This is a genomic window from Bacillus sp. FMQ74, from assembly GCF_001875785.1.
GTDB lineage: Bacteria > Bacillota > Bacilli > Bacillales > Bacillaceae > Bacillus > Bacillus stercoris.
In genome coordinates, this window is sequence record NZ_MOEO01000010.1 from 1 (window position 1) to 55978 (window position 55978).

A 55978-nucleotide genomic window follows, 5' to 3' on the forward strand; every position below is an offset into this window, starting at 1 on the left:
CCGCCAGCGTTCGTCCTGAGCCAGGATCAAACTCTCCGATAAAGTAGTTTGACTGACTACGCACATCGCTGTGCGATTTATAAAAATGAATTAACAGGTACGTTTTGTCTTGTTTAGTTTTCAAAGAACTTTGCGTACTTCTCTCGAAGCGACTACTTAATAGTAACATTTTTAGTTAACTAGGTCAACACTTTTTTGAAAAAGTTTTTACTAGTAATAATTGCTACGTTTGCGTCTTTTAAAAGACAACAAAAATGATTATACCATAATTTTTAAGACTGTAAAGAGGTATGAAACAAAAAAGCGCAGCTATTTCAGCTGCGCTTTTTCTCACACTTCTTCTTGTTCTTCTTCATTCTCATCTTCTTCGTTTTTCTCTACTAAAGCCACTGTAGCAACATGTTCTTCTTCTGCCATTCTGATGAGACGCACACCTTGAGTGACACGTCCGGTGATTGAGATATCATTGATGTCCATTCTGATGAGTACACCGCTGGCTGTAATAATCATTAGATCCTCTTCACCTTTAGTAGCTTTCACTGCTACTAGTTGGCCGTTGTTCTCGGTGATTTTTGCTGTTTTAAGCCCTTTTCCGCCCCGGCTTTGGGTTCTGTACTCTTCAGCCGGAGTCCGTTTTCCGTACCCTTTTTCAGTTACGATAAGGACGTGTGATTCTTCCTCTAATATCTCCATGCCGACAACAACGTCGTCATCTGTCAGGGTGATGCCTTTTACGCCTGCCGCAGTTCTTCCCATCTCCCGGACATCTGTTTCAGGGAAACGGATCAGTAAACCGTTTTTCGTTCCGATGATGATTTGTTTTGTACCATCAGTCAGACGTACACCCATCAGTTCATCATCCTCACGAAGACTCAAAGCGATTAGACCATTGTTGCGGATATTAGCGAATTGAGACAGCGAAGTTCGTTTTGAAACCCCGTGCTTTGTTGTGAAGAAAAGGTAAAGCTCTGCATTGAATTCCGTGACTGGAATAATCGCGTTGATCCACTCACCCTTTTCTACTTCAAGCAGGTTAATAATCGGGATTCCTTTTGCCGTTCTGCCGTATTCAGGGATTTCATACCCTTTTGCACGATACACTTTCCCCTTGTTTGAGAAGAAGAGAATCGTGTCATGAGTTGACGTAGAGATCAAATGCTCAACGAAATCATCTTCGTTTGTTCCCATTCCCTGTACACCTTTACCGCCTCGTTTTTGACTGCGATAAGTTGATGCAGGAAGACGTTTGATGTACCCGTTGTGTGTCAGAGTGACGACGATATTTTCTCTCTCAATGAGATCCTCATCTTCAATTGTCTCGAGTCCAGAAGTGACGATCTCAGTACGTCTTTCATCGTTAAAACGCTCTTTGATTTCCATGAGTTCTTCACGAATAATCTCAAGCACTTTATATTCATTTGCCAAGATGTCTTTTAGCTCTGCAATTAATTTAACAAGAGATTGGTATTCTTCTTCGATCTTTTCACGTTCCAGTCCTGTTAAACGCTGGAGCCTCATATCAAGGATCGCTTGTGCTTGCTTCTCTGTCAGTGAGAATTGTTCAATTAAACCTGTTCTCGCAATTTCAGCCGTTTGAGAATTACGGATAAGGGAAATAACTGCATCGAGATGATCCAGAGCAACTCTCAAGCCTTCCAGGATGTGAGCTCTCGCTTCCGCTTTACGCAATTCATAAGCAGTACGGCGTCTGATTACGACTTTTTGATGGTCAAGGTAATACTCCAGGCATTGCTTAAGAGTTAAAACTTTCGGCTGACCATCAACAAGTGCAAGCAAGTTGATACCAAAAGATGTTTGTAGAGCAGTTTGTTTGTACAGATTGTTTAAGATGACATTTGCATTAGCATCACGTCTAATTTCAATGACAATTCTCATACCTGTACGATCTGACTCATCACGCAGATCCGTGATGCCCTCTATCTTTTTATCCCTAACGAGATCAGCAATTTTCTCGATTAATTTCGCCTTATTTACTTGGTAAGGTAACTCTGTAACAATAATTCTTTCTTTACCTGAAGATGTTTGTTCGATCTCAGCTTTTGCCCGAATCGTAATAGAGCCTCGGCCAGATTCGTATGCTTTCCGTATACCGCTTCGTCCCAAGATTTGACCCGCAGTCGGGAAATCAGGGCCTGGAATGACTTCCATAAGCTCTGGAATTGTAATGTCCGGATTCTCACTGACAGCAAGTACACCGTCAATGATTTCCCCCAGCTGGTGCGGAGGAATGTTTGTTGCCATACCTACCGCAATGCCGGCAGCACCGTTCACGAGCAGATTTGGGAACCTCGAAGGCATAACGACAGGTTCTCTTTCTGAACCGTCATAGTTGTCCTGATAATCGATTGTGTCTTTTGTGATGTCTCGAAGAATTTCCATCGAGATTTTAGACATTCTTGCTTCTGTATAACGCATGGCAGCCGCTGAGTCCCCGTCAACAGAACCGAAGTTTCCGTGACCGTCAACGAGCATATAACGGTAGTTGAAATCCTGAGCCATTCTGACCATGGATTCATATACCGCTGAATCACCGTGCGGGTGGTATTTCCCGATAACTTCTCCAACGATACGCGCGGATTTTTTATAAGGCTTGTCACTGGTCATGCCTAGATCATTCATTGCATATAAAATCCGTCTATGAACCGGTTTTAAACCGTCACGAACATCCGGAAGAGCACGGGACACGATAACGCTCATTGCATAATCCAAAAAGGACGTACGCATTTCCTGACTGATATTTATTTCACGAACTTGTGGTGTGTTTTGTTCACTCATTAAAAAACCTCCCTGAAGTATCACATGAAATATGTGGGAGTAGATTGTCCATTATGACCTTCAATACGATTTCACTATTCTCCATTATATCAATAAACTTATGATTATACACATTAAATTGCTAGAATATATAGGTATTGCAAGCATTGCTGCATCTGATCTTATTCAGAAAAAAGCCTTATTTCTTATTGGAAATAAGGCTTTTTATGATTAGATGTCAAGATTTTTAACGTATCTCGCATTTGCTTCTATGAAGTTACGGCGCGGTTCTACTTTGTCGCCCATCAGCATTTCGAATGTCTCATCCGCATCCATTGCATCTTCAAGAGTTACCTGAAGCAGTGTTCTAGAGCTAGGATCCATGGTTGTCTCCCATAGCTGGGTGGCATTCATTTCACCAAGACCTTTGTAACGCTGCAATCCAGGCTTAGGTGTTTGAGGAAGCGTTTTTAACAAGTCTTCAAGCTCCTTGTCATTGTACGCATATTCAACACGTTTCCCTTGTTGAACCTTGTAGAGAGGCGGTTGTGCAATATACACATAGCCATTTTCGATAATTTGGCGCATATATCTGTAAAAGAACGTTAACAGCAGTGTTCTGATGTGCGCGCCGTCAACATCGGCATCTGTCATAATGACAACTTTATGGTAACGGGCTTTCTCTAGATTGAAATCTTCCCCGATACCTGTGCCAAGTGCTGTGATCATAGAGCGAACTTCGTTGTTAGAAAGGATCTTGTCCAATCTTGCTTTTTCAACGTTCAAGATTTTACCTCTAAGCGGCAAAATAGCTTGGAAATGTCTGTCGCGTCCTTGTTTAGCAGATCCACCGGCAGAGTCACCCTCTACGATATATAACTCGGAAATGCTCGGATCTTTCGAAGAGCAGTCCGCTAGCTTACCGGGAAGGTTTGAAATTTCCAAAGCGCTCTTGCGGCGTGTAAGTTCACGCGCTTTTTTCGCAGCCATTCTAGCTCTTGCCGCCATTAAACCTTTATCGACAATTTTTTTGGCCGCATCTGGATTTTCCAGCATAAATGTTTCCATTGCCGCAGAAAATAACGTATCAGTGATGGTCCGCGCTTCTGAGTTGCCTAGCTTTGTTTTCGTTTGGCCCTCAAACTGCGGATCAGGGTGTTTGATTGAAATAATCGCAGTCAGCCCTTCTCTTACATCATCTCCGCTTAAGTTAGGGTCATTTTCTTTAATAAGCCCTTTTTTTCTGGCATAGTCGTTGATAACACGAGTCAGGCCCGTTTTGAAGCCAGCTTCATGGGTACCGCCTTCGTACGTGTTAATGTTGTTCGTAAACGAGTAAATGTTGCTTGTGTAGCTGTCATTATATTGTAAAGCCACTTCAACCGTAATGCCGTCCTTTTCGCCTTCAATGTAAATCGGCTCTTCATGGACAACTTCTTTAGAACGGTTTAAATACTCTACATAACTTTTAATTCCGCCTTCGTAATGGTACTCGTTTTTGCGCTCTTGCCCTTCACGTTTATCTTCTATCGTGATGTTTACGCCCTTTGTCAAAAAGGCTAATTCACGCACGCGGTTGGCAAGCAGATCATAATCATACTCAGTTGTTTCTGTGAAAATTTCAGGATCCGGGACAAAATGTGTCGTCGTTCCTGTATGATCCGTTTCGCCAATGATTTCAAGGTCTGAAACCGGAACTCCGCGTTTATAGATTTGGCGATGAATTTTACCGTCACGGTGAACCGTCACATCAAGCTCTGTTGATAGTGCGTTTACGACCGACGCACCTACACCGTGTAATCCTCCGGATACTTTATAGCCGCTTCCGTCAAATTTCCCTCCGGCATGAAGCACCGTCATAATGACTTCTACCGCAGGACGGCCCATTTTTTCATGAATACCGACTGGAATACCGCGGCCATTATCTACAACCGTGATACTGTTGTCTTTTTCGATTTGGATATTGATATCTGTACAATAACCGGCGAGGGCTTCGTCAATACTATTGTCGACAATTTCCCATACCAGGTGGTGAAGGCCTTTGCTGTTTGTCGAGCCGATATACATCCCCGGTCTTTTACGAACAGCTTCCAATCCTTCTAATACCTGTATCTGATTTTCATCATAACTGTTTTGCTGCTGTTCCATAGCCACGTCATTCACCTACACTTTTCTAAACGATATATTCGTGATAAAAATTTCTAAGAATCTATTTCAAACATAAATTGCGCACGTTTTTTTAATGTGCTGGAAGATAAGGGAGAGTAATATATATTCTGAACCGTGACTACGATAGATTTGGGCGTGCCGTTTACGGAAGGCACCACCTTGTGTTTCTGTTTTTTCAGAAATTCTTCAACAATAGGCGACATGTTGGCTTTAAAGTCAAAAATGCCGACAATATCTCTTGTTGAAACCACAAAGTCATCACCTAAATGAATATACAATTGCTCACCTCATTTCTTCACTTCACTAACGCACCATTTTGCACACGGAACATTCCTGCTTGACGTAAGGTTTCGTGATCAATGCCATCAACGCTTGTCGTTGTGACAAACGTTTGTACACGGCCTTGGATCGTATGAAGCAAGTGCGACTGGCGATAATCATCCAGTTCACTCAGTACATCATCCAATAGTAAAATGGGATATTCTCCGATTTCTTCATGGATCAGGTCAATCTCCGCCAGCTTAAGGGACAACGCCGTTGTTCGCTGCTGTCCTTGAGAACCATACGTCTGCACATCGCGTCCGTTCACATAGAAAAGGACATCGTCACGATGAGGCCCTGACAAAGTAACACCGCGCTCAATTTCTTTTTCTCTTAATTTAGAAAACGCTTCTTGATAGCTATCTCCTATTTTCGACAAGTCTACGGGATCTGATACATCAAGAGCTGTATGGTACTTCAAGGTCAGTTCTTCAAGCCCTCTTGAGATGCCTGCATGAACGGGCTGCGCCCATTTTTCAAGCTGTGCTGTAAACTGCAGGCGTTTTACGACGACTTTTGCTGCAACTTCCACAAGCTGATCGGTCAAAACATCGAGCATCGTCCGGTCTGTTTGTTTTCTTGTTTGCAGCTGTTTCAAAAAATGATTCCGCTGGGAAAGGATTTTCTGGTAAAGAGAAAGGTCATGAAGGTAGACGGGAGAAACCTGTCCGATTTCCATGTCAAGAAACCGCCTTCTCACTTGAGGGCTTCCCTTTACAAGATTTAAATCTTCCGGCGCAAACATAATGGTGTTGAGGGCCCCGACATACTGGCTGAGCTTTTGCTGTTCAATATGATTGACCTTGCCCTTTTTACCTTTTTTGGAGATGACGAGCTGCATCGGGATCGCCCCGTTTTGCTTCATCACTCTTCCCTCTATTTTAGCATAGTCTTTGTCCCACCGTATAAGTTCTTTGTCATTTGATGTCCTGTGCGATTTCGCCATGGACAAGACATAGATCGCCTCCATGAGGTTTGTCTTCCCCTGGGCGTTTTCACCGATGATCACATTTACTTTATTTTCAAATTGAAGTTCAGCATGGTCGTAGTTGCGGTAAGATGTCAGTTCTAAGTTCTGGATATACAATCAGTGTCACCCGCTTTAATTGACGACTTGAAATGAACCAAATCCTTCAATCTCTACCACATCTCCAACATACAGCTTTCTGCCTCGGCGGTTGTCCGGCTCGTTGTTCACAAGCACTTCATGCTCGCTTAAAAACCACTTCGCCATACCGCCAGACTGAATCACATCGGCTAATTTTAAGAATTGTCCGAGTGTAATCATCTCTGTATCAATTGAAATCGGATTTGCCATTATATCGACCTCTTTCAAATATCACTAATATCTAATTGTACTAAAAAAAAACGAATTAGGGAAAGGGAAAACTTGTCGGAGCAGTTACCGAATAGAAAAGCTGCCGACGGGTCGGCAGCAGTGTATCGGATTAATAGGTTCTGACAGGAAGGATAAGCTGTACAATCGTTTCATCATTCGGCGTGCGAATTAGGAAAGGTCTCATTGCACCTGTAAAGCTTACGCGTATTTCTGCTCCTTCAAGCACCTTTAGTGCATCCAGCATATATTTTGGACTAAAAGAGATATTTAATTCCTCACCCTCAATTTGATCCGCAACAATTGCTTCCACAACTTTACCGATTTCAGGGGAATTAGAAGAAATTTCAATGGATTCAGCCGGTTTTGCGGACAGCTTTACCACGTTGTTGCGTCCCTCTCTGGCTAAAAGGGATGCACGATCAATGGCCTGAAGGAATTCTTTTGTGTTCACAATGATTTCTGTTTTGCTGTCTTGCGGAATCAGACTGGTTGTGTCTGGATAATTTCCGTCCAGAAGGCGTGAGAAGAATAAGACGTTTTTCGCTTTAAACAGAACTTGGGTTTCTGTGATGACGATATCTACGAGTTCCTGATTGTCATCCAAAATCTTGCTGAGTTCAGTTAAACTTTTTCCCGGAATCACGACGTTATAAGATCTGTCTTCTGGAATATCAAGTTTCGCTTTTCTTAATGCAAGACGGTGACTATCCGTCGCCGTGCATAATAATTCACTTTGCTCCACTTTCCAGTTTACACCTGTCAAGATAGGACGTGTTTCTGAGGTGGACACTGCGAATACCGTTTGTCTGATTAAATTTTTTAACAAATCAGTTGGAATCTGAATCGCATGATGTTCTTCAATCTGCGGCAAGTGAGGATACTCATCAGCATCCAGTCCGTTTAGATTAAATTCAGCTTTACCAGAACGAATAATCGTCAAATACTGATTTTGTACTTCGATTTCTACAGTTGCCATCGGCAGTTTTTTTACAATTTCGCTAAAAAAGCGAGCTTGCAAAACGATGCTTCCGGGTTGTTCGATAGTGACAATTTCTTTATCTCCTTCTTCTTTTGGAATGAAGGATTCAATAGATATATCTGAATCACTTCCTGTAAAGGATACGCCATCATCAGATGCAACAATTTTAATACCAGTCAGAATAGGAATCGTAGTTCTGGATGAAACTGCTTTTAATACATCTTGGACACTTTCAACAAGACGATCTTTTTGAATCGTGAATTTCATTTTTATCCTCCTAACGGATAATGTATTAATATATATATTTTTAAAAAATAGTAGAAGTAATAGTAGGGCCTGTGGATTTGTGGATAAGTTGTGAAAAAGACAGGAAACACAGCCTATCCACATGTGGACAGACTGTGTATGACTTCCGAAAAGTTATTCACACTTTCCCCGATTGATCCCCGGTCCTGCTATTTAAGCTGTTCTTTAATTTCTTTTACATGCTGCTGAAGCTGTTCGTCATCTGCCAGCAGTTTTGAAATTTTTTCATGCGCATGAATAACGGTTGTATGATCACGTCCTCCAAACTCTTCGCCGATTTTAGGAAGAGAGGAATCAGTCATTTCCCTTGATAAGTACATGGCGATTTGACGCGGAAAAGCTACTGACTTTGTCCGTTTTTTTGCTTTGAAATCCTCGAGTTTAATATTAAATTGCTGGCCTACTACCCTCTGAATTTCTTTTATCGTAATGACTTTAGGTTTTGAGGAAGGAATAATATCTTTCAGCGCCTCAGCGGCCAGATCAGCATTAATATCTTTATTAATTAAAGACGAGTAAGCAACAACTCTGATTAATGCGCCTTCGAGTTCCCGAATATTGCTGTCGATTTGATTCGCGATGTAAAGCATAACCTCGTTTGGAATATCGAGGCCCTCTGCTTTGGCCTTTTTTCTTAAAATCGCAATTCTCGTTTCCAGATCAGGCGGCGTGATATCTGTAATCAGGCCCCATTCAAAACGTGAGCGCAATCTGTCTTCAAGTGTCGGAATTTCCTTTGGAGGCCGGTCACTTGAAATGACGATTTGTTTGCTTTCTTCGTGCAATGTGTTAAATGTATGGAAAAATTCTTCCTGGGTTTGTTCTTTCCCCGCTAAAAATTGAATATCATCTATCAAAAGCACATCAACATTTCGATAGCGATTGCGGAAGTCGACGGCTTTATTATCTCGGATAGAGTTGATGAATTCGTTTGTAAATTTCTCAGAAGACAGATAAACCACTTTGGCAGAAGGATTATGATCTATTACATAATGACCGATCGCATGCATTAAGTGTGTTTTCCCTAAGCCGACGCCCCCATAGATAAATAAAGGGTTGTAAGCTTTCGCGGGTGCTTCCGCTACTGCGAGGGAAGCAGCGTGTGCAAATCGGTTTCCAGATCCGATGACAAAAGTATCAAAAGTATATTTAGGATTGAGCATATTTTGAGGAAAATCAGATGTATCTTCTTTGACCGCTTTTTTGACTTGCGGTTTCGGCATAAAGTCCTCAACATCTTGATTTTGAGGAATGACAAACTTAATGCTCAATTCTTCCCCGGTTAATTCATATATGGTATCTGCAATCAGATGCAAGTATCTGGACTCCAGCCAGTCTCTGGCAAATTCATTGGGAGCCGTGATCGTTAATGTATCTCCTTGCAGTGAGTGGGCTTTGGTTGACTTCATCCAAGTCTCAAAACTCGGTTTGCTCAACTTTTTTTCGATTTGAGCAAGGGCTTGGTTCCACAGGTCTAATATATTTTCCATCTTCCGGCACGTCCCTCCTTTTCATAGAAAATGGCGTCTTTCTCTGTTATAGAACACAAAAAAAGAGCAAATGGCGCTTACCATTCGTACACATTAAATGTTGAAAACATATAATATAGTAGATAAATAGCTTTTCGACAAATTTCACAACTTGTGGACAACCTTCTACACAAGCTGTGTGAAATCAATCCACAACTTATCCACACTTTGTGGATAAAGAGGAAAGGCAAGATTAGTAATCAAGAGTTAAAACACAAATATAATACCAAAATAAACGAGAGCTTGCAATGGTTGTCACAATCTTATCCACAAAGCGGACAACCTGTTGAAAAAATATTGTCCACAGGGGTTGGTAATGTGAAAATGTTGTCGATAACCTTTGTGGATATTAAAAAAAGTCGAAAAAGATATCCACACGCGGGATTTTAGGGGCAAATTGTTTGGATTTGTCTTTTTTTCGTTAAATTAAGGAATCTAAAAAATAAGGTTTCGAAAGTTGAAAAGGTATGGTATCCTATTATGGTTGCAAGAAATAAAAGCACTAGTAAAGTTGACAATGAATAGGTAACGCAAATATAATAAGTAAGACTGTCTTTAACAGCTATTCCTCGAGGGAGGTGTCATAAATGAAAAGAACATTCCAACCGAATAACCGTAAACGCAGCAAAGTTCATGGCTTCAGAAGCCGTATGAGTTCAAAAAACGGTCGTCTAGTTTTAGCACGCCGTCGCCGCAAAGGCAGAAAAGTATTATCAGCTTAGGCCACTGAATAATGTCAGTGGTCTTTTTTCACGTTATGGGAAAAGATAGATGTGATGCGTAATGAACCGGGGCATGCTTCCTGGTTCAAATGCATCTCATTTTCATAATAAATTTTAAAAGTTTCTGCCAGCCAGTATCGGAGTGAGTCATTTGAAGAAGCGAAATCGTTTAAAGAAAAATGAAGATTTTCAAAAAGTGTTTAAACACGGGACATCAGTTGCAAACCGCCAGTTTGTCTTATATACGCTTGATCAGCCTGAAAATGATGAGCTGCGTGTCGGGCTTTCCGTCAGCAAAAAAATTGGCAATGCTGTGATGCGAAATCGGATCAAACGTTTGATTCGGCAGGCCTTTCTTGAAGAGAAAGAGAGATTGAAGGAAAAGGACTACATCATTATTGCCAGAAAACCGGCGAACCAGCTGACATATGAGGAAACGAAAAAAAGCCTCCAGCATCTATTCAGAAAGTCTTCATTATATAAGAAATCTTCGTCAAAGTAGGCATCACCACTGCTTTCTTACAACTTTTAAAAGCGCTTCCTTTCTGGTTGATCAGAAAAAGACACCATTTAAAACTGAAAGATGCTAAAATACATACAAGTATGCTTTGCAATAAAAGAGTGTAAAGATTAATTATAGGAGGAAATGTTGTTGAAAAGGAGAATAGGGTTGCTATTAAGTATGGTTGGCGTATTCATGCTTTTGGCTGGATGCTCGAGTGTGAAAGAGCCGATCACTGCAGATAGTCCGCATTTCTGGGACAAGTACGTAGTATATCCATTGTCTGAGCTCATTACGTATGTAGCGAAATTGACGGGAGATAACTACGGACTTTCAATAATTCTTGTTACCATTTTAATTCGTTTATTAATTTTACCGCTGATGATTAAGCAGCTGAGAAGTTCGAAAGCGATGCAGGCTTTACAGCCGGAAATGCAAAAGCTGAAAGAAAAATACAGCTCAAAGGATCAAAAAACACAGCAAAAGCTTCAGCAGGAAACAATGGCTTTATTCCAAAAGCATGGTGTTAATCCATTGGCGGGATGTTTCCCGATTTTGATCCAGATGCCGATTTTAATTGGATTCTATCATGCGATCATGAGAACACAGGCGATTTCAGAGCATAGCTTCTTATGGTTTGACTTAGGAGAAAAGGATCCCTACTATATTCTTCCTATCGTTGCCGGTGTTGCTACATTTGTTCAGCAAAAACTGATGATGGCGGGCAATGCGCAGCAAAATCCGCAAATGGCCATGATGCTCTGGATTATGCCAATTATGATTATCGTATTTGCGATCAACTTCCCGGCGGCTCTTTCTCTTTATTGGGTAGTCGGTAACTTGTTTATGATTGCGCAAACTTTCCTCATTAAAGGGCCTGATATTAAAAAAAATCCTGAGCCGCAAAAAGCCGGAGGAAAGAAAAAGTGAGGAATGTGACTGCTGCAGGGCGAAATGTCGATGAAGCAGTACAATCCGGATTGCAAGAGCTGGGATTAACGAGGAATAAAGTAGAAATTACTGTGATTGAAGAGGGACACAAAGGGTTTCTCGGTATTTTCGGTAAAAAGCCGGCGGTCGTCAAGCTAGTTGAAAAGATTGATCCGATTCAGCAAGCGAAGTCTTATCTTCAAACGATCGCCGAAGCCATTGCCGGGAAGTCTGATGTGACTGTTCAAGAAAGTAAAAAGGCAGTGAGATTCCATATAACAGGTGAAAAAACGGCATTGTTGATTGGGAAAAGAGGGCAAACCTTAAATGCTCTTGAAACATTGACACAGCTTGTCCTTAACCGTTATCCAGGCCAATATAAAAATGTGACGGTGGATGCAGAAAACTATCGTTTGAAAAGAAAAGAAACACTGAGCCAGCTGGCCATCAGGCTTGCTGATCAGGTTTTGAAAACGAAAAAAGCAATCAAGCTTGAGCCTATGCCATCCAGTGAAAGAAAAGTTATTCATGATACTCTTTCTGGATATGCAAACCACCAGATCAAAACATATTCAATGGGTGAAGGCGAAAATCGCCATCTCGTTATTTCCCATAAAAAATAGCATAAAACCGAAGTCCGGTAAAAATCGGATTTCGGTTTTTTTATATGTGAAAAAGCTACTTTTTCTAGTAATATCAGGGTTTTGTCGTTTAAGTTTTTTCTTTTTAGGTGTATCCTGTTGATAAAAAGGAAGTTCAGGAAATAAAATTAATTGTTATTCACATGTGGATAAGTTAAAGTAATAAGGGACGAATTTCTATTTCTGTGGATAACACATCTTCCACTTCGAACCAAACTATGTTATCTTTTAGTTTTGGCATAATAAAAATTTTTTTATATAGATGAAACATAAGTAAAGAGAGGTGAACAGCATGGATACAATTGCGGCAATTTCCACACCGATGGGAGAAGGCGCGATTGCGATTGTACGGTTGAGCGGACCAGAAGCCATTCAAATCGCAGATAAAATTTATAAAGGACCGAAGGGGAAAACACTCAGCTCGGTTGAATCACATACGATTCATTATGGTCATATCGTAGACAGACCTTCAGATCGTGTCGTTGAGGAAGTAATGGTATCAGTGTTAAAAGCGCCGAGAACTTTTACACGAGAAGATGTTATCGAGATTAACTGTCACGGGGGAATTGTGACTGTGAACCAAGTGCTTCAGCTCGCATTGAGAGAGGGAGCGAGACTGGCAGAGCCTGGCGAATTTACGAAACGTGCGTTTTTAAACGGGCGAATCGATCTTTCACAGGCTGAAGCGGTTATGGACTTAATCAGAGCGAAAACGGACCGGGCAATGAACGTTGCTATGAATCAAATGGAAGGGCGTCTTTCTGCTTTGGTGCGCCGTTTGCGCAGTGAGATTTTAGAAACACTGGCTCATGTTGAGGTGAATATCGATTATCCGGAGTATGATGATGTAGAGGAAATGACGCATCAAATTTTAGTTGAAAAGGCAACCGCCGTTAAAAAGGAAATTGAGGCGCTGTTGAGGACTTCTGAGCAAGGAAAAATCTTGCGTGAAGGTCTTTCTACCGTCATTATCGGCCGGCCGAACGTAGGAAAATCATCTCTTCTGAACAGTCTCGTTCATGAGGCAAAAGCCATTGTAACCGATATTCCCGGAACGACACGGGATGTAATTGAGGAATACGTGAATGTAAGAGGCGTCCCGCTTCGTCTGGTTGATACAGCAGGTATTCGCGAAACAGAGGACATTGTTGAGCGAATCGGCGTTGAACGTTCTCGCCAGGTTCTAAAGGAAGCGGACCTGATTTTACTTGTTCTTAATAATAGTGAAGAGCTTTCTGAAGAAGATGTAAAGCTTTTTGAAGCCGTTGAGGGCATGGACGTTATCGTGATTTTGAATAAGACTGACCTTGAGGCAAAGATTGACACTGAGCGTGTCCGTGAACTTGCCAATGGACGTCCAGTTGTTACGACATCTCTTTTAAAAGAGGAAGGCATCAATGATCTGGAAGAAGCGATTCAATCGCTGTTCTACACGGGTGCCATTGAGAGCGGGGATCTGACTTATGTCAGCAACACACGTCATATCTCTATTTTACAGCAAGCAAAACGTGCCATTGAAGATGCGCTTAGCGGCATCGAACAGGATGTCCCGATCGACATGGTGCAAATCGACCTTACAAGATGCTGGGAGCTTTTGGGTGAAATCATCGGAGATTCTGTCCACGAAAGCTTAATTGATCAGCTCTTTTCACAATTCTGTTTAGGAAAATAATAAAAGGAGGAACTAGAATCATGGGGTATGAAGCAGGCCAATACGATGTGATTGTGATTGGCGCCGGGCATGCCGGTGTTGAGGCTGCCCTCGCATCTGCACGCCAAGGCGCCAAAACGCTTGTCTTGACCATCAACCTAGATATGGTTGCATTTATGCCATGTAATCCGTCTGTCGGCGGCCCCGCAAAAGGGATTGTCGTCCGCGAAATTGACGCGCTTGGCGGAGAAATGGGAAGAAACATCGATAAAACGCATATTCAAATGAGAATGCTGAATACAGGAAAAGGTCCTGCGGTTCGTGCATTGCGTGCGCAAGCAGACAAATTCCAATATCAGCACGAAATGAAAAATACACTTGAAAAAGAACCAAACTTAACATTGCTGCAAGGAATTGTGGAGCGGCTGATTGTTGAAGACGGCGAATGCCGAGGCGTTATTACACAAACCGGCGCACACTATCGTGCGAAAGCAGTTGTCATGACGACAGGGACATATTTAAGAGGGCGTATCATTCTTGGAGATCTGTCTTACTCAAGCGGCCCGAATAACCAGCAGCCTTCTATTAAGCTTTCTGAGCATTTGGAGGAACTTGGTTTTGACCTTGTTCGTTTTAAAACAGGTACACCGCCTCGCGTTAAAAGCGACACAATTGATTACAGCAAAACAGAAATTCAGCCTGGTGACGAAGTGCCTCGCGCTTTCTCATATGAAACAGTGGAATATATCACAGATCAGCTCCCTTGCTGGCTGACATATACAAGCCCTGAGACACATGAGATTATTGACAGCAACCTGCACCGTTCACCGATGTATTCCGGTATGATCAAAGGTACTGGCCCAAGATATTGCCCGTCCATTGAGGATAAAGTAGTACGATTTAATGATAAACCGCGTCACCAGATCTTCCTTGAGCCGGAAGGCAGAAATACACAGGAAGTCTATGTCCAAGGTTTATCTACAAGCCTTCCAGAAGACGTACAGCAAAGAATGCTTGCAACGATTCCTGGACTTGAAAATGTGCAAATGATGAGAGCCGGCTATGCGATCGAGTATGATGCAATCGTACCGACACAGCTCTGGCCGACACTTGAAACAAAAAAAATCACCAACCTTTACACTGCAGGCCAAATTAACGGAACATCCGGTTATGAAGAAGCCGCGGGACAAGGAATTATGGCGGGAATCAATGCAGGAAGAAAAGCGCTTGGAAAAGAAGAAGTGATTCTAAGCCGTTCTGACGCCTACATTGGTGTTCTGATTGATGACCTTGTAACAAAAGGAACTAATGAGCCGTACCGTCTTTTGACATCGCGTGCTGAATACAGATTGCTTCTTCGCCATGATAATGCTGATTTACGACTGACAGAAATCGGGCACCGCATTGGATTGATTTCTGATGAGCGGTATGCAGCTTTTGAGAAGAAAAAAGCGGCGATCGAAGCGGAGAAAAAACGTCTGTATTCTGTAATTATCAAGCCGTCTCCAGAAAACCAAGAATATATCCGTTCTCTTGGCGGAAGCGAATTGAAAGATGGAGTTCGCGGCACAGACTTGATGAAACGTCCTGAAATGAACTATGAAACAGTCACAAAACTGGCGCCGCCAGAAGTGCCAGTTCCTCAAGACGTGGCAGAACAAGTAGAAATCCAAGTGAAATATGAAGGATATATTGAAAAATCTCTTCAGCAAGTGGAAAAACTGAAGAAGATGGAAAATAAAAAAATTCCGGATCGAATTGATTATGACGCAATCAAAGGGATCGCGACTGAGGCGCGTCAAAAGCTGAAAAATGTGCGTCCTCTGTCTGTCGCCCAAGCTTCCCGCATTTCCGGTGTAAACCCGGCGGACATTTCAATTCTATTGGTGTATTTAGAGCAGGGACGCATTGCGAAGATAGCCGAGTAGAAAGGATGACGGCATGAATATTGAAGAATTCACTTCCGGTTTGGCGGAAAAAGGGATCTCCCTTTCTCCCCGTCAGCTGGAGCAATTTGAGCTGTATTACGACATGCTGGTTGAATGGAACGAAAAAATCAATCTGACTTCAATTACAGAGAAAAAAGAAGTGTATCTTAAGCATTTTTATGACTCCATTACAGCTGCTTTCTATGTCGATTTCAATCAAGTGAACACGATTTGTGATGTTGGAGCGGGAGCGGGTTTTCCAAGTCTGCCGATAAAAATATGTTTTCCGCACCTCAATGTCACAATCGTGGATTCACTGAACAAACGGATCACGTTTTTAGAAAAGTTATCTGAAGCTTTGCAATTGGAGCATACAACATTCTGCCATGACAGAGCTGAAACGTTCGGACAACGGAAAGACGTGCGGGAAAGCTATGATATTGTGACAGCGCGAGCAGTTGCAAGATTATCTGTTTTGAGTGAGCTTTGCTTGCCTCTGGTGAAGAAAAACGGTTTATTTGTTGCTTTAAAAGCGGCATCAGCTGAAGAAGAACTGAATGCAGGCAAAAAAGCAATCACGACGCTTGGAGGAGAACTTGAGAATATCCATTCCTTTAAGCTGCCTATTGAAGAAAGCGATCGTAATATTATGGTGATACGCAAGATAAAAAATACACCTAAGAAGTATCCAAGAAAACCGGGAACTCCTAATAAATCGCCAATTGAAGGGTAATTTAGACAGCCTGATATGACAATACCATCATATTTTCATCAAAATTGATGGATGTATAGCAGGAAAAACCATGAGAAAATAGAATTATAAAAATGGCAGTTTTTAAAGGTGGTGTAGGTACATGAAGCATTCATTCTCTCGTTTCTTCGGGCTTGGTGAGAAGGAACAGGAGCCGGAGATTGCTGAACATGATACAAACAAAGAAGAGATTCTGGAAATACCGGTAAATGCTATCGTTCCCAACCGTTTTCAGCCACGCACCATTTTCTCAGATGAAAAAATCAAAGAGTTAGCAATGACCATTCATACACACGGCATTATTCAGCCGATTGTTGTTAGGCATACAGAAGAAGAAGGCCAATACGAACTCATTGCAGGTGAAAGACGCTGGAGAGCGGTGCAATCGCTTGAGTGGGAAAAGATTCCGGCGATTATTAAGGATTTTTCCGACACGGAAACCGCTTCTGTGGCGTTAATTGAAAACTTGCAGCGGGAAGAATTGTCTTCTATTGAGGAAGCCCATGCTTATGCTAGGCTGCTTGAGCTGCATGATTTAACACAGGAGGCACTCGCACAGCGTTTAGGAAAAGGGCAGTCTACAATCGCGAATAAGCTCCGGTTATTAAAGCTGCCTCAGCCAGTCCAAGACGCGATTATGGAGAAGAAAATCACCGAGCGTCATGCCAGAGCGCTGATTCCGCTGAAACAGCCTGAGCTCCAAGTCACACTGCTCACAGAGATTATTGAGAAAAGTTTAAATGTAAAGCAGACGGAAGACCGCGTGGTGAAAATGCTGGAGCAAGGCCAGAGAAAGCCAAAGCCGAAACGCAAAGCGTTCAGCAGAGATACAAGAATTGCGATGAACACGATTCGCCAGTCACTATCGATGGTGGAGGACAGTGGTGTAAAATTGAATACGGAAGAAGAAGAATTTGAAGAATATATTCAATTAACGATTCGCATACCAAAATAAAAGCTCTCCTGAAAAGCAGGAGAGCTTTTTATATTTGTTATAAAAGGTAATTAGTTACTTTTAGTGAATATTATTATATTAGAATTCTTTCCTTTGAGCTTGTGGATAAATTCTTCAGTATTTTGCGGTGAAATCACTGCATGTCCCCATCCTCCCTGATAGTAGACCGTGATGGCGTGGCGAGAGCCGATTAGACGAAAACCTGACCACAGCTTCTTTTTTTGGATCACTTTATCGATTTTTTCGTAAGGAATTTGATGTTTGATCAGTCCGGCTTTAATAATCAGATGGTGCTCCTTCAATACATATTTCAGATCAATAAAGCTCCATATGATGAGTCCATTTAAAAGAGTCAGCAGAATAAAAATGACCCAGCCCGATACTCTCGTATTTCCCAGCACAAAAGGAACAATGGCATCTGCTTGTATCAGTAATATGAGAAACACAATCATCAGCGTAACGGGTACATCTCTCTTTGTTTGATAAACCATTTTCTCACCGTCCTGTTTCCACGTTCTGTTACTGTGACTTCTTCTTTTTTTCTTTAAGAAATTCCTTTTTTAAGTCAAAAAAACATAGAAATTGTAGAATTTATAAGAGAAAGCATAAAGCGTGCTTGAATTTTCAATTATTTCCCTTCTGATTCGGAACAAAATGATGAAAAAAATGAAACGCTTTAATCTTTTTTTGATAGAATAGAAGCAAGATAGTACATGTTCATGTGAAAGTAGGTGACATCGTGGGAAAAATCATAGCAATTACGAACCAAAAAGGCGGGGTCGGCAAAACAACGACGTCTGTCAACCTTGGGGCATGTTTGGCTTACATAGGGAAAAGGGTTCTGCTGGTAGATATTGATCCGCAGGGAAATGCGACAAGCGGATTAGGGATTGAAAAAGCCGATGTAGAGCAGTGTGTGTACGATATTTTAGTAGATGATGCAGATGTTATAGATATTATTAAAGCAACGACAGTCGAGAACTTGGACGTGATCCCTGCGACGATTCAGCTTGCCGGGGCTGAGATCGAACTGGTTCCTACAATCTCAAGAGAAGTGAGATTGAAGAGGGCGCTTGAAGCAGTAAAGCAAAATTATGATTACATTATCATTGATTGTCCGCCGTCATTGGGACTGCTGACGATTAATGCTCTTACTGCCTCGGATTCCGTTGTGATTCCTGTACAGTGTGAATATTATGCCTTGGAGGGGCTCAGCCAGTTATTAAATACAGTACGTCTTGTGCAAAAGCATTTGAATACTGATTTAATGATTGAAGGTGTATTGCTGACAATGCTTGATGCTCGGACAAATCTCGGCATTCAAGTGATTGAAGAGGTTAAAAAGTATTTTAGAGATAAAGTATATAAGACAGTTATTCCACGTAATGTCCGTCTGAGTGAGGCACCAAGTCACGGAAAACCCATCATTTTATACGATCCGCGGTCAAGAGGTGCGGAAGTATATTTAGATTTAGCAAAGGAAGTGGCTGCGAATGGCTAAAGGCCTTGGAAAAGGGATTAATGCGTTATTTAATCAGGTCGATTTGTCTGAAGAGACAGTTGAAGAAATTAAAATTGCCGATTTACGCCCTAATCCTTATCAGCCAAGAAAACACTTTGATGACGAGGCATTAGCTGAACTTAAAGATTCAGTGTTGCAGCATGGCATTCTTCAGCCGCTTATCGTCAGAAAATCTTTAAAAGGCTATGATATTGTTGCGGGGGAACGGCGTTTTCGGGCAGCAAAGCTCGCGGGTTTAGAGACAGTTCCCGCGATTGTCCGTGAATTATCAGAGGCGTTAATGAGGGAAATTGCTTTATTAGAAAACCTTCAGCGCGAAGATTTATCTCCGCTTGAAGAAGCTCAGGCATATGACTCTTTGCTGAAACACTTAGATCTCACGCAAGAGCAGCTTGCCAAACGTCTTGGGAAAAGCAGACCGCATATTGCGAATCATTTAAGACTGCTGACACTGCCAGAAAATATTCAGCGGCTTATTGCCGAAGGTACGCTTTCTATGGGACATGGACGCACGCTTCTTGGCTTAAAAAACAAAAATAAGCTTGAACCGCTTGTACAAAAAGTGATTGCGGAGCAGCTTAATGTTCGCCAGCTTGAGCAGCTGATTCAGCAGTTAAATCAGAATGTTCCACGTGAAACAAAGAAAAAAGAACCTGTGAAAGACGCGGTTCTAAAAGAACGGGAATCCTATCTCCAAAATTATTTTGGAACAACAGTTCATATTAAAAGACAGAAGAAAAAAGGCAAAATCGAAATTGAATTTTTCTCTAATGAAGATCTTGATCGGATTTTAGAGCTTTTGTCTGAACGGGAATCATAAATGAAGAAACCATCTTTCATGCGAAGATGGTTTTTGTTTTATATGCGCCCAGTGAGCCTTTGCAGCGGATTAAGGCGTTCTTGCCTCCACTCTGTCCGATCTGTTAAACTCAATCCTTCCGCGAGAACATTGGCCATATTCATGACCAAGTTGAGTCTTGTATTTTGCAATACAAAATATTCCATAAAACCGCTCACATTCACGATTCCGTTAATATGAAGATCTCCCACTTCAGGAAGGTCTTTTTGCACACCGGCTCCAGGCTTTAATGGCCCGTCTCCGATTTGAAATGAACCCACACTCTTAACGCGGCCTAAGCATGCATCGACCGCTATAATAAATGGGTTTTTATGCAATTTTTGAATGTCACTGATTTTTTCCTTCATGTTCACAGCGTGGACGGGGTCAGATAAGGTTCCGTAGACATGAAATCTGGTGAGCTGCATCTGTTTGAGTTTCATTCCTACGAGCGGGCCCAATGAATCACCGGTTGAACGGTCTGTTCCGATACAAACCACGACAATTGGTTTGCCGGCAGCTTTACGTAAGGATGAAGAGAGAATGGTTTGGATTTGCTTTGCTGCAGCTGCATCTGTATGTGAAACATATTGTTTTACTCGTTCCTGAGAGGAAAAAAGCCCGCCTTTTCGATTCATAGGTTTCACTTCCTTGTTATAGTAGGTAACAGAATTGCTATAGTGTGTTTCGTTATGTAAGGTTGTTTACAGTATATCCAGCAGTACGGTTTTTTATGCTTTGTGTATGACACCGGAGATTTTAAAAAAGTAGAGGTTATGATATGAATGGTTAGTGGGTGAATTACAAATATTGTCCCCTATTGCCTCGATCATGATCAAGCTATGGTCTGCTTACAAAACACTTTATAGATAGGAATGGTTAATGAGGTTCATTCCTTCATTCCGCACACAAAATGATATTTTTTAGACTGCCTGCATCAGCAGTCTTTTTTTTTATGAGTATTTCGGATGATAATTTCAGCTTGTGTTCAAATGTCTATGAAAATATGGCATTTTTGCTTCCTTTTATTTATATAGTAACAATAACGGAAACAAGCTGATCTTTGTCTATGAGGTGATGATGTTGTGGAGAGCCGGAATGAAGTGGATGCTGCTCATATTAGGGAGCCTAATCGGGGCCGGATATGCGAGCGGTCAGGAGATATGGCAGTTTTTTGGGGCGGAAAGCGGACTTGCTATTGTGCTGTTTACAATCATGTTCATTTTCTCGTCTTATATTGTGATGAAAATCAGTTTTAAGGTTCAATCCACTCATTTTCTGCCGGTTCTGGAGCATTTAATGGGGCCATGGCTAGCGAAAATTTATGATGTTCTCATCATTTTTTATTTGTTTTCGACGACTATGGTGATGATTGCCGGAGGCGGTGTGACCCTGCAGATGTACAAGCTTCCTTTCTGGTGGGGAATCGCACTGATCTGCACCGTGACAGTGTGTTTGTTTTTGTGGGATGTGAAAGGAATATTGTCTATAAATAGTATTTTGATTCCTGTGTTAGTAGCGGGGCTTTTATATGCGCTGATCTCTTTTCAGAGCACACATCACCATACGTGGACGATTGACTTGTCTAAGCAGTATAACTGGCCTGCGAGCATCACGTTTACCTCTTTAAACATCCTTTCAGTTGTTGCGATTTTATCCTCTGTCGGGAAAGAGATGAAAGGACTCGGAGAGGCGAAAATCGCAAGTGTGGCAAGCGGTCTCATTTTTGGCGTGATCTCATTTGTTTATAATGAAACGTTAGTGGAGCTGGCGGGCTCCCTTTCTCAGTTTGAAATACCGCTGTTTGCCGTTCTGGAGGGTGCGCCTTATGTCCTTTTTTTATGTATGACGGCGGTGCTGTGTCTGGCCATTTACACGACGACGGTAGCGGGATTGCTGGGGCTGTCCAGCCGGCTGATGGGATTTGTTCAAATGCCGAGATGGTTGATTGTGTTGATTTTGTTAGTGTTAATGGTACCTTTTACTTCTTTCGGATTTTCTGATTTGATCGCGTTTTTGTATCCGATATACGGGATGTTAAATTTGTATTTGTTAGTTTGTCTTCTCTTATACCCTATTCTAAGTAAATGGAAATAAGAGGATGTATTTCTTTTCAAGTATCTTGATTGCTCTTATGATCAGTTTTTTTGTACAATAGATACAGCAGTTTATGAAAAGAGGTGAAGGGTCTTGGCGGATAAAGACTTTGGCCTGAATGATATCGTAGAAATGAAAAAACCGCATCCATGCGGAGCGAACAGCTGGAAAATTATACGCATGGGAATGGATATTCGAATTAAGTGTGAGGGATGCTCTCACAGTGTTATGATTCCGAGAAAAGAATTTGAAAGAAAACTAAAAAAAGTACTAGTCAAGCATGAGGAGCCTACTTCATAAATAGGCCGACACTCATGCTTTTTCATATAGAAGGTAAGGAGAAGACGGCGATGAGTAAAGTGCATCAGTCGGCATGTCCGCTGAATTGTTGGGACAGCTGCGGCTTTTTGGTGACTGTTGAAGACGGAAAGGTAACGAAAGTGGACGGGGATCCAAACCATCCGATTACGGAGGGCAAAATCTGCGGCCGCGGCAGAATGCTTGAGACAAAAACAAATTCGCCTGATCGGCTTCGTTATCCGATGAAAAAACAAAATGGCGAGTTTGTGCGGATTTCCTGGGAACAGGCACTTGATGAAATTGCCGATAAACTTCGGGAGATCAAGGAAACGTCGGAGACGACTGCTGTTTTGCACAGCCATGATTATGCGAATAATGGTTTGTTAAAAGCGCTTGATCAGCGTTTTTTTAATGGATATGGCGGTGTGACTGAAATCGTCGGAAGCATATGCTGGGGCTCCGGCATCGAGGCGCAAAGCTGGGATTTTGGCCGTTCGTACGGGCATGGCCCGCTTGATATTTACAACAGCAAGCATGTTGTTGTGTGGGGAAGAAATGTATCCAGAACAAATATGCACTTATACCATCATTTGCAGCAGGTGAAAAAAAAGGGCGCCACGATTACGGTGATTGATCCGATCTTCAATCCGACTGCTAAGCTTGCTGACCGCTATATCTCTGTCAAGCCTGGAATGGATGGCTGGCTTGCGGCTGCTGTTTTGAAGGTTCTGATTGAGACGGGAAGAACGGATGAAACGTTTATTTCTGAGCATTCTGTCGGTTTTGATGATGTAAAAGAGCTTTTGAAGACCGTTTCTCTGGAAGAGTTCATAGTGAAAACAGAAACTTCTATGGAGGAGCTGGAGTATTTGGCCGGTTTGTATGCTGATGGTCCGGTGTCTACTTTTATGGGGCTTGGCATGCAGCGATATAAAAACGGCGGAGGAACGATTCGCTGGATTGATGCACTCGTTGCGGCAAGCGGAAATGTCGGAATTAAGGGCGGCGGCGCGAATTTCGGAAATGTCCAGATTGGCGAGAGCTTTGCAAAAACAAAGCTGACGCAGCCGGAATTAAAAACAGCATCACGTTCATTTTCAATGATGACGCAGGCTGAAGAGGTGTTGACCGCTGCTGATCCTGCGATTGAGATGATTATTGTGACGTGTGGAAATCCGCTGACTCAGGTGCCGAATACAAACAAAGTCAGACAAGCTTTTGAAAAGGTTCCAATGACGGTAGCGATTGATTCCATTATGACGGATACCGCAAAGCTGTGTGATTATGTTTTGCCGACTGCCACTGTTTTTGAAGAAGAGGATATCTACTATTCCAGTATGTATCACCACTATGTTCAGTACGGAAAAAAACTCGTGGAGCCCCAGGGTGAAGCGAAGTCGGACAGCTGGATCTGGTCAGAGCTTGCAAAACGCCTTGGGTTTGGCGAGCTGTTTGAATACAGTACTCAAGAATTTTTAGAGATGGGGCTTTCTTCATTGGAAGCAGAGGGTGTGACACTCGAGCGTTTAAAGGAAAAAGGCCACCTCCCTCTTCCAGTAAAACAGGTGCCATGGGATGATTATAAGTTTTTGACGCCGAGTGGGAAATTTGAATTTACTTCGTCACTAGCTGAAGAAAAAGGGTTTAGCGGCTTGCTTCAATTAAATGTGCCCGAAGAGTCTGTTTTCCATAATGAGGCGTTAGCTGGAAAGTATCCTTATACGCTGTTGTCCATTCATCCGCAGCGTTCCAACCATTCACAGCATGTGCCGTTTATTGAAAAGCTTCAGCACGTTCAGGTCGATATTTCTCCAGATATAGCGGCTGAGCAAGACCTTCAGGATGGAGACGAGGTTGTCATCTTTAATGACCGCGGACGCTTGAAGGGAAAGGTGAAAGTGATGAAGCAGGCTCATGCGAAGACGATTAATATAGATGAAGGCATGTGGGCGGCTTTTGGAGGTTCAGTCAATGCACTGACAAATGATACAAATTCTGATAATGGATTGGGAAGTACGCTTTTTGACTGTTTAGTAGGCTTGAAAAAAGCATAATCAAGGAGATTTACAGGCTGAAAATGCTTTTTTGTCAGCTTGTCTTTTCCAGTGAACCTCCTTATAATTGCTCTAGGTTCAAAATACGTTCATACAATGACGGTTTTATATAGAGGAGATGAAAGAATGGCTTTAACAGCTGGAATTGTTGGTTTGCCGAATGTTGGGAAATCAACACTATTTAACGCAATTACACAGGCCGGTGCCGAATCAGCGAACTACCCGTTCTGTACGATTGATCCGAACGTGGGGATTGTAGAAGTACCTGATGATCGTCTGCAAAAGCTGACTGAGTTGGTCAAACCGAAGAAGACTGTGCCGACTGCTTTTGAATTTACTGATATTGCAGGGATTGTAAAAGGCGCATCTAAAGGAGAAGGACTCGGCAACAAATTCCTATCTCATATTCGCCAGGTTGACGCGATTTGCCACGTTGTCCGTGCTTTTTCCGATGACAACATTACACACGTTTCCGGAAAAGTTGATCCGATTGATGACATTGAAACGATCAACCTTGAGCTGATCCTCGCTGATATGGAAACGGTTGAAAAGCGGATTACACGCGTCAGCAAACTTGCGAAACAAAAAGATAAAGACGCTGTATTTGAGTTTGAGATTTTATCTAAACTGAAAGAAGCGTTTGAGAGTGAAAAGCCTGCTCGATCTGTAGAATTCACTGAAGAGCAGCAAAAGCTTGTGAAGCAGCTCCATTTACTGACTTCGAAGCCTATTTTGTATGTGGCCAACGTAAGTGAAGATGAAGTGGCTGATCCATCTGGCAATGAAAATGTAGCGAAGATTCGCGAGTACGCTGCAGGCGAAAACGCAGAAGTAATCGTTGTGTGTGCGAAAATCGAATCCGAAATTGCTGAGCTTGAAGGCGAAGAAAAGCAAATGTTCTTGGAAGAGCTGGGCATTCAAGAATCAGGCCTTGATCAGCTGATCAAAGCGTCTTACTCTCTTCTTGGCCTTGCAACATACTTCACAGCGGGAGAACAGGAAGTCAGAGCTTGGACATTCAAAAAAGGCATGAAAGCCCCTGAGTGTGCAGGAATTATTCATAGTGACTTTGAGCGAGGCTTCATTCGTGCTGAGACAGTTGCTTATGAGGATCTTCTTGCGGGCGGCGGTATGGCAGGAGCCAAAGAAGCAGGAAAAGTCCGCCTCGAAGGGAAAGAATATGTGGTCCAAGACGGAGATGTTATTCATTTCCGATTTAATGTTTAGGATGCAGTTGTAAAGGGACAAGAGCTTTGGTATAATATAAAATTGTGAGTAATAGAATTATTGCTCCTTGCCCATTATGGGCCGCTTAGTCCAAAAGGAGGTGCAAACAGATGAGAAAGTACGAAGTTATGTACATTATCCGCCCAAACATTGACGAAGAGTCTAAAAAAGCAGTTATCGAGCGTTTCAACAACGTTCTGACTTCTAACGGTGCGGAGATCACTGGAACAAAGGATTGGGGTAAACGTCGTCTTGCTTACGAAATCAACGATTTCCGCGACGGTTTCTACCAAATCGTAAACGTTCAATCTGATGCTGCGGCAGTTCAAGAATTTGACCGTCTAGCTAAGATCAGTGACGATATCATTCGCCACATTGTTGTTAAAGAAGAAGAATAAGCAATTTTGAAATATATAATGGTAAAAGGTGGTCTTTCTTATGCTTAACCGAGTTGTATTAGTCGGAAGACTGACAAAAGACCCAGAGCTTCGTTATACGCCAAACGGTGCGGCTGTTGCTACGTTTACTCTTGCTGTGAATCGTACATTTACGAACCAGTCCGGAGAACGTGAGGCCGATTTCATTAATTGTGTCACTTGGAGAAGACAAGCCGAAAACGTTGCAAACTTCTTGAAAAAAGGAAGCCTTGCAGGCGTAGATGGCCGTTTACAAACAAGAAACTATGAAAACCAGCAAGGACAGCGTGTCTTCGTGACAGAGGTCCAAGCTGAAAGTGTTCAATTTCTTGAACCGAAAAACGGCGGCGGTTCTGGTTCAGGTGGATACAACGAAGGAAACAGCGGCGGAGGCCAGTACTTTGGCGGAGGCCAAAATGATAATCCATTCGGGGGAAATCAAAACAACCAGAGACGCAATCAAGGGAACAGCTTTAATGATGACCCATTTGCCAACGATGGCAAACCGATTGACATCTCGGATGATGATCTTCCATTCTAATGTGATTATCGCCTAAAATGAAAAAGAAAGGAGGGAAATGACAATGGCAGGAGGACGCAGAGGCGGTCGTGCGAAACGCCGTAAAGTGTGTTATTTCACTTCTAACGGTATCACGCACATCGACTACAAAGATGTAGATCTTCTTAAAAAGTTTGTTTCTGAGCGCGGTAAAATTTTACCACGTCGTGTAACTGGAACAAACGCTAAATACCAACGTAAATTGACTGCAGCAATCAAACGCGCACGTCAAATGGCTTTACTTCCATACGTAAGCGGTGAGTAAGCTGATACGTAAAGAGCAAGGACCTTCGGGTTCTTGCTCTTTTTTATAGGGGGATGAAACATGAAGCTGATTTCATGGAATGTAAACGGCCTTCGGGCTGTAATGAGAAAAATGGATTTTCTCTCTTATCTGAAAGAAGAGGATGCAGATATCATATGTCTTCAGGAAACGAAGATACAGGACGGCCAGGTTGATCTCCAGCCTGAAGGCTATCATGTGTATTGGAATTATGCAGTGAAAAAAGGATATTCCGGCACAGCAGTTTTTTCTAAGCAAGAGCCGCTGCATGTCATGTACGGTATCGGAGTAGAAGAGCATGACCAAGAAGGCGCAGAGTGATTACGCTGGAATTTGAAAACGTGTTTGTGATGACTGTTTACACGCCCAATTCCAGAAGGGGATTAGAGCGGATCGATTACCGCATGCAATGGGAAGAGGCTTTATTGTCTTATATTCTTGAATTGGATAAGAAAAAACCAGTGATTTTATGCGGTGATTTGAATGTAGCTCATCAGGAGATAGATTTAAAAAATCCAAAGGCGAACCGGAAGAACGCTGGATTTTCTGATCAAGAAAGAGGGGCATTCACTCGTTTATTAGAGGCTGGCTTTGTTGACTCATTTCGTCATGTTTATCCTGATCTTGAAGGCGCTTATTCCTGGTGGTCGTATCGTGCCGGCGCCCGGGACAGAAATATCGGATGGCGCATTGATTATTTTGTTGTTTCTGAAAGCCTTAAGGAACAGATTGAAGATGCCAGCATATCAAAGGATGTCATGGGTTCCGACCATTGTCCTGTTGAACTTATCATCAATATATGATGAGATAGCAGTAAGGATTTTACACTTACTGCTTTTTTTATATGAAAAAGGAGAAGAGGATGGCAAATATAAAAGAGATTGCAAGACTGGCAAATGTATCTGTTTCAACTGTTTCGCGTGTATTGAATCATCATCCGTATGTGTCTGAAGAAAAGAGAAAGCTTGTCCATCAAGTCATGAAGGAATTGAATTATACACCAAATCGAACCGCAATCGATCTCATTCGCGGGAAAACCCATACGGTCGGTGTGATTCTGCCTTATAGCGATCATCCCTGCTTTGATAAAATCGTTAACGGAATCACCAAGGCTGCTTTTCAGCATGAGTATGCAACGACCCTCCTCCCCACCAATTATAACCCCGCTATTGAAATCAAATATTTAGAGCTGTTAAAAACAAAGAAAATAGACGGTCTTATTATTACTTCCCGCGCCAATCATTGGGACAGTATTTTAGCTTATCAGGAATATGGGCCGATCATCGCCTGTGAGGATACCGGAGACATTGATGTCCCTTGTGCGTATAATGACAGAAAAGCTGCTTATGCAGAGAGCTTTCGCTATTTAAAGAGCCGCGGTCATGAGAATATTGCTTTCACGTGTGTCAGAGAAGCTGATAGAAGCCCGAGCACGGCTGATAAAGCCGCAGCCTATAAAGCTGTCTGCGGAAGATTGGAAAACGGTCATATGCTGTCCGGATGTAACGATATGAGTGATGGTGAGCTGGCAGCCGAACATTTTTATATGAGTGGCCGGGTTCCGACTGCTATTTATGCAAACAGTGATGAAGTGGCAGCTGGAATTCATCTATTCGCCCGGAAGAATAATTGGGATGTTGAAATTATAGGTGAGGGAAATTCTTCTATCAGCCGTGTTCTTGGATTTCCATCGCTTGATTTGAATCTTGAGCAGCTTGGCACCTCCGCATTTTCTCTCTTTTTGCAGGATGAACCCGTTGATATCAAAATTCAGCATAACTTTGAGAAAAAAGCTTGAACTGAAATGCATTTCATACCTTATAACTTCATTGAAGGTAAAGGAGGAGAAGAAATGCGAATTGAACATACAGCGATCTGGGTCAATGATTTAGAGCGAATGAAGTCTTTTTATGAAACGTATTTTAATGGCAAAGCGAATGATTTGTATCATAATGAGAAAAAGGATTTTAAATCTTATTTTATTACGTTCGATTCCGGAGCAAGGCTGGAGATTATGAAAAAAGGGAATGTGACCGATCCGCCTTCACAAACGATGACAGGCTGGGCACACATTGCCTTTTCCGTAGGAAGCCGGGAGAAGGTTGATGAACTGACTGCCCGATTGAAGAAGGACGGTTTCGCAGTAGTAAACGGCCCAAGGACAACAGGAGACGGCTACTATGAAAGTGTGATTGAAGATGAAGAAGGAAATTTGATCGAGATTACAATTTGACATCTGGAGTGACTTGAATGCTGAAGACAGAAAAAGAAAAAATGGCAGCCGGAGAATTATACAATTCGGAAGATCAACAACTAGTACTAGAACGCAAGCATGCGAGACAGCTGATTAGACAATATAACGAAACACCAGAAGATGATGCAGTGCGGACAGAGCTTTTGATGGAGCTGCTCGGTTCGGTTGGGGATCAAGTCACGATTTTGCCGACATTTCGCTGTGATTATGGCTATCATATTCATATCGGAGATCACACATTTGTAAATTTTGACTGTGTCATTTTAGATGTGTGTGAGGTGCGTATCGGCCGTCATTGTTTGATTGCGCCGGGTGTACATATCTACACGGCTGGACATCCTCTTGATCCGATTGAAAGAAAGTCCGGGAAGGAGTTCGGTAAGCCTGTGACAATTGGAGATCAAGTTTGGATCGGAGGCCGGGCAGTGATTAACCCAGGAGTGACAATTGGTGATAATGCGGTGATTGCTTCAGGATCTATTGTGACTAAGGATGTGCCCGCTAACACTGTTGTAGGCGGAAACCCTGCGAGGATATTGAAGGAATTGTAAAGAGATCAGTGCGGCAGATCCGCACTGACTTTTTTAAATTTGTTTCGCATTGGTATTAGGGCCGAAGCAGATTAACAGCAAGGAGCATGCGAGCCAGCAGCCGCCTATAAATAAGAAGACGCTGACATAGCCGAGCTGAACGGCAATAAATCCGACAAGCAATGAGCCGAAAATGTTTGAAAAACGGCCCAGACCATAGGCTAATCCGCTGCCGGACGAGCGGTATTCAGTCGGATAAGGTTCAGATGTATAGGCGTATAAGTTCGAGGTGAAAACCCGTTCTGTGATATTTACGATAAAACCAAACACAATGATCATGATGGGAATAAAAGTCATGCCATATAAGAGCCCGGCGATGGCCGTTAGAAACGCGCTGGCAGCTAAAATCCACTTTCTTTGAAATCTCTCAGAAATCATGGAGCCGAGCAGTGCGCCAAGCGGAGCGCCGACAGAATGCAATACGTTATACCACAATGTATTTTCCATGGTGACACCATTGCTTTTTAGCAGGCTTGGAACCCATGAGGCAAATCCGTAAAACCCAAACGTTTCAAAAATCCATACAGCAGATAAAATAATGGTGATTTTGAGGTTTCTGCCTTTCAATAATCCTGCGTAACCGGCATGCTGTTGAACGGAACTGTTTGCTTTAGATTGAGCCGGTGCCGGAAGCGGGCCTTTCTCCTGTTCAACCTGCGCCTCAATTCGGTTGAGGATCGCATCAGCTTTCGCATATTCACCGCGATTTTCATGCCAGCGAGGTGACTCTTCCAGACGGCGGATGAAGAAAAAATAAATAAGGCCGACGGCACCCCATACAAATACAAGCCTCCATCCCCATGAACCGAGCGGAATGACAAAGGCAGACACAATGTTGGTGATCGGAACCCCGATCAAACCAATCATGGCACAAAAAGAAATATATTTTCCACGTACACTTGAAGGGAAAAATTCCGCCAAATAGCTATTCGTAATGACCATGGCTGCTGCGACGCCAAATCCGGTGAGAAAACGGAATGTCATTAAAGATGGAATGTCCCATGCAGCGGCATTGCACAGCGATGCGATTGAGAAAACAAAGACAAATAGATTTAAGGCTTTTTTGCGGCCGATTCGATCGGACAGCCGTCCACCCAGTGAAGCGCCTAAAAACATGCCTAAAAATGAAGCCGCCGTCACGTTGGCAATAGTTGAAAGCGGAATGCCCCAATGCTCGATCAGTGCCGGCGCTACATTGCTGAGGGTAAATAAATCTGCGAGATCAAAGAAATAAACAATGCCGAGAGCGGTTAACACTTGCAAATGAACGCGTGAAATCGGAAGGCGGTCTAAACGATTCGCTGCGTTTGAGAAAGGATGTGCATTCTTTTGTTTGAAGATCGTATTCATAAAAAACCCCCTTTTAAGTAGTAAGAAAAGACTGATAATTCCCTTCTTGTGAATATTATAAGTATCTTGGTTCATTGGCGACAGAGTTCAAATCACTAGATGGGAGAACTAAATTCGCACTTTTTCTGTTCATTTTGCTTAAAAGATTTCCAAAACAGTAGATTCATAGACCGATTTATGCAAATATATAGTAATATTCACATTGAAAGGAAGAGACATAGAAGGAATGAATTCATTTATCCGTCCTATAGAAGGAAACAATACGCTGTGGAGATACTTTTTCGCTTTTTTGGTGATGGTAGGGTTATATGTATTCGGGAATATAGCTTACCTTTTCGCCATACTGTTCACGGTTATTGTGAATCCGGATATCACGTTTGATTTGGATGAAGCTGTGCTGAGTGATCCTCTTGTAGATCTTTATTTGTCCCATGTGATTTATTTATTCGCCATTCCGGGAGTTTGGCTGGCTGTGCGCTTTATTTTGAAGCGGCCTTTCCGAACGGTGATTACACCGAATTCTAAGATCAATTGGCGGAGAATTTTGTTTGGCTTTATTGCTTATTTCTTGCTGATGATCATCGTACAATTGATTGATTTTGCGATTCATCCAGACAATTATTCAATGCAAGCCTTTGATGCCACACGGTTTATCTGGCTGCTAGCAGCGGCTCTCATTTTGGTTCCGTTTCAGACATCAGCCGAGGAATTGTTTTTCAGGGGATTTTTGCTTCAAGCTTTCGGGAGATTGACGAAAAATCCTCTAATCTTGACACTGATTGTCGGAGGATTGTTTGGCGTATTGCATTTTGCGAATCCAGAAATGAACAATGGAGCTGTCTGGGCAGGAATTGAGTACTTAACATTTGGTTTTGTGTGGACCTATTACACGATTAAAACTGGCAGTATTGAAATATCACTTGGCGCCCATGCCGCGAATAATATGTTTTTGTGTATGTTTATTACAGAAAAAAACAGTGTGTATGGAGGAATTCCTTCTCTCTTTACGGTTACGCGGGGGAACCCAATGTGGGAGGCTTTCTTTACGATAGCGGTCAATCTTGTGTTTGCGGGGATCGCTTTATGGTACCATAAGAAATCAAAAAGTAAGCAGCAAGGGTCTTAATCCCTGCTGCTTATTAACGTGTGGATCGCTTCTTCGATATTCGTTGTCGGCTGCTGGCAGGCGAAGTTTTCACAAATATACACGGTTGTTTTGCCGTCTATAATGCGGTAGTCTGCTGCAAATGGTGCAATGTCTTTGCATTGCTCGGGATGCTCTGCCACCAGAATGGAGTCGTTAGGCTTAAAGGCTTTTTGGAGCTCCGCTATGATTTGTTTTCTGGCTGGATCGTCTGCGTTGCCAAAAATAACGATTTCTTTCTTAGGCATCAGATGCCTTAACACACTTTGCATAAAGAAAGCATGGCCGCTCGGATACGCGTCGATGTCCGGCTTGAATACAGAAAACATCGTTTCTGCTTTTTCAATCAGTGATAAGTCGCCTGTGACTTGTCCGAGACGCAGCAGCTGAACAGCTGCCACGCTGTTTCCGGAAGGCACGGCGCCGTCGTACACTTCTTTTTCCCGGACGATTAAGGCTTCTGCATCGTGTCCGGAAAAATAGAATCCGCCATGCTCCTCATCCCAAAATAAGCCGATCATATCGTCTGTCAGTTTCTTCGCTTTTTGTAAATAAGATAGATCAAACGAAGCTTCATAGAGATCAAGATAGGCCCATAGGAGAAAAGCGTAATCGTCGATAAAGCCTTTGTTTTTCACTTCGCCGTCTCGATACCGGACCATCACACGGCCGTCGATGATTAAATTTTTTTCAATAAATGTAATGGCGTCTTTCGCTAGGCTGAGATATTCCGGTTCCTGGTATACCTTTGCTGCTTTGGCGAGACCCGCGATCATCAGTGCGTTCCATGAGGTCAGCACTTTATCATCGACATGCGGATAGGTTCTTTGTTCGCGAATGTTCAAGAGCTGCTGTCTTGCGTTTTCGAGCTTGATGCTGAGCTCTTCTTCGGTTAACCCGGCATCCGCTTTGATTTGTTTTCGTTTTGTGTGAATGAGGTTTGGAATATTTTTGCCTTCAAAATTTCCTTCTTCAGTGATGTCATACACTTGGCAATACAGCGTTCCGAGATCGTCCCCGAGCGTTTTCAGAATCTCTTCCTTTGACCACACGTAGTACTTTCCTTCTTCTCCTTCTGTGTCCGCGTCTAAAGCGGAGAAAAAGCTTCCGTCTTCATGAGTCATTTCCCGCTGAATAAACGTAATGATCTGCTCACAAATCTCTTTATAGCGGCTGTTTTGCGTGACCTGATAGGCTTCGGTATAAGAGGTCAGCAACAGCGCATTGTCGTAGAGCATTTTTTCAAAGTGGGGAACAAGCCACTCGTCATCGGTTGAATAGCGCGCGAACCCATACCCGATATGATCGTAAATGCCGCCATTCGCCATGCTGTCCAATGTTTTTGTCACGTTGTATAGAGCGTTCTCCTGCCCTGTATTGTGATAATAACGAAGCAAATACATCAACATATGAGGCATTGGAAATTTCGGTGCCTGCCCGAAACCGCCGTAGATCGTGTCAAACCCGCTGGCAAGCTGCTGGAATGTCCGGTGAATTGCTGATTCGCTAAGGCCCTCACCAGTTTTTGCAGCTGTTTTGGTCTGTAAATGTTTAGCGGCGTTCTCCGCAATATCCTCGACATGCTCGCGGTCGTTCGCAAACGTCTCAGACAGATGCTCAAGCACATCAACAAAACCGGGACGATTGAATTTACTCGTCTTTGGAAAATATGTACCCGCGTAAAACGGCTTTTGATCAGGCGTAATAAATACATTCAACGGCCAGCCGCCCTGCCCGGTCATCAGCTGGCAGATTCTCATATAAACAGAATCCACATCCGGCCGCTCTTCCCGGTCGACTTTAATCGCCACAAACCGTTCATTGAGAAGACGCGCGATTTCTTCGTCTTCAAAGCTTTCGTGGGCCATGACATGGCACCAATGGCAAGTCGAATAACCGATGCTGACCAGAACCGGCTTGTTTTCGCGTTTTGCTTTTTCAAAGGCTTCATCTCCCCACGGGAACCAGTCCACAGGGTTGTGAGCGTGTTGGAGTAAATATGGGGACTTCTCAGCGATTAATCTATTGGGTTTATTGTTAGTGGGCATGGGACCACCTTCTTTCACTTTTGCTATTTGTTGCTATTTTTACTTTACCATAATGGAGTTTAGTTTATGCCTTATTAGATTAGATTTTATTACTCGTCTAGTGAAAACCAGCCATTTTTGCGCACAATTTTTTGCAAAATCAAGACTTATAACCATTTGCAGTTTCTTGTAAAGTTGTAACTAATAAAGAAATAGTGAAATAAACCAGGTTTTTAATGCGTTGATTATTTGATACAGGAGGAAAGAGAATAACAATGGCATATTTATATTTAGCACTCGCAGTTTTAGGTGAACTTATTGGTTCTTCTATGCTCAAGGCAGCTGAAGGTTTCTCAAAACTTTACCCTACTATTGGTACAATTATTTCCTTTATTGGTTCATTTTTCTTTTTATCACTTGCAATGAAGACCATACCTTTGAATACTGCCTATGCACTCTGGTCGGGTATAGGTATTATTGCTACTACAATAATTTCAATTTTGATTTGGAAAGAAAAAATTAACGTTGCCAGTGTTACTGGGATTGTTTTAATACTTGTAGGAGTTGTAATATTAAATCTTTTTGGTCCTGGTCATGGTGAAGCACACAGTGTTGAAAACGCAAGTGCTACTACAAATAATGAAACGGATTGAGGTTGTAAAGTTTTATAGGTTTGTTAGTGAGGTGTATAAAACCTCACTTTTTTATTTATATCATTTTTAGCTGGATTGGTTTTATTTGGAATGGAATTGCGTTGGACGTTGTGCAATAATCATTAATCTCTCAAAGTGGTCTTACTTAATACTTCAAATCAGTGGTACAATTAGGAAAAAACAAGGAAGCTTGTATATGGAGATTTTAAGTGTGATTTTGCAGTTAGTATTGGTTTTTGTTGGCTGGTTTATAATTACTTATGTTAAAAAATTACCTGATCAAGTACATGCCAAAAATTTAAAAAAAATTGAGCACGATTTAAATACTCAGTTAGAAGAGTTCAGAAATAAACTGACAACTGACCTAGAGTTAGTGAAAATCAATGAAGCTCAGTTACATATTCATAAGACAGAAGAATTTGTAAGACTTATTAGGCTACTTGTTATGAATTTGACTGATAAAGATTATATAAATGAATTGTCAACAAATGAAGAAGTTAAGAAAGAGCATATTAAAAGTATGACTGAGTTAGGTTCTAAACTTTTTTTCTTTGCATCAGATGATACTGTTAAAAAGTTTGTTGAGTATAGAAAGCAATCTTTAAAAACTAATAAGCTCGAAGAAGCTGAAAAATTAATAAACCTTTTGGGTGAACTAATGGTTTTAATAAGAAAAGATTTAGGGTACAGTCAGACTGAATGTAATAAGAATGATTATTTACATATCTTGTTGAATGATTGGGATAGGTACGAACAAAAATATAATGAAAGAGGATAACTTTTGTTATCCTCTTTTAATTTTTTTATACATTACAATATCATGTTAAGCCTCGAAAGTATTCGGCGATATCCAAGAGAAGAATCGGTTCAAAGAATTGAGACAATTAAACGATTAAAGAAATCTGGTTTGTCCATTTCGGAAATTAGTGATTGGATAGTTAATAATGATTAATAAATGTTTATTATGAGAAGGAGTTGAGACAAGCTCTTGTGCTTTTACACATAAAAGTTGTTTACTAAGTTGTATTGTCTTAGGCCAACAAGTAAACAACTTTTTTGTAAGTATCATACCTCCACTATTCAACGGGAATCATGCTGTAGACAATCTATTCTTTTTGAACCTCTTCATACTCTTACATAAGGAACTTTATATTTTGGGTAATCTAAAAAACTGGCACCAAACTCAAGTTCCGTAGCCGTTTATTTTTACATACGTTTATAAAAAAAAGAGACCAAGCTAATCTCTTAGTCTCTCACTATTTCTATTCCTAGCTTTTTAATGTTAATGAACGCTAAGTTGACGGAGAATATCATGCACATCTACATGAGATCTATGCTCAATAATTTTACCATCAGCAATACGTGGCAACATCATAAGAGAGAATTTAACGTTTTTTTCTGTTGCAGTAACTCCAGCAAATGGAATACCTGTATGTTTTCCTTCAAAAATAAAATAAACTGCAACAAGGTCGCCTTCAGCTACCATTGTTTGAATGGGCATTTTGAAATCGGGGAAAGCATCAAAGTTTTTCTTTTCTGATTCAATTAAACCCTCTACGCCTGGATACGGTGTATCTAATTGTGGATAGAATACGAAGTCTTTATGGCAAAAGTCTTTTAAGCTTGTTCAATCGTTTCAAAGTAACGACGTACTAATTCTTTATTGTTATCAATGGACATAATGAACACTCCCCTCCCTTAAAACTTCATATCATATGTTAGATTAAAATGAATATGATTCACCATTTTCAGGCACTAAAACATGAGAAGCAATTCCTTTTTCATTAATGAAGGATTTTAGTTCTTCTTTTGATAATCCCCAATGGTTTACAGCTTCCATATGGCTTACAATAATTTTTGCTTTTGGAGCAGCCTTATACGTTTCATAGATATCTTCTTTACCCATGATGAGAGAACCGCCTTCGTAGAATTGATTATCTCCGCCATTTACGACAATAATTTCTGGTTGATGTGTATTAATCTCTTCCTGAACGGCATCATACCATACTGTATCTCCGGCTACATATAATGTTTTCTCGCTTTGATGTTTGAACACAACGCCGCATACAAGACCTGCAAGTTTTAAAACTTCTCCTCTTCCGTGTTCGCCTTTTGTTTTAATCAGTTGAATGCCTTCAAAGACTGTATCTTTTGTTAAAACTTCGACATTTTTGAATCCGGCATTTCTTATTTCTGCTGCATCTTCTTCATTTTGAGAGAACAACTTGATATCTTTTGGTAATCTCTTTTTAGCAGCTTCATCCCAATGGTCATAATGTAAATGAGTAACAATTACAGCGTCAATATCTTTTATAATATTGTCAACAGATGTTGGCAATTCAACCAAAGGGTTATTTTGATCTTGTCTTGGCGCATTTGGGAATGGAGGATAAGCACCTTTCTCAGCTAACATAGGATCTATTAAAAACTTTTTGCCTGCATATTCGACAACAAGTGTGGCATTACGAATTTGTTGTATTTCCATGTGTAAACACTCCTTTTTTTGGTATGTGTATAGTTTACATACAGCCACTGAGTAAATACATGGAACAAATCAAGTCTTTCTGTCGATTGACTTGATTTTTGAAAGTATGTATTTTATTTTGTGTAAACTGTTAGTAAATCAGAGAATCGGATTAAAAAATAATTACTTCTTCAGGGGGCTTTTATAAACACGAAGAATCAAGGAAAGGAATAATTTACATGTTAGATCATACTGATATGAAAATTTTAGAAGAGTTATCAAAAAACAGCCGTATTTCAATGAAACAATTAGGAGAAAAAGTTCATTTGACTGGGCAAGCAACTGCTTCTAGAGTTGCCAAGTTAGAAGACAAAGGTGTTATTGAGGGATATACAATTAGAGTAAACCAACAAAAATTGGGATGTAACATACATGCCATGCTGAATATCTATACAAAAAACACATATCATACACCATTTCTTACATTTATAGAAACACAAGAGAAACATGTAATCAATAATTATAAAATTAGCGGAGATGGCTGTTATCTTCTTGAATGTAGATTTCCGAATAATGAAGTGCTAGATCAATTTTTAACGGAATTAAACAAGCATGTTAATTATAAATTGACAATTTTGATTAACAAATAAACGTAACTTTAAGGTGTTTGATATTTTAACGGACATGGCACCAAATACAAGTGATAACTTTGATGTAATTGCGATGAAGAAAATGTTAAAAAATAGAAAATTCCTATCTGGTTACACAAGTTTTAGGGGCTTTAACGATTAATCAAAAAAAATTGATTTATTTGGTTGCATTTATTTAAAAAATCTGAGTATAATAAATACATCAAAAAAAATTGATTAAAGAAGGCGATATAATGAATGAGACGAAATCAGAACTACTTCAGAAATATGAACAAAAATTTAAAGCTCTTGCTGATCAGAAACGATTAGAGATCATGTATGAACTTTGTCAAAGGGGAAAAACATGTGTTTGTGATCTGACTGAGATCTTTGAGGTGACACAATCTAAACTTTCTTATCATCTTAAAATTTTATTAGATGCCAACTTAATAACGAAAGAGACAAAGGGAACATGGAGCTATTATGATTTAAATGATGAGGAAGTAAATAGCTTATTATCAGAAGAGCTTTGTTGTGTATTTAGAAAAAAAGGTGAAGGAGATTGCTGCTAAAAAATTTTTAGTCATTAAATCAAATTTTTTTGATTAATATATAAGGGGGAATTAAAATGAAATATGTTCATGTAGGGGTTAACGTTGTCAGTTTGGAGAAATCGATCAATTTTTATGAAAAAGTTTTTGGAGTCAAGGCTGTGAAAGTAAAAACAGACTATGCAAAGTTTTTATTAGAGACTCCTGGACTGAACTTCACTTTAAATGTCACAGATGAGGTGAAGGGAAATCAAGTGAATCATTTTGGATTCCAAGCAGATAGTTTGGAAGAAGTTTTGAAACACAAGGAAAGGCTTGAAAAAGAGGGGTTTTTTGCACGTGAAGAAATGGATACGACTTGTTGTTATGCAGTCCAAGATAAATTTTGGATTACTGATCCAGATGGGAACGAGTGGGAATTTTTCTATACCAAATCGAACAGCGAGATTCAAAAACAAGATTTCTCCTCTTGTTGTGTAACACCATCAAGCGATAGTACAACGAATTCTTGCTGTTAATAAAAGGGTGAGGATAAAGTAATGAAACGTTTATCATTTTTAGACCGTTATTTAACCATCTGGATTTTTCTTGCGATGGTATTGGGGATAGGATTAGGTTTTATATTTCCGAGTTTTGTTGGTGGATTAAACAAATTACAAGTTGGAACTACATCTATCCCTTTAGCTATTGGATTAGTATTAATGATGTATCCACCACTAGCAAAGGTCCGCTATGAAGAAATTGGTCGGGTATTTAAAGATATTAAAGTGTTAATTTTGTCTTTAGTGCAAAACTGGATCATTGGTCCGACTCTCATGTTTATTTTGGCTATCATCTTTTTGCCAGATAAACCGGAGTATATGATTGGACTTATTATGATTGGATTGGCTCGCTGTATTGCGATGGTTATTGTTTGGAATGACTTATCAAAAGGTGATACAGAATACGCGGCAGGATTAGTTGCTTTTAACTCAATTTTCCAAATGCTTTTTTTCTCAGTTTATGCTTACATTTTTGTAACAGTTATTCCGCAATGGTTAGGAATGGAAGGAGCAGTAGTGAATATTACGATGGGAGAAGTCGCAAAATCAGTATTCATTTACCTTGGAGTTCCTTTTATTGCAGGAATGGTGACACGTTATATTTTTGTAAAAGTGAAGGGCAAAGAATGGTATGAAAAAGTGTTCATTCCTAAAATTAGCCCAATTACGTTAATTGCTTTGCTATTTACAATTATCGTCATGTTTTCCTTAAAAGGTGATGTAATTGTTAGCTTGCCGTTAGATGTTGTTCGAGTAGCGATTCCATTATTGATTTACTTTGTTTTAATGTTCTTTGTTTCCTTCTTTTTAGGAAAGAAAATCGGAGCAAACTACGCTGTAACCACTACTTTAGCTTTTACAGCAGGAAGCAATAACTTTGAATTAGCGATTGCTGTAGCTGTTGGTGTGTTTGGAATTCATTCAGGTGCAGCATTTGCTGCCGTAATTGGTCCGCTTGTAGAAGTGCCTGTCATGATTGCACTCGTTAAGGTTGCTTTATGGTTTCAACGAAAATACTTTCGAAGTCACTCGATGTAGAGGTGGAATATATGAAGAATAAAATTATTTACTTTTTATGTACAGGGAACTCTTGCCGAAGTCAAATGGCTGAGGGATGGGCTAAACAATATTTAGGTGATGAGTGGAAAGTATATAGCGCGGGATAGAGGCACATGGATTAAATCCGAATGCTGTTAAAACGATGAATGAAGTTGGTATAGATATCTTTAATCAATTTGGGTTCTGTTAAAATACGATGTTGATAATTCCATAGTATTAAGGGGAACCTATTATTTATGGATTCCCCTTTAGTTCAATAAGAAAAATAACTGTCGAGTGTTACCTTACAATGTATATTTTGGAGTGAAAAATTTTTTTAGCCATTCCAATGATAAACGATTTGCACAACGCCAGAGGAAAATGTTCTTGTATTCACCATTTTTAAATTTATCCTTTGTTTTACATCAATAAACAACGGTTTTCCTTCTCCCAAAACAACAGGGTGAATAGATAATCTAAATTCATCAACAAGCCCCCAATTTATAAAAGTTGTAATGAGACTCGCTCCACCATATAGCCAGATGTCTTTGCCAGGCTTTTTCTTCAATTTATTTACTTCCTCAAGAATATTATCATTTATAAATATGGCTTGATTATCAATCTCATTTTGTGTTCTGGAAAAAACATATTTCTTTTTACTATGAACCAATTTCCAAATTTCCTTTTCTGTATCAGAGTCTTCATTTTTTGGAATATATTGTCCCCATAAATCGTAGCTTTTTCTACCATATAAAATAGTATCAATTTGATTTAAGAAATCAGTAAACCCCATATCAGGGTCCATAATGCACCAATCAACTTCTCCATTTTTCCCTTCAATAAAACCATCTAAAGTAACTGCTAAATCTAAAATTATTCTTCTCTGTTTTAAGTTATTTGTCATAACTATTCATCCTTTTACATAAGAAGTTGATAGAAATTCTTCTCCCACTCTCGCACCAGATAGACTAAGTTGCGTTTATGGACAGAGTGAAGAACAATATCCTAAAATGAAAGTGCCCACTACTCTTCGCAGCTTGATTAGCAGGAACACTCTTTATCTTCACTTGGTTAAATGAAAGCTCTGCTCGATTAAGTTATAGATTTCGCCTTCTGGATCTGTCCGTTCTAAAACAATTGAAATCCAATGTTCCTTATCCATATGATATCCGGGTAAGATATTTTCCCCGTTTCTTAAGCTATCACTTATTTCAGGGGGACATTTTAGATTCAGAATATCTATTTCGCCATGACCATCCAAGCCTAATTTTTCTGGGAGAATATTCATGATAAGACCGTACCATTTTTTGTTCGATGTATGTCTCAAAGAAGCATAGTTTGGGTATTTCTCCCACGGGTAATCAGGCGATGTACCGTATTTTTCTTTGACGTGTTTAAAGATATCTTCTCTTGTTAACATACTCAATCACTCCTTTATTCACTCTAATTTCTTCTTGGAAAAGTCAAAGAGCGATCCTTGGTTGTCCTTTGGATGCTTCAATAGAGATGTCACCAATGGCAGAAGCTGTGTCAAAGCTTCCTCTCTCCACGGGTACTAGTCAACAGGGTTGTGGGTGAGTTGAAGGAAGTATGATATGTCTCATTGAGTTTATTGTTAGTGGGCATAGGGTCATCTTCTTTTCTCTTGTTTCTATTCCCTTTTACTTTACCACAAGCCTCTGTTGAAATACCTCATTAAGATAGTGAAATATATATAAGGTAATGGATGTCTTACCTAAGGCTGTTCTCCTAAAGAGTGCACTTTTGGAAGCGGTTATTGAATAGTATCGAAACGAGTTTACTAAATATTATCTCGATTGGCGGAGATTGATATGATCAATAAAATGACTCAATTGAATATGAAAGATTTCAATAAACCAAACGAACCTTTCGTTGTTATTGGGAGAATGATACCTGCTTTTGAAAACGGTGTTTGGACATATACTGAGGAACGATTTTCTAAACCTTATTTTAAACAATATGAAAATGATGAAATGGATGTTAGTTATGTTGAAGAAGAGGGGAAGGTTGTTTTTTTATATTATGTTGAAAACAACTGCATCGGCCGGATTAAGATTCGTTCTAACTGGAATGGGTATGCACTAATAGAGGACATTGCCGTTGCAAAAGACTATAGAAAAAAAGGTGTTGGAACAGCATTACTACATAAAGCGATTGAGTGGGCAAAGGAGAATCGCTTTTGTGGTCTTATGCTTGAAACACAAGATATTAATGTCTCAGCTTGTCATTTTTATGCCAAACATCATTTTATAATAGGTGCGGTTGATACGATGCTTTATTCCAACCTTCCAACAGCAAATGAAATTGCGATTTTTTGGTACTATAAATTTTAATTGATTATAAAATCTCAACAGTACCAGAGATAAAAAACTGACGAACGAAACGGGGTTTGTTTTTGGTTTCGTTTTTTGTATCAGAAGAGGTTTCTTAATAACCTCTTCTATTCTTTGATAAGAAATGTCTTTCCACAATAGGCATAAAAACGTGAAGGATCATTCCTCCCAAACAAACCGTTAAAAGGGTTCCGATGCCGATAGGGCCTTTAAAGATAATGGCTAATACCAAAAAAAGAGCGTATACCAATGTTCTTGAAAACAAGATAGTTCTTTTGGAGAGATCTCGGATAATAAGTGTCAAATGATCGATGGGCGTTGATGCAAACTTCGTCTGCAGATAGATGGCTGTTCCAAGACCGATGAGCACCAAACCAATTCCGAAATATATTAGTTTGCTTAACAACGCGTTTAGATAGAAGGTGTTTTTTACAACAAACAACCATAGGTCAATGCCTATTCCAGTAATGAATGCTGTAATTAAGCCCAGCAGAATAGGTTTTTTTCTCGTTAATATAGCGTTACAGATTAAGAGGATCACAGAAATAAGGACTTCCCAGCTTCCTACGGTAAGACCGACTTCTTTTGACAGACCAACCAAAAGGGCATCGAAGGGTGATGTGCCCAGTCCTGACTGTATGGTTAAGGAAATGCCCAAACTTAATATGAGTATGCCTAACCCATAATATGTATATTTCATGTTATATTCCGCGATATGTCTTTTGTCATCAAGACATGAGGGATGCCGTCCTCCATAAATTCCTGTGAAGAAGTCTGGTAGCCCAGTTTTTGATAAAAGCCTGCTGCTTGTGTTTGACCATGCAGCTTATATGCAGTCAGTCCTTTTTCTTTCATGATTTCCTCTAACCCGCTTACGATGATCTTCCCCAATCCGTACTTACGGTAAGGCTTTAGGATGCAGATTCTTTCCAGCTTTGCTGTATGGCCAACGATGCGCGCACGGCCTGTGCCAACAGGCTGATTCTCATGATATACCAAGATATGCTGGCATTGTTCCTGAAGCGTATCAAATTCATCGAACTCATCAGCTTCAGATACATGTTGCTCCTCAATGAAAACGGCTCTTCTAATCTTTAAAGCTTCATGTAAATCCGCTTCAGTTGTTATTCTTTTTATATTCATTAAATCAATCCTTTTCTGATATTAGTCTGGACTGTCCAGCATGCATGTGGTCTTATAATAGTAAGGTTAAAACAGTTTTGTTGTAATTGCAACAAAAATACGTGAGGGGTTTTAGAATGAATGATATTTTGCGTGAAATCGGCATGATAGCAAGAGCGTTGGATTCCATAAGCAATATCGAATTTAAAGATTTGGACTTAACAAGAGGGCAGTATCTCTATCTCGTACGTATACACGAAAATCCGGGAATTATTCAAGAGAAGCTGGCGGAAATGATAAAAGTGGACCGGACAACGGCCGCGCGGGCAATTAAGAAGCTGGAAATGCAGGGATTTATTCAAAAACTGCCAGATGAGCAAAATAAAAAAATAAAAAAACTGTTCCCGACTGAGAAAGGGAAAAAGGTGTATCCCTTGTTAAGAAGAGAAGGAGAACATTCCACGGAAGTCGCTTTGTCCGGTTTTACACACGAGGAAAAGGAAACCATTTCTGCACTCCTTCATAGAGTGAGGAAAAATGTAGAACGTGATTGGGAGTATGTGAAGAAGGGGAACAAAAGGGATTATTAATGTACAAAATGTATCTTTAAAAAAAAGCACTATTGATCTTCAATAGCGACAGAACCAAATATGAGTCCGGGAAGGGCAAATTTCCTGCTTCGAATCATTTCACAATCAAGTTACAAAAATGTGCGTAGTTACATATTGAATTGATTTGTATTACAGTAATGATAGCAAGAAATTTCCAAAGGGAGTGGTTTTGATGAACTTGAGACAACTATCAGAACATGTCTTTCAATGTGAATTTGAGCTTGATGTTCCCCTTCGTGTCCCGGTTCATACTTGGTTTATTAAAAATGGCGATGATGTTTATATTGTTGATACGGGGATAGAACGTTTTGCTGATGTTCAAATTAGGGCAGCGTTAGCGATCGGCAATCCAAAAGCCATTTTGCTTACCCATGGCCACAGTGATCATATCGGAGGTGCATCAAAATGGTTAGAGAGATTTGATATTCCGATTTATGCCCACCAGAAAGAACTTATATATATCAATGGAGAAGCGCCTTACCCGAACAAAAATGAAGTAGAGAATACAGGGGTAGCCCATATTGTTCAGCCGCTGACAGAGCAAACGCTTGCTCACTTGCCTCTGCAATATTATTTAACACCCGGACATTCTCCGGGGCATGTCGTGTATTATCATAAAATCGATCGTACTCTATTAACGGGTGATCTTTTTACCACAAGTAAGGAAGATTTACATCCCCCTATCAGAAGATTCAGTGTGGATATAAATGAGAACATTGATAGCGGTGCGATCATAGATGAAATCAAACCTACGCTCATATGCTCGTCACATGGTGAAGAAATTCTTTATAACGAAGAGTTGTATAAAAGCTATGTGATACGGTATAGGGACTAATGGCAGTAAAAAACATAATCTGAAAAATCTCCAGCATGTTGAATCCCTTGTTCCGATTTACTCACACCTGTTACTCAAAAAGAAAAAATGGCAGCTGCCTGCCGCAGAGGCTTTTGCGGAGGCTTGTTTTACATTCTATTCATGAGCAAAAGGAGTGAGTGTCAGGCTCACTCCTATTCTATTTAAACTGCGGCTGTGAGCTCTTTGGTTTAACAAATTTCATGAAAATCCCTCTGACTAATGGGCCCATAATCAGTAATTGCAATGGATAGGCCAGGATGAAATTTTTCAACACCATCATGAGATAAGTGCTGAAGAGGCTGTCTCCGTTCAGTCCATTTGCCAGAACCGCTGTCACTAAACCGAACATAGACATGCAAAGTACCATGCCAATCACCATACAAGTTGACATGGCAAGGATGACATATATTTTTTTAGTCTTGTCGAACGGCATGCTGAATGCAATCTTCTTGGCGAGGGGGCCCACTAACAGTAAATCTAACAGGAGAGCGACAATAAAACCGATGGCCATTTCAAAAATGGTCACCGGTGAAAAATCGTGGATGGCTCCGTTGATGATGGCATTGTAAATCGACATGACGCAGACCATTCCAAAGCACATCATCACGCCAAATATAAGGCCTTCTTTTTTATTTGCTGGCATACAATCATTCCTTCTCTTCATAATCGGTGATTAGTATACCAATGAACCGTTCATGCTCATAAGTGACAAATTTGTGAACAATCTATAGCGCAGAATCGTCTTGTTTTGTCATCAGCACATGCGGAATGCCATCCAGCATAAATTCTTCTGATACAGTCTGATAGCCGAGCTTTTCATAAAAGCCTGCCGCCTGTGTCTGGCCGTGCAATTTGAAGGCAGAAATGCCTTGTTCTTTCACAATACGTTCTAATGCATCGACGATTACTTTTCCCAGACCGAATTTGCGGTAGGGCTTCAGAATGCAGATTCGTTCCAGTTTTCCCGCGTGGTCAACGATACGGACGCGTGCAGTGCCAACGGGTACATCCTGATGATAAGCCAGAATGTGCCGGCAGTCACCGTGGAGTGTATCGAACTCATCGAATTCATCTGAAATGGGACAGCCTTGTTCCTCTACAAATACTGCCTTTCTGATTTCAAACGCTGTATGTAAATCCTGTTCTGACGTGATTTTTTTGACATTCATGCTTGTATCCTCCCTTACTCCGAAAAATGGCTGATGACATATTGTTTAAAGGTCTCAGCAACCGGTGATAAAAATCTGCCTTTTATCCAGGCAATTCCTATGACACGCTGACATTCGGGCCATCTGACGCGGATTTTGGTGATTTTGCTTTGGTCTAAGCCTTTCAGGTCTGGCAGAATAGAAATGCCCAGTCCGGCTGCCACAAAACCTGCGGCAGTAGCTGCTTCTTCTCCTTCAAACATAATGTTCGGCTGTATATCAGCCTTCTCAAACAGCTCATCGACCGTCATCCGAAGCGCATAGCCTTTTTTCAATAAAATAAAACGTTCCCCGGCAATCTCGGTCAGGGTAATGCTCTCATGATTGGCTAATGGATGATCATTTGGCACAAATAAAAAGAGCTCTTCACTCCACAGCTTGATCCATTGGATCGGATTTTCAGGCTTAATCGAAGCGAGCAGACAGAGGTCGAGATCACCGGATTTTAATCGTTCAAGCAGCCAATAAGAGTGGTTTTGCTTCAGCTGGAAGGCAATGTTGGGGTATTCCTGCTGAAAGGAGCCGATGAGATCGGGCACGAGCGTAGTGCCTAATGTATGCAAAAAACCGAGAGAGACTTCGCCTTGGTCTGGCTTTAATAAAGCTTGGATTTCTTCTTTTCCTTCGGTGTACTCCTTCATCATCGCCTGAACCCGTCGCAAAAAAATGTGTCCGTATTGATTTAAGCTAATGGATCGTCCTTGCCTGTCAAAAAGCGGGACGCCTAAATGATTCTCCAGCCTGGCGATAGAGCGTGAAAGCGCAGGCTGTGTGATGGAGAGGCTTTTTGCGGCTTTCGTCACGTGCTGCATCCGGGCCAGGGTTTGAAAATATTCAAGTTGCTCCCATTCCAATCATCATACCTCCTTTATTACATATAAGCATCAAAAGGATATTTTATATGCATTATACATCATATAACGACGGTGCTAAGATAAAAGTATAAACAGACTCGAGGATGTTTGAAATCGGAAGAATAAAGGATGGTTTTTTATGAATTGCAGTGCTCAACAACATGCGGAGGGGCAGATAAAATCCCGATGACATACATTCAAAAAGGCACACCGGTTTTTCGAAAAATTACGTTTGCTTTCTTCGCCGCGGGCTTCAATACATTTGCGATTCTTTATTGCGTACAGCCGCTCATGGAGGAATTCACGCGGGAATTTCATGTGACGCCTACTGCGGCGAGTCTCTCTTTATCCGTTACCACAATGCTGTTAGCGGTGAGCATGCTTGTCTTTGGCTCATTATCCGAGGTATGGGGGCGCAAGCCGATTATGGGTATTTCCATGCTGGCCGCATCGGTTCTCTGTCTGGCATCGGCCTTCAGTCCGAACTTTCATACGCTGCTCGTATTGCGAACCATTCAAGGCGTTGCGCTCGCAGGCCTTCCGTCAATTGCGATGGCTTATCTAGGAGAAGAAATTGAACCCGGAAGTCTTGGATCAGCGATGGGCCTGTATATTAGCGGAAATGCAATCGGCGCCGTTTTTGGAAGGATCGTTTCCGGGCTCCTGAGCGAGTACTTGAATTGGCATATGGCGATGGGATCAATAGGTGTCATTAGTTTGATTGCTAGTGTTATATTTTTTATAAATTTGCCTCCATCCAGGCATTTTACGCCAAGAAAATTGAAGCTCGGGAAATTGGGGATGTCTCTGATCGGCCACTTGAGGGACCGAAAACTATTCAGCTTGTTTCTCATTGGTTTTTTGCTTCTCGGAAGCAATGTTGCATTGTTTAATTACATTGTGTATGTGCTGTTGGGCCCGCCGTATTCGCTTAATAAAGCATTTGCCAGCTGGATCTTTATTGTGATGATTGTAGGCATTTTCAGCTCGTCTTTCATTGGAAGAATGGTTGATCGATATGGTTATCCAAAAATACTGATGATGAATATTTTCATCGTCATTGCAGGTGCGTTATTTACGATAAACAATATGCTGGCAGTGAAAATTCTAGGAATTGCCCTCTTTACATTCGGTTTTTTCGGCGGGCATTCAGTTGCCAGCAGCTGGGTAGGCAGGAGAGCCCTTCACAACAAAGCACAGGCTTCATCGCTGTATTTATTCTTTTATTACGCCGGTTCAAGTGTTTGCGGAACAGTCGGGGGGCTATTCTGGTCTGCTTTTCACTGGCTGGGCGTCGTCGGTATGATCACCTTCATGCTGCTGGTTGCGTTATGGCTGTCGGGATACTTGGCAAGAAGTGCGAAAGTGCCGGATAAAAGGAACGAAAAAGGATTCAATTGATGACAGCAAAAAAGGACCGCAGGCGGGTCCTTTTTTTATTTCCAATGGGCAGGGATTCTTAAAGACGGCGGCAGCTTTGTGTTCGAATCGCCGTTAGCGGCGTTCACCTGTGCCTGTGTCAGAAAGATGCTCCCGGTCAGGTCGGCGCCGCTGAAATCAGCGTCTCTCACATCTGCACCGATAAAGTCTGTCATTCTCAAATCAGCCTTTCCCAGATCGGCGGCTATGAGCAGTGCCCCTCTTAGGTTTGCTCCTCGCAAATCAAGCCCTTTTAGTTTTGCGCCGATCAGGACACTTCCCCGGCTGACTTTTTTCGGGAGGTTTGGATTGCGGGCTTGGGCACGCACCAGCTCACTCGTTTTTAACAGCCATTCATTGACCTCAGCTCGATGCTCGTCCACCTGAAGTGTCAGCAAGCGTTCTTTGCTGAGTCTGGTGAGACTTTCTATTTTTTCAAAATGGGTTCTCAGTTCAGGGTGAATCGGCTTGGCTATATCTATCGAAAGAGCTTCATGTAAATACCAGAGCATTTCATGCAGCTGCTGCATGATAGGAAAAACGTCAAACATCTCGTTGGCTGTTTCCGGGCTGGTTCGCCAATCCTTTCCCTCATAAGTGATTTGGGATACTTTCTGGCCGGCGCCAAAGCATTCATATGCAGAGCAGCCTCGAAATCCTTTTTCTCTGAGATTTTTATGTATCGAACATTGATAGTTTGATTGTAAGTTGCGGCAAGGCGTGCCCCCGTCTTTGTCAAAAGCAAAATCTGCCGACTTCGCATAAGGCAAGGCGACACAGCACAGGCCAAAACAATGCTGGCAATCCGCGCTTAAATTATGATGTATATTGTCATGTAACGTTACTTCCGCAGACAAAATTGTCCACCCCTTCACTTGGGTACTTTGTTAAATATATCTATTTGATTATATAGGAAATAGGGATCCTTTTCATTTTGTTTTTACGGTTTCAGCGTGTCAAGCATTGTATCATATATCCAATCATGATGATTGGGGGAATTCATTTGGAACAGCAATTGAAAGACATCATCTCTGCGTGTGATTTGGCAATCCAAAATGAAGATTTGCTACTCGGAAGATGCCGTTTTAGTTGTGAAGCCTGGTGTGATCGCGCGAGGCAAAGAAGAAATCAAAAAAGCGTTTATCACGATTGCGAACTATTTTAATCATCATATTATGCCAAAACAAGGGGAAATGATCATGCTGGAAGCAGGTGACACTGTACTCGTCCTTTCTCAGACACTGCTTGATTCGGATAAAAAGGACTCCGAGTAGACGATGGAAAGAAGGGCGACCTATGTATTTAAGAAGAATGCGCAAGGCGAGTGGCTTTGCGTAATCGTCATTCATATGGTACGGATTTAATTGGTCTTTAGCTTACAGACGTGTCCAAGTCAGATACTGCTTGAAAAAGAACCCGAACCAATAATCGATGTAAAACATATTGTAAAGTAATGGACTGAAAAGACATATCAAGGACTGAATAAGATTGAATCATCGACCAGCAGTAAACCAGGTTCAAGTCAACAACATTAGCGTGATTTCAATTGATACCTCCTCAGGAATATTTATCGGAACCAATTATGCGCATAATTGGTCTTCGCATCGGAAAAACAATTACGGACTCGGATCAATGACCAACTCCCAGGTGTCTCACAATTTTAGCTATGTGACGGATAATGATGAGGTAGATACGCCGATTCATCATGAAAACAGGATTTCATTTGAAGGGAACTCGGGAGAAAACCAGAATGATATTGATGTTGGAGAAATTAATATTAATGTTCTGGATACATGTGCCGCCATTTCAGTTGGCGAAAACGAACTTACCGGCTGGAGTTCACATAGTAAACGAACGTCCGGTCAGGGAAGGTTATTAGGCACTATTCAAAACACTCAAAACTCGTCATTCGTGATAGATAACGACGAAAATGACTGTCAAATAAATGATTACTTTTAAGAGGCTGCCTTGGTTTGAAAAGGAGGAGGATTTGTTTGGCTATCGGTTTTACACTCGGTGCAATCAATGTGAATTCCCAGCAGACAAATACAGCCATCGCGATTGGAGAAAATCAGTTACCCGGATGGGCTGCGCATCGTAAAGTAAATAACGGAATCGGCTTCTTCGCAGGAAATGTCTTGAACCAGGGGAATGTTTCAACGGTTATTGACCCTGATGGCATAGACGGTGTCATGAATAACCAAAATATATCGCCAAGTGTACAAAATCAAACGCTTTAATGGTGAATATTTTTCTTTTAGCATACCTCCATAAAAAGCACATAAGCATAGTTATAGATTTTAAAGATGTATGGTTATGTGCAGGGGGTTTTTATTTATGCCAAAATCTCATTTTTATCCCCATGTGAAAGAAATGATGGGAAAGGATTTCGCTGAGCTGCTGCGCGAAATTGCTCCCTTTGTCGAACCGAGAGCCGATCTCATAAAAACAAACCGCAGATTGACGATAACCATTGATGCAGCTGGTGCAAGTGCAGAGGATATGTCAATCAGCCAAAAGAATCGCACACTCATCATTGAAGGAAAGATTAACCCCCAGCCGATGGAAGAGGAACAAGAGTGGATCGTCAGAGAACGGTTTTACGGCCCTTTCAAACGGGAGATCGCCATTCCTGAAGAGTACGATCTGCATCAGATTCATGCGAAATTTGAAAGCGGAATATTAACGGTTACCGTTCCGTACCGGACTAATGAAAAAGGAGAAGAGCGATGACCTCTATCAAATACGGTTCTTTGCGGGTTAACCATCTGAGAAATTCTTCTGGCCTCTTTGTCGGAACAAATGTCCAAAAAGGCAGAAAAAGTGAAACCTTTATCAATGAAGGTTTTGGCGCCGTAAAGGGGAAACATAATAAAATCAAAGGAAATGCGGGAGCTGTGGAGAAAAGTTCTTAAAAGGGATGGCGTATATGAGCATAGATGAGATCCTAAAAAAGCTTGAAGAATTAGCCCAAAAAGTCCATACGCTTGAACAATCCTCCCAGGAGAAACGCAACCCTTCTGTTTTTGTGAAGATGGATGTACAGGAATTGAATGTAGAGAAGCTGCATTTAGACGATTTAGCGTTTCATCTCGATCACCTGGATGTACAGGAGCTAAGCGGGATGCTGAATCTTGGCAACGTATTCTCTCCTCATGTTCACCCGAAATCAAAATCGCAGTCTCGACTAAAGAAAGCAAAAACAGATGATATTGAGGTCAAAATAGACGGAAAACCAGTGCCGTATACCATCAATCAGGGAAAGGATGTTTAACGTGAAACGGTTTTCTCCCTCTTTTTTTATTGGCTCCATTTCCATTGGTACGGTTGAAGGCGCATCATGTGTAAACCTCGGAAACAACCTCCCCAGCGGTTTTGTGAATTATAAAAAACAAAACCAAGGATTCGGCTCCATTTCAGGAGACCATAATGATATACACGATATTTTAGCGACAATAGAGGAAAACGGCACACAGGATGCTTTTCATTATGAAGGGGTTCTTCAAGGAAAAAACGAACAGGCGCTCGAACAGATAGAGCAGGAAATGCTGGCTTCGGGACTTGATATAGAGGAACAGGACGAGGAGAAGATCAATGGGGACGGGCCGGATTCTTTGATGTAATGGGAGAGCTGCGAAGTGGCAGCTCTCTTTTTCATGTTCTATAGTTTAATCCGTTTCACTTCCCCTAGTACAAACACATAAAAAACCAAGCCCAGCAGCAGCACAAAACCGGCTACCAGAAAGCTGAGCGTAAAGGAGCCTGTCACATCAAACAAATACCCTGTCAGTGATGCAGCGATAATGCCTCCAAACAGGTTGTTTGCGAGGTTCACCATAGAGCTCAGCATCGATACGGAACCGATCGGCGCGAGCTCAGCGGAGATGGACCAGCCAACCGGAGCGGTAGCAGAAATTCCAGCGAGCCCGATGGAAATACAAATAATCGCTACGGTAATATTGTTCGTCAGAATGGAGCCTAAAAAGAAAAAGCCAAAGCTCATCCCGACGATGATCACGGTTCGGTACACCTTGGTGTTAGGATAGCCTTTCTTAATAAAATAATCGACGAGCCAGCCGCCGACAGCGATTCCGGAAATGGTTGAGATCAGCCACGGCACGGCTGTAAATAAACCGGACGACATGAGATCCATCCCGTATGTATGTTTAAAGAAAGTCGGAAGCCAGGTGAGCAGCAGATTAAATGTATACCCGTACCCTGTAAATCCGATCATTAAGCCCCATACTTTGCGGTTGGTGAAAAGCTTTTTTAAAAGCGGACCCGTTTTGTAAGGGATTTGCTCTGTTGTAATGGTGTTGTGTTTTTGAATATAGTTGAGTTCACTTTTGGAAATGCGTTTGTGCCGTTCAGGCTGTTCATAATACTGCCAGAAAAAGATTGTAAACAGCACATTGATGCATCCAATCGTCAAAAAGGCGACGCGCCAGTCAAACGTTGTGACAAGAAAGGCGACCAATGGCGCTCCGATGACGTTTGAAAACTTGGCGGCTGAATCGAACAGTGAATTTGCCAATCCCCGCTCACTTGGAGGAAACCATAGAGCGGTTGCCTTAGAGGCAGCAGGGAACGCAGAGGCGCTCGTCAGCCCAATGAGAAACCGGAACAGATACAGCAGCAATTTTCCCTGTAAAAAAGCAAGAAGGATCGTTAAAATGCTCCATATTGTCATTCCAACCCTTGTGACCCATGCCACCCCAAACCGGTCCAGCAAACTTCCGACAGGCAGCTGCATCAGTGTATAGGAATAGGTGTAAATGGAAAATACGATGCCGAGTTCAGTTGCAGTAAGGTGAAACGAATCTTGTATCGCAGGGGCCGCTACCGAAATGGCCACTCGGTCAAAATAATTAAGAATAATAATGCCGCTAAGTAACGAAGATATGTACCATCTGGTATGCCCAGGCCGTTTCACACGCTCTTGACTCATGATGAAAACCTCCTCTTTCATAGCATGATCTCCTGATGGAAAAACCATTCAAATTTTAAATACCACAGCGTGCTTTTATGTAAACGGAAGGAATTTGACTGGAACAGATGGGTGCTTTAGAATGAAAGTAATAAAAATGAACACTCCAAAGGGGAGTAGCTTTCACAGTAAAGTCGTCATTACGGGACAAGATGTCCTCGGCTTTGCTGGCAATCTAATTGTTAGCGAGACCTTTGCCAAATCTGATTTGGTGAAGGTCTTTTTGTTTCAGAACTTCACCAAATCAAATTGGTGGAGTTTTTTTCATTTTTATCAAAAAGGGAGAGGAGCGTCAGGATGTCTACGTTGAAAAAGCGGCTGAAGCGTGAATTGGTGAGGAAAGGGCTGCCGTTAGCGAAAGAGAAATTGATTCCGATCTTAAAAGAAACAGTGAAGAAGAAACGATGAGGAGGCTGACAATGAAGATTATTTTGACAGTACTTGCCGGAGTGGGTCTTTTGAGTGCAGGCGGATGCGGCATGCTTGATCAGGTAAATGACGGATTGAACTATACGAGTGAAGCAGCGGGTTATGTGGAGAAGGTGAAGACATTTGCAGAGGAAGCACCTGAATTGGCTGAGAAAGCTGTAAATGACACCGAAGCGAAAGAAAAACTTGAAGCAAAGCTTGAGTCGATTCAGAAGGCTGCCGCTGATTTTAATGAGTTAACACCGCCTGATGCCGCTGCGGAGATTCATCAAACCATTCAGGAGCATAACGAAACCTTGCAGAAAAGCGCTGAAGAGGTGTTGAAACAAGTCGAGGAAGGCAAGGTATCGCTTGAAGAGTTGGAGCAGTCAGACCTGGTCCAAAACGCAAAGCAAATCACTGATATGATGGGACAGATTGAAAAGCTGGGTGAATAATAAAAAGCATCCCAATATGGGATGCTTTTTATTATTCAGCCATTGCATCTGTTAAGACAGGAACGACTTGTTTTTTACGGGAAACAACGCCTTTTAAGAGAGCCGTGTTGTTTTCTAATGTCACGTTGAACGCTTTTTCCACTTTCGCTGCTTCGTTACCGATTGCAAGAGCAAGTGAATCATTTTCTAAGATATCTGTGATAACGAGAAGGAACAGGTCAAGATTCTTCTCAGCCACAACTTTTGAGATCACAGCTTCTAATTCAGCTTGGCGTTTTTTTACATCTTCAATGTCCACTGTGTTTACTTGTGCGATTTCGACTTTTTTGCTGCCGAGTGTAAATTCTTTCGCATCAAGAGAAATGAGCTCTTCCACTGTTTTCTTGCTTAGATCAGCGCCTGCTTTCAACATGTTCAAGCCGTATTCTTCAGCATCTACGCCAGCGATCTCTGCAAGCTCTTTTGCTGCCGCTACGTCTTGATCCGTGCAAGTTGGAGATTTAAATAACAGGGAATCAGAAATGATCGCAGACAGCATCAGGCCGGCAATTTCTTTCTCGATTTTCACGTTATTCTCTTTGTACATTTTGTTTAAGATGGTAGCCGTACAGCCTACAGGCTCAGCACGATAGTAAAGCGGCTCAGCTGTTTCAAAGTTAGCGATGCGGTGATGGTCGATAACCTCTAAAACCTGAACATCTTCAATGTCTTTGATGCTTTGCTGGCGTTCGTTATGGTCAACCAGGATAACGCCGTTTACTTCGTTTGCAGCTGTTTCAACAAGGCGCGGGCTTTCTTGTTTGAAATAGTCAAGCGCGTATTGTGTTTCGCCGTTGACTTGTCCGAGGCGGACAGGCTCAGCATTGAAGCCGAGTTTGTTTTTTAAATCAGCATAAGCAATCGCAGAACAAATCGTATCTGTGTCTGGGTTTTGGTGTCCGAAAATAAGTATCTTTTCCATGATAGCTCCTATCCTTTTTTAAGTAGTGTAATCTTTATATAGTTTAACACGTCTAGCTGCAGGTGTAATCATGCAAACCCTTAAAAATTGATGTGAATAAGAAGCATTTTCTTTGAGCTGAGGAGAAAAGCTGTGTAAAATACTGGGTAGCTTAGTTGCAAAATGTAATGTAGTATCAAAAAAGGTACTATTGGAGGGTCAAGAATGAGTGAAAAAAAGAATATATACCCGAACAAAGAAGGCTGTCCAGTTGAATTTACTCTTGATGTCATTGGCGGAAAGTGGAAAGGAATTCTTTTTTATCACATGATAGATGGCAAGAAACGGTTTAATGAGTTTCGGCGAATCTGCCCGAGTATTACTCAAAGAATGCTTACTCTCCAGCTGAGGGAGCTGGAAGCGGACGGCATCGTGCATCGTGAGGTTTATCAACAGGTGCCGCCAAAGGTTGAGTATTCTCTGACGGAATTCGGGCGAACGCTTGAACCGATTGTTTTGCAAATGAAAGAATGGGGAGAATCCAACAGAGACGTGCTGGAATCTTATCGTTCGAACGGCTTGCTGAAGGATCAGCAAAAATAGCAGCAAAGGGAACTCCTTTGCTGCTTATTTTATTTCATTGAAAGGGCTCTGTTGGCGTTTCTGACATCATTTTTCAACAGTTCAGAAAGGTTGTAAGACGGATAGTATCCATGCTGATACAT

62 protein-coding genes and 6 pseudogenes (1 of these 68 cut by a window edge) are annotated in these 55978 nt (G+C 41.4%); 44 read left to right on the forward strand and 24 right to left on the reverse strand.

Features of this window, described 5'->3' with window-relative positions; all coding sequences use genetic code 11:
- Positions 1–330: 330 nt before the first annotated feature.
- The 7 genes from gyrA to dnaA form a co-directional block, all read right to left on the reverse strand.
- Positions 331–2796, reverse strand: a complete 2466-nt coding sequence (gene gyrA, locus BLL41_RS17375; RefSeq protein ID WP_071578814.1) for a DNA topoisomerase (ATP-hydrolyzing) subunit A — start codon at positions 2794–2796, stop codon at positions 331–333.
- Positions 2797–3006: 210 nt separating this feature from the next.
- Positions 3007–4923 carry a DNA topoisomerase (ATP-hydrolyzing) subunit B gene (gene gyrB / locus BLL41_RS17380; protein WP_071578815.1) on the reverse strand — a complete coding sequence of 639 codons (1917 nt, stop codon included), beginning with the start codon at positions 4921–4923 and terminating at the stop codon, positions 3007–3009.
- A 53-nt stretch (positions 4924–4976) separates the two neighbouring features.
- On the reverse strand, positions 4977–5222 hold the full coding sequence (gene remB / locus BLL41_RS17385) for an extracellular matrix regulator RemB (RefSeq protein ID WP_003219266.1): 246 nt from the start codon (positions 5220–5222) through the stop codon (positions 4977–4979).
- 17 nt (positions 5223–5239) lie between these two features.
- Positions 5240–6352 carry a DNA replication/repair protein RecF gene (gene recF, locus BLL41_RS17390; protein ID WP_040081112.1) on the reverse strand — a complete coding sequence of 371 codons (1113 nt, stop codon included), beginning with the start codon at positions 6350–6352 and terminating at the stop codon, positions 5240–5242.
- A 15-nt stretch (positions 6353–6367) separates the two neighbouring features.
- Positions 6368–6583: a ribosome maturation protein RlbA gene (rlbA, locus tag BLL41_RS17395; RefSeq protein WP_003219264.1), complete on the reverse strand. Its 216-nt coding sequence runs from the start codon at positions 6581–6583 to the stop codon at positions 6368–6370.
- Between the two features lie 130 nt (positions 6584–6713).
- Complete coding sequence (dnaN, locus tag BLL41_RS17400) at positions 6714–7850, reverse strand: DNA polymerase III subunit beta (RefSeq protein ID WP_003242509.1); 1137 nt, start codon at positions 7848–7850, stop codon at positions 6714–6716.
- A 188-nt stretch (positions 7851–8038) separates the two neighbouring features.
- A complete protein-coding gene (gene dnaA, locus BLL41_RS17405; protein ID WP_003242674.1) occupies positions 8039–9379 on the reverse strand; it encodes a chromosomal replication initiator protein DnaA in 1341 nt (446 codons plus the stop codon).
- A 626-nt stretch (positions 9380–10005) separates the two neighbouring features.
- Here dnaA and rpmH point away from each other — a divergent pair.
- The 8 genes from rpmH to noc all read left to right on the forward strand — a co-directional run bounded on the left by rpmH (position 10006) and on the right by noc (position 17498).
- The gene (rpmH, locus tag BLL41_RS17410) at positions 10006–10140 is read left to right on the forward strand and encodes a 50S ribosomal protein L34 (protein ID WP_003178075.1); all 135 of its coding nucleotides are present in this window, start codon (positions 10006–10008) and stop codon (positions 10138–10140) included.
- Positions 10141–10291: 151 nt separating this feature from the next.
- Positions 10292–10642, forward strand: a complete 351-nt coding sequence (rnpA, locus tag BLL41_RS17415; RefSeq protein WP_071578816.1) for a ribonuclease P protein component — start codon at positions 10292–10294, stop codon at positions 10640–10642.
- Positions 10643–10786: 144 nt separating this feature from the next.
- Positions 10787–11572, forward strand: coding sequence for a YidC family membrane integrase SpoIIIJ (gene spoIIIJ, locus BLL41_RS17420; protein ID WP_010886648.1), 786 nt, complete (start codon positions 10787–10789; stop codon positions 11570–11572).
- Positions 11569–12195, forward strand: a complete 627-nt coding sequence (gene jag, locus BLL41_RS17425; protein ID WP_071578817.1) for an RNA-binding cell elongation regulator Jag/EloR — start codon at positions 11569–11571, stop codon at positions 12193–12195. Before spoIIIJ ends, jag begins: the two co-directional genes overlap by 4 nt.
- A gap of 310 nt (positions 12196–12505) precedes the next feature.
- Entirely contained in the window at positions 12506–13885 is a 1380-nt protein-coding gene (mnmE, locus tag BLL41_RS17430) for a tRNA uridine-5-carboxymethylaminomethyl(34) synthesis GTPase MnmE (RefSeq protein ID WP_071578818.1), read from the forward strand.
- Between the two features lie 20 nt (positions 13886–13905).
- On the forward strand, positions 13906–15792 hold the full coding sequence (mnmG, locus tag BLL41_RS17435) for a tRNA uridine-5-carboxymethylaminomethyl(34) synthesis enzyme MnmG (protein WP_014666149.1): 1887 nt from the start codon (positions 13906–13908) through the stop codon (positions 15790–15792).
- A 13-nt stretch (positions 15793–15805) separates the two neighbouring features.
- Complete coding sequence (gene rsmG, locus BLL41_RS17440; RefSeq protein ID WP_071578819.1) at positions 15806–16525, forward strand: 16S rRNA (guanine(527)-N(7))-methyltransferase RsmG; 720 nt, start codon at positions 15806–15808, stop codon at positions 16523–16525.
- A gap of 121 nt (positions 16526–16646) precedes the next feature.
- Positions 16647–17498 (forward strand): nucleoid occlusion protein, encoded by an 852-nt coding sequence (noc, locus tag BLL41_RS17445; protein WP_071578820.1) that lies wholly within the window; start codon positions 16647–16649, stop codon positions 17496–17498.
- Positions 17499–17548: 50 nt separating this feature from the next.
- Here noc and BLL41_RS17450 read toward each other — a convergent pair whose 3' ends face one another.
- Positions 17549–17989, reverse strand: coding sequence for a PH domain-containing protein (locus BLL41_RS17450; RefSeq protein ID WP_071578821.1), 441 nt, complete (start codon positions 17987–17989; stop codon positions 17549–17551).
- A gap of 248 nt (positions 17990–18237) precedes the next feature.
- Here BLL41_RS17450 and soj point away from each other — a divergent pair, with 248 nt between their 5' ends.
- Together soj and spo0J are read left to right on the forward strand one after the other, a co-directional pair.
- Positions 18238–18999 carry a sporulation initiation inhibitor protein Soj gene (gene soj, locus BLL41_RS17455; RefSeq protein WP_003219244.1) on the forward strand — a complete coding sequence of 254 codons (762 nt, stop codon included), beginning with the start codon at positions 18238–18240 and terminating at the stop codon, positions 18997–18999.
- On the forward strand, positions 18992–19840 hold the full coding sequence (gene spo0J, locus BLL41_RS17460; protein WP_071578822.1) for a stage 0 sporulation protein Spo0J: 849 nt from the start codon (positions 18992–18994) through the stop codon (positions 19838–19840). The genes soj and spo0J overlap by 8 nt, the downstream gene beginning before the upstream one ends.
- 38 nt (positions 19841–19878) lie before the next feature.
- Here the strand turns inward: spo0J and yyaC are convergent, their stop codons facing one another.
- Positions 19879–20496 carry a spore protease YyaC gene (yyaC, locus tag BLL41_RS17465; RefSeq protein ID WP_071578823.1) on the reverse strand — a complete coding sequence of 206 codons (618 nt, stop codon included), beginning with the start codon at positions 20494–20496 and terminating at the stop codon, positions 19879–19881.
- A 442-nt stretch (positions 20497–20938) separates the two neighbouring features.
- On the opposite strand from yyaC, the gene BLL41_RS17470 reads away from it, so the two are divergent.
- The 11 genes and pseudogenes from BLL41_RS17470 to BLL41_RS17520 all read left to right on the forward strand — a co-directional run bounded on the left by BLL41_RS17470 (position 20939) and on the right by BLL41_RS17520 (position 29599).
- The gene (locus BLL41_RS17470; RefSeq protein WP_071578824.1) at positions 20939–21955 is read left to right on the forward strand and encodes a YkvI family membrane protein; all 1017 of its coding nucleotides are present in this window, start codon (positions 20939–20941) and stop codon (positions 21953–21955) included.
- Positions 21956–22048: 93 nt separating this feature from the next.
- Positions 22049–22255, forward strand: coding sequence for a DUF951 domain-containing protein (locus tag BLL41_RS17475; protein ID WP_003219236.1), 207 nt, complete (start codon positions 22049–22051; stop codon positions 22253–22255).
- Positions 22256–22305: 50 nt separating this feature from the next.
- A complete protein-coding gene (locus BLL41_RS17480; RefSeq protein WP_071578825.1) occupies positions 22306–24309 on the forward strand; it encodes a molybdopterin-dependent oxidoreductase in 2004 nt (667 codons plus the stop codon).
- A gap of 126 nt (positions 24310–24435) precedes the next feature.
- Positions 24436–25536 (forward strand): redox-regulated ATPase YchF, encoded by a 1101-nt coding sequence (ychF, locus tag BLL41_RS17485; RefSeq protein WP_071578826.1) that lies wholly within the window; start codon positions 24436–24438, stop codon positions 25534–25536.
- Between the two features lie 110 nt (positions 25537–25646).
- The gene (rpsF, locus tag BLL41_RS17490; protein WP_003244064.1) at positions 25647–25934 is read left to right on the forward strand and encodes a 30S ribosomal protein S6; all 288 of its coding nucleotides are present in this window, start codon (positions 25647–25649) and stop codon (positions 25932–25934) included.
- A gap of 40 nt (positions 25935–25974) precedes the next feature.
- Entirely contained in the window at positions 25975–26493 is a 519-nt protein-coding gene (gene ssbA, locus BLL41_RS17495; RefSeq protein WP_003219228.1) for a single-stranded DNA-binding protein SsbA, read from the forward strand.
- Between the two features lie 43 nt (positions 26494–26536).
- Positions 26537–26776, forward strand: coding sequence for a 30S ribosomal protein S18 (gene rpsR / locus BLL41_RS17500; RefSeq protein WP_003219224.1), 240 nt, complete (start codon positions 26537–26539; stop codon positions 26774–26776).
- A gap of 60 nt (positions 26777–26836) precedes the next feature.
- Positions 26837–27597, forward strand: a pseudogene (xth, locus tag BLL41_RS17505) (exodeoxyribonuclease III).
- Positions 27598–27656: 59 nt separating this feature from the next.
- Entirely contained in the window at positions 27657–28592 is a 936-nt protein-coding gene (ccpB, locus tag BLL41_RS17510) for a transcriptional regulator CcpB (RefSeq protein WP_071578827.1), read from the forward strand.
- A 54-nt stretch (positions 28593–28646) separates the two neighbouring features.
- Positions 28647–29027, forward strand: coding sequence for a VOC family protein (locus BLL41_RS17515; RefSeq protein WP_071578828.1), 381 nt, complete (start codon positions 28647–28649; stop codon positions 29025–29027).
- A 17-nt stretch (positions 29028–29044) separates the two neighbouring features.
- Positions 29045–29599: a sugar O-acetyltransferase gene (locus BLL41_RS17520; protein WP_071578829.1), complete on the forward strand. Its 555-nt coding sequence runs from the start codon at positions 29045–29047 to the stop codon at positions 29597–29599.
- Between the two features lie 33 nt (positions 29600–29632).
- On the opposite strand, the gene BLL41_RS17525 is transcribed toward BLL41_RS17520, so the two are convergent.
- Positions 29633–30988 carry an MFS transporter gene (locus BLL41_RS17525; protein WP_071578830.1) on the reverse strand — a complete coding sequence of 452 codons (1356 nt, stop codon included), beginning with the start codon at positions 30986–30988 and terminating at the stop codon, positions 29633–29635.
- A 226-nt stretch (positions 30989–31214) separates the two neighbouring features.
- On the opposite strand from BLL41_RS17525, the gene BLL41_RS17530 reads away from it, so the two are divergent.
- A complete protein-coding gene (locus tag BLL41_RS17530) occupies positions 31215–32114 on the forward strand; it encodes a CPBP family intramembrane glutamic endopeptidase (RefSeq protein ID WP_071578831.1) in 900 nt (299 codons plus the stop codon).
- Here BLL41_RS17530 and BLL41_RS17535 read toward each other — a convergent pair.
- On the reverse strand, positions 32111–34180 hold the full coding sequence (locus BLL41_RS17535) for a thioredoxin domain-containing protein (protein WP_071578832.1): 2070 nt from the start codon (positions 34178–34180) through the stop codon (positions 32111–32113). The genes BLL41_RS17530 and BLL41_RS17535 overlap by 4 nt on opposite strands.
- A gap of 254 nt (positions 34181–34434) precedes the next feature.
- Between BLL41_RS17535 and emrC the strand changes: the two genes are divergently transcribed.
- The 3 genes from emrC to BLL41_RS17550 all read left to right on the forward strand — a co-directional run bounded on the left by emrC (position 34435) and on the right by BLL41_RS17550 (position 35764).
- Entirely contained in the window at positions 34435–34812 is a 378-nt protein-coding gene (gene emrC / locus BLL41_RS17540) for a multidrug efflux transporter outer membrane subunit EmrC (RefSeq protein WP_071578833.1), read from the forward strand.
- Positions 34813–35008: 196 nt separating this feature from the next.
- The gene (locus BLL41_RS17545) at positions 35009–35590 is read left to right on the forward strand and encodes a hypothetical protein (protein ID WP_071578834.1); all 582 of its coding nucleotides are present in this window, start codon (positions 35009–35011) and stop codon (positions 35588–35590) included.
- Between the two features lie 42 nt (positions 35591–35632).
- Positions 35633–35764, forward strand: a complete 132-nt coding sequence (locus BLL41_RS17550) for a MerR family transcriptional regulator (protein ID WP_256252461.1) — start codon at positions 35633–35635, stop codon at positions 35762–35764.
- 330 nt (positions 35765–36094) lie between these two features.
- On the opposite strand, the pseudogene BLL41_RS17555 reads toward BLL41_RS17550, so the two are convergent.
- Positions 36095–36373: pseudogene (locus tag BLL41_RS17555) on the reverse strand (ester cyclase); the annotation flags it as partial.
- A 162-nt stretch (positions 36374–36535) separates the two neighbouring features.
- Positions 36536–37297, reverse strand: coding sequence for an MBL fold metallo-hydrolase (locus BLL41_RS17560; RefSeq protein ID WP_071578835.1), 762 nt, complete (start codon positions 37295–37297; stop codon positions 36536–36538).
- 218 nt (positions 37298–37515) lie between these two features.
- On the opposite strand from BLL41_RS17560, the gene BLL41_RS17565 reads away from it, so the two are divergent.
- The 5 genes and pseudogenes from BLL41_RS17565 to BLL41_RS17585 form a co-directional block, all read left to right on the forward strand.
- Positions 37516–37926 (forward strand): Lrp/AsnC family transcriptional regulator, encoded by a 411-nt coding sequence (locus BLL41_RS17565; protein ID WP_071578836.1) that lies wholly within the window; start codon positions 37516–37518, stop codon positions 37924–37926.
- Between the two features lie 233 nt (positions 37927–38159).
- Entirely contained in the window at positions 38160–38477 is a 318-nt protein-coding gene (gene arsR, locus BLL41_RS17570) for an arsenical resistance operon transcriptional regulator ArsR (RefSeq protein ID WP_071578837.1), read from the forward strand.
- A 56-nt stretch (positions 38478–38533) separates the two neighbouring features.
- Entirely contained in the window at positions 38534–38974 is a 441-nt protein-coding gene (locus BLL41_RS17575) for an ArsI/CadI family heavy metal resistance metalloenzyme (protein ID WP_071578838.1), read from the forward strand.
- Between the two features lie 21 nt (positions 38975–38995).
- Entirely contained in the window at positions 38996–40036 is a 1041-nt protein-coding gene (gene acr3, locus BLL41_RS17580) for an arsenite efflux transporter Acr3 (RefSeq protein ID WP_071578839.1), read from the forward strand.
- 11 nt (positions 40037–40047) lie between these two features.
- Positions 40048–40232, forward strand: a pseudogene (locus BLL41_RS17585) (arsenate reductase/protein-tyrosine-phosphatase family protein); the annotation flags it as partial.
- Positions 40233–40373: 141 nt separating this feature from the next.
- Here BLL41_RS17585 and BLL41_RS17590 read toward each other — a convergent pair.
- Together BLL41_RS17590 and BLL41_RS17595 are read right to left on the reverse strand one after the other, a co-directional pair.
- On the reverse strand, positions 40374–40940 hold the full coding sequence (locus BLL41_RS17590) for a dihydrofolate reductase family protein (RefSeq protein ID WP_071578840.1): 567 nt from the start codon (positions 40938–40940) through the stop codon (positions 40374–40376).
- Positions 40941–41099: 159 nt separating this feature from the next.
- Complete coding sequence (locus BLL41_RS17595) at positions 41100–41456, reverse strand: MmcQ/YjbR family DNA-binding protein (protein ID WP_046161080.1); 357 nt, start codon at positions 41454–41456, stop codon at positions 41100–41102.
- Between the two features lie 412 nt (positions 41457–41868).
- Here BLL41_RS17595 and satA point away from each other — a divergent pair, with 412 nt between their 5' ends.
- On the forward strand, positions 41869–42390 hold the full coding sequence (gene satA / locus BLL41_RS17600) for a streptothricin N-acetyltransferase SatA (protein WP_071578841.1): 522 nt from the start codon (positions 41869–41871) through the stop codon (positions 42388–42390).
- Between the two features lie 94 nt (positions 42391–42484).
- On the opposite strand, the gene BLL41_RS17605 is transcribed toward satA, so the two are convergent.
- Positions 42485–43090, reverse strand: a complete 606-nt coding sequence (locus tag BLL41_RS17605; RefSeq protein WP_071578842.1) for a YczE/YyaS/YitT family protein — start codon at positions 43088–43090, stop codon at positions 42485–42487.
- Positions 43087–43533, reverse strand: a complete 447-nt coding sequence (locus tag BLL41_RS17610; protein WP_071578843.1) for a GNAT family N-acetyltransferase — start codon at positions 43531–43533, stop codon at positions 43087–43089. The genes BLL41_RS17605 and BLL41_RS17610 overlap by 4 nt, the downstream gene beginning before the upstream one ends.
- A 116-nt stretch (positions 43534–43649) precedes the next feature.
- Between BLL41_RS17610 and BLL41_RS17615 the strand changes: the two genes are divergently transcribed.
- From BLL41_RS17615 to BLL41_RS23150, 3 genes and pseudogenes are all read left to right on the forward strand, one after another.
- Complete coding sequence (locus tag BLL41_RS17615; protein WP_071578844.1) at positions 43650–44102, forward strand: MarR family transcriptional regulator; 453 nt, start codon at positions 43650–43652, stop codon at positions 44100–44102.
- A 193-nt stretch (positions 44103–44295) separates the two neighbouring features.
- Positions 44296–44958, forward strand: a complete 663-nt coding sequence (locus BLL41_RS17620) for an MBL fold metallo-hydrolase (RefSeq protein WP_071578845.1) — start codon at positions 44296–44298, stop codon at positions 44956–44958.
- Positions 44959–44977: 19 nt separating this feature from the next.
- A pseudogene (locus BLL41_RS23150) lies at positions 44978–45116 on the forward strand (LysR family transcriptional regulator); the annotation flags it as partial.
- A gap of 24 nt (positions 45117–45140) precedes the next feature.
- On the opposite strand, the pseudogene BLL41_RS17625 reads toward BLL41_RS23150, so the two are convergent.
- The 3 genes and pseudogenes from BLL41_RS17625 to BLL41_RS17635 form a co-directional block, all read right to left on the reverse strand.
- A pseudogene (locus tag BLL41_RS17625) lies at positions 45141–45622 on the reverse strand (DUF2798 domain-containing protein).
- 82 nt (positions 45623–45704) lie between these two features.
- Positions 45705–46148: a GNAT family N-acetyltransferase gene (locus BLL41_RS17630; protein ID WP_071578847.1), complete on the reverse strand. Its 444-nt coding sequence runs from the start codon at positions 46146–46148 to the stop codon at positions 45705–45707.
- A gap of 14 nt (positions 46149–46162) precedes the next feature.
- Positions 46163–47041 (reverse strand): LysR family transcriptional regulator, encoded by an 879-nt coding sequence (locus tag BLL41_RS17635; RefSeq protein WP_071578848.1) that lies wholly within the window; start codon positions 47039–47041, stop codon positions 46163–46165.
- A gap of 186 nt (positions 47042–47227) precedes the next feature.
- Here BLL41_RS17635 and BLL41_RS17640 point away from each other — a divergent pair, with 186 nt between their 5' ends.
- Positions 47228–48442, forward strand: coding sequence for an MFS transporter (locus tag BLL41_RS17640; protein ID WP_071578877.1), 1215 nt, complete (start codon positions 47228–47230; stop codon positions 48440–48442).
- 35 nt (positions 48443–48477) lie between these two features.
- Here BLL41_RS17640 and BLL41_RS17645 read toward each other — a convergent pair whose 3' ends face one another.
- The gene (locus BLL41_RS17645) at positions 48478–49317 is read right to left on the reverse strand and encodes a pentapeptide repeat-containing protein (protein WP_071578849.1); all 840 of its coding nucleotides are present in this window, start codon (positions 49315–49317) and stop codon (positions 48478–48480) included.
- A 146-nt stretch (positions 49318–49463) separates the two neighbouring features.
- Between BLL41_RS17645 and BLL41_RS17650 the strand changes: the two are divergent.
- The 7 genes and pseudogenes from BLL41_RS17650 (at position 49464) to BLL41_RS17680 (ending at position 52083) form a co-directional block, all read left to right on the forward strand.
- Positions 49464–49835, forward strand: a pseudogene (locus BLL41_RS17650) (YybH family protein).
- Positions 49836–49948: 113 nt separating this feature from the next.
- Positions 49949–50419 carry a hypothetical protein gene (locus tag BLL41_RS17655; RefSeq protein ID WP_071578850.1) on the forward strand — a complete coding sequence of 157 codons (471 nt, stop codon included), beginning with the start codon at positions 49949–49951 and terminating at the stop codon, positions 50417–50419.
- A gap of 35 nt (positions 50420–50454) precedes the next feature.
- A complete protein-coding gene (locus tag BLL41_RS17660) occupies positions 50455–50700 on the forward strand; it encodes a hypothetical protein (RefSeq protein WP_014666114.1) in 246 nt (81 codons plus the stop codon).
- A gap of 97 nt (positions 50701–50797) precedes the next feature.
- Positions 50798–51193 carry an Hsp20/alpha crystallin family protein gene (locus tag BLL41_RS17665; RefSeq protein WP_071578851.1) on the forward strand — a complete coding sequence of 132 codons (396 nt, stop codon included), beginning with the start codon at positions 50798–50800 and terminating at the stop codon, positions 51191–51193.
- Entirely contained in the window at positions 51190–51375 is a 186-nt protein-coding gene (locus tag BLL41_RS17670) for a hypothetical protein (RefSeq protein WP_071578852.1), read from the forward strand. Before BLL41_RS17665 ends, BLL41_RS17670 begins: the two co-directional genes overlap by 4 nt.
- 14 nt (positions 51376–51389) lie before the next feature.
- On the forward strand, positions 51390–51734 hold the full coding sequence (locus tag BLL41_RS17675) for a hypothetical protein (RefSeq protein ID WP_071578853.1): 345 nt from the start codon (positions 51390–51392) through the stop codon (positions 51732–51734).
- Position 51735: 1 nt separating this feature from the next.
- Positions 51736–52083: a hypothetical protein gene (locus BLL41_RS17680; RefSeq protein WP_256252460.1), complete on the forward strand. Its 348-nt coding sequence runs from the start codon at positions 51736–51738 to the stop codon at positions 52081–52083.
- A 38-nt stretch (positions 52084–52121) separates the two neighbouring features.
- Here BLL41_RS17680 and BLL41_RS17685 read toward each other — a convergent pair whose 3' ends face one another.
- Positions 52122–53429 (reverse strand): MFS transporter, encoded by a 1308-nt coding sequence (locus tag BLL41_RS17685; protein ID WP_071578854.1) that lies wholly within the window; start codon positions 53427–53429, stop codon positions 52122–52124.
- 437 nt (positions 53430–53866) lie between these two features.
- Here BLL41_RS17685 and BLL41_RS17695 point away from each other — a divergent pair, with 437 nt between their 5' ends.
- A complete protein-coding gene (locus tag BLL41_RS17695; protein WP_071578856.1) occupies positions 53867–54313 on the forward strand; it encodes a DUF6376 family protein in 447 nt (148 codons plus the stop codon).
- A gap of 31 nt (positions 54314–54344) precedes the next feature.
- Here BLL41_RS17695 and BLL41_RS17700 read toward each other — a convergent pair whose 3' ends face one another.
- On the reverse strand, positions 54345–55274 hold the full coding sequence (locus BLL41_RS17700; RefSeq protein ID WP_019716355.1) for a manganese-dependent inorganic pyrophosphatase: 930 nt from the start codon (positions 55272–55274) through the stop codon (positions 54345–54347).
- Positions 55275–55478: 204 nt separating this feature from the next.
- Between BLL41_RS17700 and hypR the strand changes: the two genes are divergently transcribed.
- On the forward strand, positions 55479–55856 hold the full coding sequence (hypR, locus tag BLL41_RS17705; protein WP_071578857.1) for a transcriptional regulator HypR: 378 nt from the start codon (positions 55479–55481) through the stop codon (positions 55854–55856).
- Between the two features lie 29 nt (positions 55857–55885).
- Here hypR and cotF read toward each other — a convergent pair whose 3' ends face one another.
- Positions 55886–55978, reverse strand: the end of a protein-coding gene (gene cotF, locus BLL41_RS17710) for a spore coat protein CotF (protein ID WP_071578858.1). 390 nt of this gene lie beyond the right edge of the window; 93 of the gene's 483 nt are visible here — the last part of the coding sequence; the start codon falls outside the window, past its right edge — the gene reads right to left on this strand; the stop codon is at positions 55886–55888.

Bases quoted from the DNA above. Each gene is read 5' to 3' on its own strand.
- gyrA (WP_071578814.1), bottom strand. From the start codon at position 2,796: ATGAGTGAACAAAACACACCACAAGTTCGTGAAATAAATATCAGTCAG.
- gyrB (WP_071578815.1), bottom strand. From the start codon at position 4,923: ATGGAACAGCAGCAAAACAGTTATGATGAAAATCAGATACAGGTATTA.
- rlbA (WP_003219264.1), bottom strand. From the start codon at position 6,583: ATGGCAAATCCGATTTCAATTGATACAGAGATGATTACACTCGGACAA.
- dnaN (WP_003242509.1), bottom strand. From the start codon at position 7,850: ATGAAATTCACGATTCAAAAAGATCGTCTTGTTGAAAGTGTCCAAGAT.
- dnaA (WP_003242674.1), bottom strand. From the start codon at position 9,379: ATGGAAAATATATTAGACCTGTGGAACCAAGCCCTTGCTCAAATCGAA.
- rpmH (WP_003178075.1), top strand. From the start codon at position 10,006: ATGAAAAGAACATTCCAACCGAATAACCGTAAACGCAGCAAAGTTCAT.
- spoIIIJ (WP_010886648.1), top strand. From the start codon at position 10,787: ATGTTGTTGAAAAGGAGAATAGGGTTGCTATTAAGTATGGTTGGCGTA.
- mnmE (WP_071578818.1), top strand. From the start codon at position 12,506: ATGGATACAATTGCGGCAATTTCCACACCGATGGGAGAAGGCGCGATT.
- mnmG (WP_014666149.1), top strand. From the start codon at position 13,906: ATGGGGTATGAAGCAGGCCAATACGATGTGATTGTGATTGGCGCCGGG.
- rsmG (WP_071578819.1), top strand. From the start codon at position 15,806: ATGAATATTGAAGAATTCACTTCCGGTTTGGCGGAAAAAGGGATCTCC.
- noc (WP_071578820.1), top strand. From the start codon at position 16,647: ATGAAGCATTCATTCTCTCGTTTCTTCGGGCTTGGTGAGAAGGAACAG.
- BLL41_RS17450 (WP_071578821.1), bottom strand. From the start codon at position 17,989: ATGGTTTATCAAACAAAGAGAGATGTACCCGTTACGCTGATGATTGTG.
- spo0J (WP_071578822.1), top strand. From the start codon at position 18,992: ATGGCTAAAGGCCTTGGAAAAGGGATTAATGCGTTATTTAATCAGGTC.
- yyaC (WP_071578823.1), bottom strand. From the start codon at position 20,496: ATGAATCGAAAAGGCGGGCTTTTTTCCTCTCAGGAACGAGTAAAACAA.
- BLL41_RS17470 (WP_071578824.1), top strand. From the start codon at position 20,939: ATGTTGTGGAGAGCCGGAATGAAGTGGATGCTGCTCATATTAGGGAGC.
- BLL41_RS17480 (WP_071578825.1), top strand. From the start codon at position 22,306: ATGAGTAAAGTGCATCAGTCGGCATGTCCGCTGAATTGTTGGGACAGC.
- ychF (WP_071578826.1), top strand. From the start codon at position 24,436: ATGGCTTTAACAGCTGGAATTGTTGGTTTGCCGAATGTTGGGAAATCA.
- rpsF (WP_003244064.1), top strand. From the start codon at position 25,647: ATGAGAAAGTACGAAGTTATGTACATTATCCGCCCAAACATTGACGAA.
- ssbA (WP_003219228.1), top strand. From the start codon at position 25,975: ATGCTTAACCGAGTTGTATTAGTCGGAAGACTGACAAAAGACCCAGAG.
- rpsR (WP_003219224.1), top strand. From the start codon at position 26,537: ATGGCAGGAGGACGCAGAGGCGGTCGTGCGAAACGCCGTAAAGTGTGT.
- ccpB (WP_071578827.1), top strand. From the start codon at position 27,657: ATGGCAAATATAAAAGAGATTGCAAGACTGGCAAATGTATCTGTTTCA.
- BLL41_RS17515 (WP_071578828.1), top strand. From the start codon at position 28,647: ATGCGAATTGAACATACAGCGATCTGGGTCAATGATTTAGAGCGAATG.
- BLL41_RS17520 (WP_071578829.1), top strand. From the start codon at position 29,045: ATGCTGAAGACAGAAAAAGAAAAAATGGCAGCCGGAGAATTATACAAT.
- BLL41_RS17525 (WP_071578830.1), bottom strand. From the start codon at position 30,988: ATGAATACGATCTTCAAACAAAAGAATGCACATCCTTTCTCAAACGCA.
- BLL41_RS17530 (WP_071578831.1), top strand. From the start codon at position 31,215: ATGAATTCATTTATCCGTCCTATAGAAGGAAACAATACGCTGTGGAGA.
- BLL41_RS17535 (WP_071578832.1), bottom strand. From the start codon at position 34,180: ATGCCCACTAACAATAAACCCAATAGATTAATCGCTGAGAAGTCCCCA.
- emrC (WP_071578833.1), top strand. From the start codon at position 34,435: ATGGCATATTTATATTTAGCACTCGCAGTTTTAGGTGAACTTATTGGT.
- BLL41_RS17545 (WP_071578834.1), top strand. From the start codon at position 35,009: ATGGAGATTTTAAGTGTGATTTTGCAGTTAGTATTGGTTTTTGTTGGC.
- BLL41_RS17550 (WP_256252461.1), top strand. From the start codon at position 35,633: ATGTTAAGCCTCGAAAGTATTCGGCGATATCCAAGAGAAGAATCGGTT.
- BLL41_RS17560 (WP_071578835.1), bottom strand. From the start codon at position 37,297: ATGGAAATACAACAAATTCGTAATGCCACACTTGTTGTCGAATATGCA.
- BLL41_RS17565 (WP_071578836.1), top strand. From the start codon at position 37,516: ATGTTAGATCATACTGATATGAAAATTTTAGAAGAGTTATCAAAAAAC.
- arsR (WP_071578837.1), top strand. From the start codon at position 38,160: ATGAATGAGACGAAATCAGAACTACTTCAGAAATATGAACAAAAATTT.
- BLL41_RS17575 (WP_071578838.1), top strand. From the start codon at position 38,534: ATGAAATATGTTCATGTAGGGGTTAACGTTGTCAGTTTGGAGAAATCG.
- acr3 (WP_071578839.1), top strand. From the start codon at position 38,996: ATGAAACGTTTATCATTTTTAGACCGTTATTTAACCATCTGGATTTTT.
- BLL41_RS17590 (WP_071578840.1), bottom strand. From the start codon at position 40,940: ATGACAAATAACTTAAAACAGAGAAGAATAATTTTAGATTTAGCAGTT.
- BLL41_RS17595 (WP_046161080.1), bottom strand. From the start codon at position 41,456: ATGTTAACAAGAGAAGATATCTTTAAACACGTCAAAGAAAAATACGGT.
- satA (WP_071578841.1), top strand. From the start codon at position 41,869: ATGATCAATAAAATGACTCAATTGAATATGAAAGATTTCAATAAACCA.
- BLL41_RS17605 (WP_071578842.1), bottom strand. From the start codon at position 43,090: ATGAAATATACATATTATGGGTTAGGCATACTCATATTAAGTTTGGGC.
- BLL41_RS17610 (WP_071578843.1), bottom strand. From the start codon at position 43,533: ATGAATATAAAAAGAATAACAACTGAAGCGGATTTACATGAAGCTTTA.
- BLL41_RS17615 (WP_071578844.1), top strand. From the start codon at position 43,650: ATGAATGATATTTTGCGTGAAATCGGCATGATAGCAAGAGCGTTGGAT.
- BLL41_RS17620 (WP_071578845.1), top strand. From the start codon at position 44,296: ATGAACTTGAGACAACTATCAGAACATGTCTTTCAATGTGAATTTGAG.
- BLL41_RS17630 (WP_071578847.1), bottom strand. From the start codon at position 46,148: ATGAATGTCAAAAAAATCACGTCAGAACAGGATTTACATACAGCGTTT.
- BLL41_RS17640 (WP_071578877.1), top strand. From the start codon at position 47,228: ATGACATACATTCAAAAAGGCACACCGGTTTTTCGAAAAATTACGTTT.
- BLL41_RS17665 (WP_071578851.1), top strand. From the start codon at position 50,798: ATGCCAAAATCTCATTTTTATCCCCATGTGAAAGAAATGATGGGAAAG.
- BLL41_RS17670 (WP_071578852.1), top strand. From the start codon at position 51,190: ATGACCTCTATCAAATACGGTTCTTTGCGGGTTAACCATCTGAGAAAT.
- BLL41_RS17675 (WP_071578853.1), top strand. From the start codon at position 51,390: ATGAGCATAGATGAGATCCTAAAAAAGCTTGAAGAATTAGCCCAAAAA.
- BLL41_RS17685 (WP_071578854.1), bottom strand. From the start codon at position 53,429: ATGAAAGAGGAGGTTTTCATCATGAGTCAAGAGCGTGTGAAACGGCCT.
- BLL41_RS17695 (WP_071578856.1), top strand. From the start codon at position 53,867: ATGAAGATTATTTTGACAGTACTTGCCGGAGTGGGTCTTTTGAGTGCA.
- BLL41_RS17700 (WP_019716355.1), bottom strand. From the start codon at position 55,274: ATGGAAAAGATACTTATTTTCGGACACCAAAACCCAGACACAGATACG.
- hypR (WP_071578857.1), top strand. From the start codon at position 55,479: ATGAGTGAAAAAAAGAATATATACCCGAACAAAGAAGGCTGTCCAGTT.